Origin of the sequence: Streptomyces tritici (genome assembly GCF_048500665.1) — a bacterium.
Taxonomy (GTDB): domain Bacteria; phylum Actinomycetota; class Actinomycetes; order Streptomycetales; family Streptomycetaceae; genus Streptomyces; species Streptomyces tritici.
In genome coordinates this window covers 884,708-941,672 of record NZ_CP183183.1, presented here as the reverse complement: position 1 = coordinate 941,672, position 56,965 = coordinate 884,708, and the positions used below count along the sequence as shown (strand labels likewise).

Sequence of the window (56,965 nt, the reverse complement as noted above, 5' to 3'; positions counted from 1 at the left end):
TGTGTGCCGGTCACCGTCGAACCGGGGGTCCACCTCCCGGGCCGGGGCGGGGTCCGGATCGATGACACGCTCGTCGTACGCCAGGAGGCGGACGGCGGACCCGAGCTACTCACCATCACGACCAAGGAGCTGCTCGCGCTGTAGGGCGCGTACCCCTCCCCGGTCCCACGTCAGTCCAGGAGATTCCGCAACCGTGGCTTCCACGAACGACCTCAAGAACGGCATGGTGCTCAAGCTCGAAGGCGGCCAGCTCTGGTCCGTCGTCGAGTTCCAGCACGTCAAGCCCGGCAAGGGCCCCGCCTTCGTGCGCACCAAGCTCAAGAACGTGCTGTCCGGCAAGGTCGTCGACAAGACCTTCAACGCCGGCGTGAAGGTCGACACCGCCACCATCGACCGCCGCGACATGCAGTTCTCCTACATGGACGGCGAGTACTTCGTCTTCATGGACATGGAGACCTACGACCAGCTGCACGTCGACCGCAAGGCAGTCGGCGACGCCGCGAACTTCCTGATCGAGGGCTTCAACGCCACGGTCGCGCGGCACGAGGGCGAGGTGCTCTACGTCGAGCTCCCGGCCGCCGTCGAGCTCACCATCCAGGAGACCGAGCCGGGCGTCCAGGGCGACCGCTCCACCGGTGGCACCAAGCCCGCCACCCTGGAGACCGGTCACCAGATCCAGGTCCCGCTCTTCGTGACCACCGGCGAGAAGGTCAAGGTCGACACCCGTACCAGCGCCTACCTCGGCCGGGTGAACGACTAACCGTGGCTGCCCGTAGCAAGGCCCGTAAGCGGGCCTTCCAGATCCTCTTCGAGGCCGACCAGCGCGGCGCGTCCGTGCAGGAGGTCCTCGCGGACTGGGTACGGCACGCGCGGTCCGACGACCGTCAGCCGCCGGTCAACGAGTTCACCATGCAGCTCGTGGAGGGATACGCGCGGCACGTCGCGCGCATCGACGAGCTGATCGCCACCTACGCGGTGGACTGGGACCTCGACCGGATGCCGGCCGCCGACCGGAACATCGTGCGCCTCGGCGCGTACGAGCTGATCTGGGAGGACGGCACTCCGGACGCGGTGGCGATCGACGAGGCGGTGCAGCTCGCCAAGGAGTTCTCCACCGACGAGTCGCCGACCTTCGTCAACGGCCTGCTGGCGCGCTTCAAGGACCTGAAGCCGCGTCTTCGCCGGGATGCCGAGGCGGACGCCTAGTCCGTCCGTCCCGCCCCGGCAGTCGAAGGGGCCCGCAGCACCTGGTGTGCCGCGGGCCCCTTCGCCGTGTCCGGGCAAGGCCGTACAAAGGCCGCACAAAAACGCCGCCGGGGCGGCGGGAGAGGCCGTACGCCTTCCCGCCGCCCCGGCGGCACGTTTCTGCTACTGCGGAGTCGCTGGACTCAGCTCTCCTCGTGCGCGACGGCACGACGCGCGTCCGCGTCCAGGACGCCCCAGCTGATCAGCTGCTCGGTGAGCACCGAGGGCGACTGGTCGTAGATGACGGCGAGGGTGCGCAGGTCGTCCTGGCGGATCGACAGCACCTTGCCGTTGTAGTCGCCGCGCTGCGACTGGATCGTCGCCGCGTAGCGCTGGAGCGGTCCGGCCTTCTCCGCGGGGACGTGCGCCAGGCGCTCCAGGTCGAGGACGAGCTTCGGCGGCGGCTCGGCCGCTCCGCCGGGGGTCGTGCCCGGCAGCAGCTCCTGCACCGGGACGCCGTAGAAGTCCGCCAGCTCGGCCAGACGCTGCACGGTCACCGCACGGTCACCACGCTCGTACGAGCCTACGACGACGGCCTTCCAGCGCCCCTGGGACTTCTCCTCCACACCATGGAGGGAGAGCCCCTGCTGGGTGCGGATCGCCCGGAGCTTGGCCCCGAGCTGCTTTGCGTATTCGCTGGACATAACGCTCCCGGACGCTGTGACGACATGCGGCTGCGCCGCGCGGCTGGTAACTCACTGTGAGGTTACGCAGCGTTACTTGGCTCCGTCAAGCCGAATGGTCCATACCGCCCCCTCCCGGGGGACGGGGCACGGAACGGCGCCGGGGCGCGGACGGAACCGCCGTCCGCCCCTGGTAGGGTTGACGGCGCACATCAGACGTCCTTTAAGAACCGTCCCGTGAGGCGGAGAAGGAGGTCCGTTTTTCATGGACGCACAGCAGCAGGACACCCAGGAGTCCGGCACGGCACGCCCCGTGCTCGAAGCCCCGGACATCGCCCGGGTCCTGACCCGTATCGCCCACGAGATCGTCGAGCGCGCCAAGGGCGCCGACGACGTGGTGCTCCTCGGCATTCCCACCCGGGGCGTGTTCCTCGCCCGCCGGCTGGCCGACAAGCTCGCGGAGATCACCGGACGGAAGATCCCGGTCGGCTCCCTCGACATCACGATGTACCGCGACGACCTGCGGATGAAGCCCGCCCGCGCCCTCGGCCGCACCGACATCCCCGGTGACGGCCTCGACGGCCGCCTGGTCGTCCTGGTCGACGACGTGCTCTTCTCCGGCCGCACCATCCGCGCCGCGCTCGACGCGCTCGGCGACATCGGCCGCCCGCGCGCCGTCCAGCTCGCCGTCCTCGTCGACCGCGGCCACCGCGAGCTGCCCATCCGCGCCGACTACGTCGGCAAGAACCTCCCCACGTCGCTGCGGGAGACGGTCAAGGTGCAGCTCGCCGAGGAGGACGGTCGCGACACCGTGCTGCTCGGCAGCAAGCCCGCCTCCGCCTAGGACCGGCTCCCCGCCGGGCCCAGGGGCACACCCCTGCGCGCCCGCAGCCCGTCACACCTCCACACCACGGAGCACACCCCGATGATGCGTCACCTCATCTCGGCCGCCGACCTCACCCGCGACGACGCCGTCCTGATCCTCGACACCGCCGAGGAGATGGCCCGGGTGGCCGACCGGCCGATCAAGAAGCTGCCCGCGCTGCGCGGCCGCACGATCTGCAACCTCTTCTTCGAGGACTCCACCCGCACCCGGATCTCCTTCGAGGCCGCCGAGAAGCGCCTCTCCGCCGACGTGATCAACTTCGCGGCCAAGGGCTCCAGCGTCTCCAAGGGCGAGTCCCTCAAGGACACCGCCCAGACCCTGGAGGCCATGGGCGTCGACGCCGTCGTCATCCGGCACGGCGCCTCCGGCGCCCCGTACCGCCTGGCCACCTCCGGCTGGATCGACGCCCCCGTCATCAACGCCGGCGACGGCACCCACCAGCACCCCACCCAGGCCCTGCTCGACGCCTTCACCATGCGCCGCCGCCTCATCGGCCCCGACGCCGGACTCGGCCAGGACCTGGCCGGCAAGCGGATCACCCTCGTGGGCGACGTGCTGCACAGCCGGGTCGCCCGGTCCAACGTCGACCTGCTGCACACCCTCGGCGCCGAGGTCACCCTCGTCGCCCCGCCGACCCTGGTCCCGGTCGGCGTCGAGAGCTGGCCCTGCGCGATCTCCTACGACCTCGACGAGGTGCTGCCGAAGTCCGACGCGGTGATGATGCTGCGTGTGCAGCGCGAGCGGATGAACGCGGCCTTCTTCCCCACCGAGCGCGAGTACTCGCGGCGGTACGGGCTCGACGGCGAACGGATGGCGAGGATGCCCGAGCACGCCATCGTCATGCACCCCGGCCCCATGGTCCGCGGCATGGAGATCACTGCCGAGGTCGCCGACTCCGACCGCTGCACGGTCGTCGAGCAGGTCGCCAACGGCGTCTCCATCCGCATGGCCGTCCTCTACCTGCTTCTGGGCGGCAACGAGCCCGCCGTCACCACCCACCGCACCGAGGAGAACAAGTAAGCATGAGCAAGATCCTGATCCGCGGTGCGAAGGTGCTCGGCGGCGAGCCGCAGGACGTCCTGATCGACGGCGAGACCATCGCCGAGGTCGGCACCGGCCTGTCGGCCGGGGACGCCCAGGTGATCGAGGCCGAGGGCCGGATCCTGCTGCCCGGCCTGGTCGACCTGCACACCCACCTGCGCGAGCCCGGCCGCGAGGACTCCGAGACCGTCCTCACCGGCACCCGCGCCGCCGCGGCCGGCGGCTACACCGCCGTCTTCGCGATGGCCAACACCTTCCCGGTCGCCGACACCGCCGGCGTCGTCGAGCAGGTCTACCGGCTCGGCAAGGAGAGCGGCTACTGCGACGTGCAGCCCATCGGCGCCGTCACCGTCGGCCTGGAGGGCAAGAAGCTCGCCGAGCTCGGCGCCATGCACGACTCCGCCGCCGGCGTCACCGTCTTCTCCGACGACGGCAAGTGCGTCGACGACGCCGTAATCATGCGCCGCGCCCTGGAGTACGTGAAGGCCTTCGGCGGCGTCATCGCCCAGCACGCCCAGGAGCCCCGCCTCACCGAGGGCGCCCAGATGAACGAGGGCGTCGTCTCCGCGGAGCTGGGCCTCGGCGGCTGGCCCGCCGTCGCCGAGGAGTCGATCATCGCCCGCGACGTGCTCCTCGCCGAGCACGTCGGCTCCCGCGTGCACATCTGCCACCTCTCCACGGCCGGCTCCGTCGAGATCGTCCGCTGGGCCAAGTCCCGCGGCATCGACGTCACCGCCGAGGTCACCCCGCACCACCTGCTCCTCACCGACGAGCTGGTCCGCTCGTACAACCCGGTCTACAAGGTCAACCCGCCGCTGCGCACCGAGCGCGACGTGCTGGCCCTGCGCGAGGCCCTGGCCGACGGCACGATCGACATCGTCGCCACCGACCACGCCCCGCACCCGCACGAGGACAAGGACTGCGAGTGGGCCGCCGCCGCCATGGGCATGGTCGGCCTGGAGACCGCGCTCTCGGTCGTCCAGCAGACGATGGTCGAGACCGGGCTGCTCGACTGGGCCGGCGTCGCCGACCGCATGTCCTTCGCCCCGGCCCGCATCGGCCGCGCCGAGGGCCACGGCCGGCCCGTCTCGGCTGGTGAGCCCGCCAACCTCACGCTGGTCGATCCGGCATACCGTGGAGCCGTGGACCCCGCGGGCTTCGCCTCCCGCAGCCGCAACACCCCGTACGAGGGCCGCGAGCTGCCGGGGCGCGTCACCCACACCTTCCTGCGGGGCCGCGCGACGGTCGTGGACGGGAAGCTGGCGTGACACCACTCATCAATCTGGCAGCGGAACCCAGGTCGGCGGAGGTGACCGACTGGGCCGCGCGGCTCGGCTGGGTCGCCGGACTGCTGATCTTCATCGCCTTCGTCTACTGGCTGATGCGCCAGGGATGGAAATGGCGCGGCAGCCTCCAGTCCGGACTGCCCGAGCTCCCCGCCGTGCCGGAGGACCCCGGTCCGGCGAGACTGGAGCTCAGCGGGCGCTACTACGGCTCGACGACCGCCGGCCAGTGGCTCGACCGGATCGTCGCGCACGGACTCGGCACCCGCAGCCGGGTCGAGCTGACCCTGACCGACCAGGGCCTGGTGGTCGTCCGCCCCGGCGCGAACGACTTCTTCGTCCCCGCCGCGGCCCTGCGCGAGGCCCGCCTCGACAAGGGCATCGCCGGCAAGGTCCTCGCCGAGGGCGGACTGCTGATCGTCACCTGGGCGCACGGCGACCGGCTGCTCGACTCCGGCTTCCGGTCCGACACCGCGGCCGAGCACGCCGCCTGGGTCGAGGCCGTCAACTCCATGAACCACACGAAGCACGCAAGCACGACGGAAGGCACCGCACGATGACGACCTCCACCCGGGGAGCCAAGGCTCCCGCCGTACTCGTCCTGGAGGACGGCCGCATCTTCCGCGGCCGCGCCTACGGGGCCGTGGGGGTGACCTTCGGCGAGGCGGTGTTCTCCACCGGCATGACCGGCTACCAGGAGACCCTCACCGACCCCTCCTACCACCGCCAGGTCGTCGTGATGACCGCCCCGCACGTCGGCAACACCGGCGTCAACGACGAGGACCCCGAGTCCGGCCGGATCTGGGTCTCCGGCTACGTCGTCCGCGACCCCGCCCGCGTCCCGTCCAACTGGCGCTCCCGGCGCTCCCTGGACGAGGAGCTGGACCGCCAGGGCGTCGTCGGCATCTCCGGCATCGACACCCGCGCCCTCACCCGCCACCTGCGCGAGCGCGGCGCCATGCGCGTCGGCATCTTCTCCGGCGACTCCCTGCCCGACGAGGGCGCCATGCTCGCCGAGGTCCGCAAGGCCCCCGAGATGACCGGCGCCGACCTCTCCGCCGAGGTCGCCACCAAGGAGCCGTACGTCGTCCCCGCGATCGGCGAGAAGAAGTTCACCGTCGCCGCCGTCGACCTCGGCATCAAGGGCATGACCCCGCACCGCATGGCCGAGCGCGGCATCGAGGTGCACGTGCTGCCCGCCACCGCCACCGCCGACGACGTCTACGCGGTGAACCCGGACGGCGTGTTCTTCTCCAACGGCCCGGGCGACCCGGCCACCGCCGACGGCCCCGTCGCCGTCATGCAGGAGGTCCTGCGCCGCAGGACCCCGCTGTTCGGCATCTGCTTCGGCAACCAGATCCTCGGCCGCGCCCTCGGCTTCGGCACCTACAAGCTGAAGTACGGCCACCGCGGCATCAACCAGCCCGTCCAGGACCGCACCACCGGCAAGGTCGAGGTCACCGCGCACAACCACGGCTTCGCCGTCGACGCGCCCCTCGACAAGGTCTCCGACACGCCCTTCGGGCGCGCCGAGGTCTCCCACGTGTGCCTGAACGACGACGTCGTGGAGGGGCTGCAGCTGCTCGACCAGCCGGCCTTCTCCGTCCAGTACCACCCCGAAGCAGCCGCGGGCCCGCACGACGCCGCGTACCTCTTCGACCGCTTCGTTTCTCTGATGGAGGCCGAGCGTGCCTAAGCGCACCGATATCCAGTCCGTCCTGGTCATCGGCTCCGGCCCGATCGTCATCGGCCAGGCCGCCGAGTTCGACTACTCCGGCACCCAGGCCTGCCGGGTCCTCAAGTCCGAGGGCCTGCGCGTCATCCTGGTCAACTCCAACCCGGCCACGATCATGACCGACCCGGAGATCGCCGACGCCACGTACGTCGAGCCGATCACCCCCGAGTTCGTCGAGAAGATCATCGCCAAGGAGCGCCCCGACGCCCTGCTGCCCACCCTCGGCGGCCAGACCGCGCTCAACACCGCGATCTCCATGCACGAGCAGGGCGTCCTGGAGAAGTACGGCGTCGAGCTCATCGGCGCCAACGTCCAGGCCATCCACAAGGGCGAGGACCGCGACCTCTTCAAGGAGGTCGTCGAGGAGGTCCGCCGCAAGATCGGCCACGGCGAGTCCGCCCGCTCGGTCATCTGCCACTCCATGGACGACGTCCTCAAGGGCGTCGAGACCCTCGGCGGCTACCCCGTCGTCGTCCGCCCCTCCTTCACGATGGGCGGCGCCGGCTCCGGCTTCGCCCACGACGAGGAGGAGCTGCGCCGCATCGCCGGCCAGGGCCTCACGCTCTCCCCGACCACCGAGGTGCTCCTGGAGGAGTCCATCCTCGGCTGGAAGGAGTACGAGCTGGAGCTGATGCGCGACAAGAACGACAACGTCGTGGTCGTCTGCTCCATCGAGAACTTCGACCCGATGGGCGTCCACACCGGCGACTCGATCACCGTCGCCCCGGCGATGACGCTCACCGACCGCGAGTACCAGATCCTCCGCGACGTCGGCATCGCGATCATCCGCGAGGTCGGCGTCGACACCGGCGGCTGCAACATCCAGTTCGCGGTCAACCCCGAGGACGGCCGGGTCATCGTCATCGAGATGAACCCGCGCGTCTCCCGCTCCTCCGCGCTCGCCTCCAAGGCCACCGGCTTCCCGATCGCCAAGATCGCCGCCCGGCTCGCCGTCGGCTACACGCTGGACGAGATCCCGAACGACATCACCGAGCAGACCCCGGCGTCGTTCGAGCCGACCCTCGACTACGTCGTGGTCAAGGCCCCGCGCTTCGCCTTCGAGAAGTTCCCGCAGGCCGACTCCACCCTCACCACCACCATGAAGTCGGTCGGCGAGGCCATGGCCATCGGCCGCAACTTCACCGAGGCCCTGCAGAAGGCCCTGCGCTCCCTGGAGAAGAAGGGCTCGCAGTTCACCTTCGTCGGCGAGCCCGGCGACAAGGCCGAACTGCTGCTCGCGGCGGTCCGCCCCACCGACGGCCGGATCAACACCGTCATGCAGGCCATCCGCGCCGGCGCCACGCCCGAGGAGGTCTTCGAGGCCACCAAGATCGACCCGTGGTTCGTCGACCAGCTCTTCCTGATCAAGGAGATCGCCGACGAACTGGCCGCCGCCGAGAAGCTCGACCCCGAGCTGCTCGCCGAGGCCAAGCGGCACGGCTTCTCCGACGCCCAGATCGCCGAGATCCGCGGGCTGCGCGAGGACGTCGTCCGCGAGGTCCGGCACGCCCTCGGCGTCCGCCCGGTCTACAAGACCGTCGACACCTGCGCCGCCGAGTTCGCCGCCAAGACCCCGTACTTCTACTCCTCGTACGACGAGGAGAGCGAGGTCGCCCCGCGCGAGAAGCCCGCGGTGATCATCCTGGGCTCCGGCCCGAACCGCATCGGCCAGGGCATCGAGTTCGACTACTCCTGCGTCCACGCCTCCTTCGCGCTCAGCGACGCGGGCTACGAGACCGTGATGGTCAACTGCAACCCGGAGACCGTCTCCACCGACTACGACACCTCCGACCGCCTGTACTTCGAGCCGCTGACGCTCGAGGACGTGCTGGAGATCGTGCACGCCGAGTCCCTCGCCGGCCCGATCGCCGGCGTGGTCGTCCAGCTCGGCGGACAGACCCCGCTGGGCCTGTCCCAGGCGCTCAAGGACAACGGCGTGCCCGTCGTCGGCACCTCGCCGGAGGCCATCCACGCCGCCGAGGACCGCGGCGCCTTCGGCCGCGTCCTCGCCGAGGCCGGCCTGCCCGCCCCCAAGCACGGCACCGCGACGACGTTCGCCGAGGCCAAGGCCATCGCCGACGAGATCGGCTACCCGGTCCTGGTCCGCCCCTCGTACGTGCTCGGCGGCCGCGGCATGGAGATCGTGTACGACGAGGCCCGCCTCGAGAAGTACATCGCCGAGTCCACCGAGATCAGCCCCACCCGGCCGGTCCTGGTCGACCGCTTCCTCGACGACGCGATCGAGATCGACGTCGACGCGCTCTACGACGGCCACGAGCTCTACCTCGGCGGCGTCATGGAGCACATCGAGGAGGCCGGCATCCACTCCGGCGACTCGGCCTGCGCCCTGCCCCCGATCACCCTCGGCGGCTTCGACATCAAGCGGCTGCGCGCCTCGACCGAGGCCATCGCCAAGGGCGTCGGCGTGCGCGGCCTGATCAACATCCAGTTCGCCATGGCCGGCGACATCCTCTACGTCCTGGAGGCCAACCCGCGCGCCTCCCGCACCGTGCCCTTCACCTCGAAGGCCACCGCGGTGCCGCTGGCGAAGGCCGCCGCCCGCATCTCGCTGGGCGCCACCATCGCCGAACTGCGCGCGGAGGGCCTGCTGCCGAAGACCGGCGACGGCGGCGAGCTCCCGCTCGACGCGCCGATCTCCGTCAAGGAGGCCGTGATGCCGTGGAGCCGCTTCCGCGACATCCACGGCCGCGGCGTGGACACCGTCCTCGGCCCGGAGATGCGCTCCACCGGCGAGGTCATGGGCATCGACTCGGTCTTCGGCACGGCGTACGCCAAGTCGCAGGCCGGCGCGTACGGCCCGCTGCCCACCAAGGGCCGCGCGTTCGTCTCGGTCGCCAACCGCGACAAGCGCTCGATGATCTTCCCGGCCCGCGAGCTGGTCGCGCACGGCTTCGAGCTGCTCGCCACCTCCGGCACCGCCGAGGTCCTCAAGCGCAACGGCATCAACGCGACCGTCGTGCGCAAGCAGTCCGAGGGCGAGGGCCCGGGCGGCGAGAAGACCATCGTCCAGCTGATCCACGACGGCCAGGTCGACCTGATCGTCAACACCCCGTACGGCACCGGCGGCCGCCTCGACGGCTACGACATCCGTACGGCGGCGGTCTCCCGCGGCGTCCCGTGCCTCACCACGGTCCAGGCGCTCGCCGCGGCCGTCCAGGGCATCGACGCGCTCGGACGCGGCGACGTGGGCGTCCGGTCCCTCCAGGAGCACGCGGAGCACCTGACCGCGGCCCGCGACTAGCAGCCCGAACGAAGCAGGGGGACACCGGCACGACCCGCGGTGTCCCCCTCTTCATGACCCGGCCCCCGACCTGGAGCGCCCCAGCATGTACAAGTTCTTCTTCGACCTCGTCTTCAAGCGGATGGACCCCGAGGAGGCCCACCACCTGGCCTTCCGCTGGATCCGGCTGGCCGTCCGCGTCCCCGTGCTGCGCACCTTCCTCGCGGCCGCCCTCGCGCCCCGCCACAAGGAGCTGCGCACCGAGGCCCTGGGCCTGCGGATGCACGGCCCCTTCGGGCTCGCGGCCGGCTTCGACAAGAACGCCGTCGCCATCGACGGCATGGCGATGCTCGGCTTCGACCACGTCGAGATCGGCACCGTCACCGGCGAGCCCCAGCCCGGCAACCCCAAGAAGCGCCTCTTCCGCCTCGTCCCGGACCGCGCCCTGATCAACCGCATGGGCTTCAACAACGAGGGCTCCGCCGCCGTCGCCGAGCGGCTGCGCACCCGCGTGCCGGTCTTCCGGACCGTCGTCGGCGTGAACATCGGCAAGACCAAGGTCGTCCCCGAGGCCGAGGCCGCCGCCGACTACGTGAAGTCGACCGAGCGGCTCGCCGCCCACGCCGACTACCTCGTCGTCAACGTCTCCTCGCCGAACACCCCCGGCCTGCGCAACCTCCAGGCCACCGAGTCGCTGCGCCCGCTGCTCACCGCCGTCCGCGAGGCCGCCGACCGCACCGTCACCGACCGCCGCGTGCCGCTCCTGGTGAAGATCGCCCCCGACCTCGCCGACGAGGACGTGGACGCGGTCGCCGACCTCGCCCTGGAGCTGGGCCTGGACGGCATCATCGCCACCAACACCACCATCGCCCGCGAGGGCCTCGGCCTGAAGTCCGACCCGGAGCTGGTGAAGGAGACCGGCGGCCTGTCCGGCGCGCCCGTCAAGGCCCGCTCCCTGGAGGTCCTGCGCCGCCTGTACGCCCGCGTGGGCGACCGACTCGTGCTCGTCGGCGTCGGCGGCATCGAGAACGCCGAGGACGCCTGGCAGCGCATCCTCGCCGGCGCCACCCTGATCCAGGGCTACAGCGCCTTCATCTACGAGGGCCCGTTCTACGCCCGCGCGATCCACAAGGGCCTGGCCGCCCGCCTGGCGGCCTCCCCGTACGCCACCCTCGCCGAGGCCGTCGGCGCCGCCACCCGCAACGACTCCGGAAAGGCCACCGCATGAACTCCTTCGGTGCACGGCTCCGCTCCGCCATGGACGCGCGCGGCCCGCTCTGCGTCGGCATCGACCCGCATGCCTCCCTGCTCGCCGCCTGGGGCCTGAAGGACGACGTCGACGGCCTGGAGACCTTCACCCGCACCGTGGTCGAGGCGCTGGCCGACACCGTCGCCGTCTTCAAGCCGCAGTCCGCGTTCTTCGAGCGCTTCGGCTCCCGCGGCATCGCCGTCCTGGAGCGGGCCGTCGCCGACCTGCGCGCCGCGGGCGGTCTGGTCGTCATGGACGCCAAGCGAGGCGACATCGGCTCCACCATGGCCGCGTACGCCGAGACCTACCTGCGCCCCGGTGCGCCGCTGTTCTCGGACGCCCTGACGGTCTCCCCGTACCTCGGCTACGGCTCGCTGCAGCCGGCCGTGGACCTGGCGCGGGAGAGCGGCGCCGGCCTGTTCGTGCTGGCCCTCACCTCCAACCCGGAGGGCGCCGAGGTCCAGCGGGCGGTACGCGAGGACGGCCGGACCATCGGCGCGACCATGCTGGCGCACCTGGCCGCGGAGAACGCGGGGGAGACCCCGATGGGCTCCTTCGGCGCGGTCGTCGGCGCGACCCTGGGCGACCTGTCGTCGTTCGACCTGGACATCAACGGCCCGCTGCTGGCCCCGGGCATCGGCGCCCAGGGCGCGACGGCCGCCGATCTGCCGGCGGTCTTCGGTCCGGCGGTCCGCAACGTGGTGCCCAACGTGAGCCGCGGGGTGCTGAAGGCGGGACCGGACGCGGCCGCGCTGAAGGACGCCGCGGAGCGCTTCGCGGACGAGATCCGGGCCGCGGTGGCCGTCTGACCCCTCGGCGCCGTCTCAGCTGTCGAAAGGCGAAGGGCGAAAATCCCCGGCACAATGCCCGGATTGTCCTGGTCGGTGATGCCAGACTCGATCCTGACCAGGACTTTTCGTCTGTTCTCGCTGACTGGAGCGGTCTTGGCCGCTAGTCTCCGACGCAGAGTCCTCGTGGCGAACGGCCCAGGCCACCGCCATGTGACTCGCCGCGTGTGGGGCGACCACGTTCCTCAGCGGTCCGTATCCGACAGTTCGACATCCGAGGTGACGTAGGCGTGGCTCTTCCGCCCCTTACCCCTGAACAGCGCGCAGCCGCGCTCGAAAAGGCCGCCGCGGCTCGCCGGGAGCGGGCCGAGGTCAAGAATCGACTCAAGCACTCCGGTGCCTCCCTCAACGAGGTCATCGAGCAGGGCCAGAAGAACGACGTCATCGGCAAGATGAAGGTCTCTGCCCTCCTCGAGTCCCTGCCGGGCGTCGGCAAGGTCCGCGCCAAGCAGATCATGGAGAGGCTCGGCATCTCCGAGAGCCGTCGCGTGCGCGGCCTCGGCACCAACCAGATCGCCGCCCTGCAGCGTGAGTTCGGCAGCACGGGCGCCTGAGTCCGGGACGGCGTCCCGGGCACACCCGTGAAGCTGGAATAATCGCTGCATGGCAGCAGAGGTACGTCCGCGGCTGACCGTGCTCTCCGGCCCCTCAGGGGTCGGCAAGAGCACGGTCGTCGCTCATATGCGCAAGGTCCACCCCGAGGTCTGGCTCTCGGTGTCGGCCACGACCAGGAAGCCGCGGCCCGGCGAGCAGCACGGGGTCCAGTACTTCTTCGTCACCGACGACGAGTTCGACAAGCTGATCGCCAACGGCGAGCTCCTCGAGTGGGCCGAGTTCGCGGGCAACCGCTACGGCACGCCCCGGCGCGCGGTCCAGGAGCGCCTGGAGGCCGGCGAGCCGGTCCTGCTGGAGATCGACCTCCAGGGCGCGCGCCAGGTCAAGGAGTCCATGCCGGACTCCCAGCTGGTCTTCCTGGCCCCGCCCAGCTGGGACGAGCTGGTCCGCCGGCTCACCGGCCGCGGCACCGAGTCGTCCGAGGTGATCGCCCGCCGGCTGGACGCCGCCAAGATCGAACTGGCCGCCGAGACCGAGTTCGACACCACCCTGGTCAACACCTCCGTCGAGGACGTGGCGCGTGAGCTGCTAGCCTTGATGCTGTTGACTTCTGGGGAATGATCCCCGGACTCCCAACAGATCTTTTCCCACTTCGGAAGGTAGAGCGTGTCCTCTTCCATCACCGCGCCCGAGGGCATCATCAACCCGCCGATCGACGAGCTGCTCGAGGCCACGGACTCGAAGTACAGCCTCGTGATCTACGCGGCCAAGCGCGCGCGTCAGATCAACGCGTACTACTCCCAGCTGGGCGAGGGCCTGCTGGAGTACGTCGGTCCGCTGGTGGACACCCACGTCCACGAGAAGCCGCTCTCGATCGCGCTGCGCGAGATCAACGCGGGCCTGCTGACCTCCGAGGCCATCGAGGGCCCGGCGCAGTAAGCGCAGAACGCTTGTCACCACAGGCCCGGCGGAACGACCGCCGGGCCTGTGGTGTCTCATGGAGTCGTACGCATCCGAGTGCGGGGAGTCAGCAGTGGTGACGAAGCCCAAGGTCGTTCTGGGGGTCAGCGGCGGCATCGCCGCGTACAAGGCCTGTGAGCTGCTGCGCCGGCTCACCGAGTCCGGCCACGACGTGCGCGTCGTCCCCACCGACTCGGCACTGCACTTCGTCGGCGCGGCCACCTGGTCGGCCCTCTCCGGCAACCCCGTCTCCACCGAGGTCTGGGAGACCGTCCACGAGGTCCCGCACGTCCGCATCGGCCAGGCCGCGGACCTCGTCGTCGTCGCCCCCGCCACCGCCGACCTGCTGGCCAAGGCCGCCCACGGGCTCGCCGACGACCTGCTCACCAACACCCTGCTCACCGCCCGATGTCCGGTGGTCTTCGCGCCCGCCATGCACACCGAGATGTGGGAGCACCCGGCCACCCAGGAGAACGTGGCCACGCTGCGCCGCCGCGGCGCCCTCGTGATCGAGCCCGCCGTCGGCCGGCTCACCGGCGTCGACACCGGCAAGGGCCGGCTGCCCGACCCGGCCGAGCTCTTCGAGGTCTGCCGGCGGGTGCTCGCCCGCGGGACGGCCGCGCCGGACCTCGCCGGACGCCATGTCGTGGTCAGCGCCGGCGGCACCCGCGAGCCCCTCGACCCGGTGCGCTACCTCGGCAACCGTTCCTCCGGCAAGCAGGGCTACGCGCTGGCCCGGGCCGCGGCGGCCCGCGGCGCGCGGGTCACCCTGGTCGAGGCCAACACCGGCATCCCCGACCCGGCCGGCGTCGACGTGGTCCACGTCGGCACCGCGCTGCAGCTGCGCGAGGCGGTCGTCAAGGCCGCCTCCGACGCCGACGCCGTGGTGATGGCGGCGGCCGTCGCCGACTTCCGGCCGGCGGTCTACGCCCCCGGCAAGATCAAGAAGAAGGACGACGGCGGCGCGCCGACCGTCGAACTGGTCCGCAATCCGGACATCCTCGCGGAGCTCTCCGCGGAGCGGGCCGTCGAGGGCCAGGTCGTCGTCGGCTTCGCCGCCGAGACCGACGACGTCCTCGCCAACGGCCGCGAGAAGCTCCGCCGCAAGGGCTGCGACCTGCTCGTCGTCAACGAGGTGGGGGAGCGCAAGACCTTCGGCCAGGAGGAGAACGAGGCGGTGATCCTCGCCGCCGACGGCGCCGAGACCCCCGTTCCGTACGGCCCCAAGGAGGCGCTCGCCGAGACGGTCTGGGACCTCGTGACGCCCCGGCTGCGGGGGCTGCCGGGCCTGCCGGACGCGCCCGGGTAGGATCGACGGGAAAACCGTCTTTCCCTCCATACGCGGACCGAGCGTATGGAACCGGGCCATTCGGGTGGAGCGGTGAGCCGTTCGCCGTACGGGAGAGGGGCGATTTCCGGGTGATCCGGCTCCCACCTTGCGAGACACCTGGTCATACGCACGAGAGCGCCCGATAAACTGTTCTCGGAACGACGCGGGGCGCAGCCCCCTGCTGTTCCGTAAATGATCAGCCAGCAGCCGCTGCAACCACAGGGAGCGTTGTGTCCCGTCGTCTGTTCACCTCGGAGTCCGTGACCGAGGGTCACCCCGACAAGATCGCTGACCAGATCAGCGACACCATTCTCGACGCGCTGCTCCGGGAGGACCCCACCTCCCGCGTCGCCGTGGAGACCCTGATCACCACCGGCCTGGTCCACGTGGCCGGCGAGGTCACGACCAAGGCCTGGGCGGACATCCCCACCCTGGTGCGCAACAAGATCCTCGAGATCGGGTACGACTCCTCGAAGAAGGGCTTCGACGGCGCCTCCTGCGGCGTCTCGGTCTCCATCGGGTCGCAGTCCCCGGACATCGCGCAGGGCGTCGACACCGCGTACGAGAAGCGCGTCGAGGGCGACGAGGACGAGCTGGACAAGCAGGGCGCCGGCGACCAGGGCCTGATGTTCGGCTACGCGTCGGACGAGACCCCCGAGCTCATGCCGCTGCCGATCCACCTGGCGCACCGGCTCTCCCGCCGTCTCACCGAGGTCCGCAAGAACGGGACCATCCCGTACCTGCGCCCCGACGGCAAGACCCAGGTCACCATCGAGTACGACGGCGACAAGGCCGTCCGCCTCGACACGGTCGTGGTCTCCTCGCAGCACGCCTCCGACATCGACCTGGACTCGCTGCTCGCGCCCGACATCCGCGAGTTCGTCGTCGAGCACGTCCTGAAGCAGCTCGTCGAGGACGGCATCAAGCTCGACACCGACGGCTACCGGCTGCTGGTCAACCCGACCGGCCGCTTCGAGATCGGCGGCCCGATGGGCGACGCCGGCCTCACCGGCCGCAAGATCATCATCGACACCTACGGCGGCATGGCCCGCCACGGCGGCGGCGCCTTCTCCGGCAAGGACCCGTCCAAGGTCGACCGCTCGGCCGCCTACGCCATGCGCTGGGTCGCCAAGAACGTGGTGGCCGCCGGCCTCGCCTCGCGCTGCGAGGTCCAGGTCGCGTACGCCATCGGCAAGGCGGAGCCGGTCGGTCTCTTCGTCGAGACCTTCGGCACCCACACCGTCGAGACCGAGAAGATCGAGCACGCCATCGCCGAGGTCTTCGACCTCCGCCCGGCCGCGATCATCCGCGACCTCGACCTGCTGCGCCCGATCTACGCGCAGACCGCCGCGTACGGCCACTTCGGCCGTGAGCTGCCGGACTTCACCTGGGAGCGCACCGACCGCGTCGAGGCGCTGCGCAAGGCCGCCGGCGTCTGATCCCCCGGTTCGTCCCGCACGGCCCCGGACCCCTCGGTCCGGGGCCGTCGGCGTTGTCGGCGCCGTTTGGTAGGAATGGGCTGTGAGCAGCGCGAACGAGAATCCCGCAGGCGGGCCGGTGGACGGCGGGCCGCCGGAGCAGCTCGCGCTCATCCGGGAGACCGTGCGCCGGGCGAAGGCACCCCGGGCGAAGCCGCGCACCTGGCGCGGGGCGGCGCTGGCGAAGGAGCGGCCGGTCGCCCGGGTCGTGGTCAACAAAGGTGTGCTCCATCTCGACCGTTACTTCGACTACGCCGTCCCCGAGGAGCTCGACGAGGCCGCGCAGCCCGGCGTGCGGGTGCGGGTGCGGTTCGGCGCCGGTTCGGGGCAGGTGCGGGACGGGCGGCGCGAGGGCGGCCGGCTGATCGACGGCTTCCTCGTCGAACGGCTCGCCGCCTCGGACTACTCCGGGCCGCTGGCCGCGCTCGCCGACGTCGTCTCGCCGGAGCCGGTGCTCGGGCCGGAGCTGCTGGCGCTGGCGCGGGCGGTCGCCGACCGGTACGCGGGGAGCCTCGCGGACGTGCTGCAGCTCGCCGTGCCGCCGCGCAGCGCCCGCGCCGAGTCGCGTCCCTCGCCCCCGCCGCTGCCGCCGCCCGCCGCGCCCGAGCCGGGCAGCTGGACGCGCTACGAGCGCGGGCCGGCGTTCCTGGAGTCGCTGGCCCGGGGCGGGGCGCCGCGGGCCGTGTGGAACGCGTTGCCGGGGCCCTCCTGGGCCGAGGAGCTGGCCCGCGCCGTGGCGGCGACGCTCGCCTCCGGGCGCGGCGCGCTGGTGGTCGTGCCCGACGGGCGGGCGGTCGCCCGGGTGGACGCGGCCCTGACGGCGGTGCTGGGGGAGGGGCGGCACGCGGTGCTGACCGCGGAGGCCGGCCCGGAGAAGCGGTACGCGCAGTGGCTGGCGGTGCGCCGGGGCTCCGTGCGGGCGGTCGTCGGCACCCGGGCGGCGATGTTCGCGCCGGTACGGGACCTGGGCCTGGTCGTCATCTGGGACGACGGCGACGGCAGCCACAGCGAGCCGCACGCCCCGCAGCCGCACGCCCGGGACGTGCTGCTGCTGCGCGCCGCGCACGACGGCTGCGGCTTCCTGCTGGGCTCGACGAGCTGCACGGTCGAGGCGGCGCAGCTCGTCGAGTCCGGGTGGGCGCGGCCGCTGGTCGCGGCGCGCGAGCAGGTGCGGGCCGCGGCGCCGCGGGTGCGGACGGTCGGCGACGAGCAGCTGGCCCGCGACGAGGCGGCGCGGGCGGCGCGGCTGCCGTCGCTGGCGTGGGAGGCGGTCCGGGAAGGCCTGCGTACGGGGCCGGTGCTCGTCCAGGTTCCCCGGCGCGGCTACGTGCCCCGGCTGGCCTGCGAACGGTGCCGGACGCCCGCGCGGTGCCGGCACTGCGCGGGGCCGCTGGAGGCGCCCGAGCAGCAGGAGTTGCGCTGCGGGTGGTGCGGGCGCGGGGCGCCGGACTGGCACTGCGTGGAGTGCGGCTCGGTACGGCTGCGGGCCCAGGTCGTGGGCGCGCGGCGCACGGCGGAGGAGCTGGGCCGGGCGTTCCCGGCGGTGCCGGTGCGGACCTCGGGGCGCGACCATGTGCTGGACACGGTGCCGGGGCGGCCGGCGCTCGTCGTCTCGACTCCGGGCGCCGAGCCGGTCGCCGAGGGCGGTTACGCGGCGGCGCTGCTGCTGGACGGCTGGGCGATGCTGAGCCGGCCCGACCTGCGGGCGGGGGAGGAGGCGCTGCGGCGCTGGATCGACGCGGCCTCGCTGGTGCGGGGGCAGTCGGAGGGCGGCACGGTCGTCGTGGTCGCCGAGCCCACGCTGCGGCCCGTACAGGCGCTGGTGCGGTGGGATCCGGTGGGACACGCGCAGCGGGAGCTCGCGGAGCGGGCCGAGCTGGGGTTCCCCCCGGTGTCCCGGATGGCGTCGGTGACAGGGCCGGTGGACGCGGTGCCGGCGTTCCTGGCGTCCGCCGCGCTGCCGCCGGACGCGGAGATCCTGGGACCGGTGCCGCTGCCGGTGGTCCGCCCCGGCGGGCCGCAGCGCCCGGGCGACCCGCCGCCGGGCGAAGCCTGGGAACGCGCCCTGGTCCGCGTGCCCCCGGGCACCGGTGCGGCCCTGGCCGCCGCCCTGAAGCAAGCCCAGGCCTCCCGCTCCACCCGCGGCCCGGTCCCCCCGATCCGGGTCAGAGTCGACCCCCCGGACATCGGCTGAGGCCCCTGGGGGCGGGGGCCCTCGTGCCGGCGCCGTCCCATGGGCCCGCCCGCCCGGCCGGCACGGCGCGGGCGGGCACCCCCCCCGCGTACGCCGAGCCGCCCCCGCTCGCCGTGGGGCGGGCAGGGGCGGCTCGGGTTGCGGCGGGGTGGGGTCAGCCGTTGCGGGGGGCCGGGAAGGCCGGGGGGCGGGGGTCGTCGCGGAGGGACGGGGTGGGCTGCGGGGGCATGGTGCGGGCCGCGGGGACCATCGTGCGCGGCGCGGCCTCGGGGTCGGCGCCCTGCTGGGGCGTGCGCCGGGAGCCGTAGCGGCGGTGGACCGCCTGCTTGGTCACCCCGAGCGCCGAGCCCACCGCGTCCCACGAGAAGCCCAGCGAACGGTCGAAGTCCACCGCCGCGGTCACCAGGGTCTCGACGCTGTCGCGGAGTTCCTGGGCGAGGCGGACGGTCGGGGCGGGGGCGCGCCCGTAGACGACGAAGCCCGTCGACGGGCCGGAGCGACGCGGGCGGTACACATTGCCCAGCTGGGCCGTGAGCGTGCGCAGTGCGTCCACCTGCCGCCGGACCCGCTCGATGTCCCGCACCAGCAGGTGCAGACTTGCCCGGGCTTGGGCGTCGTGGGTTGCGTGGTCGGCCATGTGAAAGCCTCTCGAACCGGCGTGTGAAGGGAGCGGGCCGCAGCGATGACGGCGGCGGCCCGATTCGGTCAATCTCTCTTGACCAACGCGCCACCCGTGCTTGGGTCACGCTGCAGGGGCGTACACGCATATGCACAAGCCGCGTACGCCGCAATACGCCCCCTACGGCTCGCGGCCTAGACTGGTGCGCTGCTGAGTCACCGCCCCGAGAACGAGGTCGAACCGAGTGAAGCTGGTCTTCGCAGGCACCCCCGAGGTCGCCGTGCCCGCCCTGGACGCCCTGCTCGCCTCCAGCCGGCACGAGGTGGCCGCCGTCGTCACCCGCCCCGACGCGCCCGCCGGCCGCGGCCGGCGGCTCGTCGCGAGCCCGGTCGCCCAGCGCGCCGAGGAGGCGGGCATCGAGGTCCTGAAGCCGGAGCGGCCGCGCGACGAGGCGTTCCTGGCGCGGCTGCGCGAGATCGCCCCGGACTGCTGCCCGGTCGTCGCCTACGGCGCGCTGCTGCCGCGGGTCGCCCTCGACATCCCGGCCCACGGTTGGGTGAACCTGCACTTCTCGCTGCTCCCGGCCTGGCGCGGCGCCGCCCCGGTGCAGCACTCGCTGATGGCGGGCGACGAGGTGACCGGCGCGTCCACGTTCCTCATCGAGGAGGGTCTCGACTCCGGCCCCGTCTACGGCGTGGTCACCGAGGACATCCGCCCCACCGACACCAGCGGCGACCTGCTCACCCGGCTGGCCTTCGCCGGCGCGGGGCTGCTCGCCGCCACCATGGACGGCATCGAGGACGGCAGCCTCAAGGCCGTCCCGCAGCCCGCCGAGGGCATCACGCTCGCCCCGAAGATCCAGGTCGAGGACGCCCGCGTCGACTGGGCCGCGCCGGCCCTGCGCGTGGACCGCGTGGTGCGCGGCTGCACCCCGGCCCCCGGCGCCTGGACCGTCTTCCGCGGCGAGCGCCTGAAGCTGATCCAGGTCGCCCTCGTCCCGGACCGCACGGACCTCGCCCCCGGCGAGCTCTCGGCGGGCAAGAACAACGTGTACGTCGGCACCGGCTCGTACGCCGTCGAGCTGCTGTGGGTCCAGCCCCAGGGCAAGAAGCCGATGCGCGCCGCCGACTGGGCGCGCGGCGTCCGGATCGCCCCCGGCGAGACCGTCGGCTAGTCCCCGCCCGCGCCGACCCCCGCGCTCGCCCGCCCGCGCGCGGGCGGTGCGCCGCGCCGACGTACGCTGAGGGGGCAAGCCTCTTCCTTTTCGTACGCGGAGCACCTTTGAGCGAGCAGGCCCGTCGCCGTCCCCAGAAGCCCTACCGCCGGCCCAAGAAGGACCCGGTCCGGGTCCTCGCCTTCGACGCGCTGAGGGCGGTGGACGAGCGCGACGCCTACGCCAACCTCGTCCTGCCGCCGCTGCTGAAGAAGGCCCGCGAGAAGGAGGGCCCGGAGAAGTTCGACGCGCGGGACGCGGCGCTCGCCACCGAGCTGGTGTACGGCACGCTGCGCCGCCAGGGCACGTACGACGCGATCATCGCGGCCTGCGTCGACCGGCCGCTGCGCGAGGTCGACCCGCCGGTGCTCGACGTGCTCGCGCTCGGCGCGCACCAGCTCCTCGGCACCCGCATCCCCACGCACGCCGCCGTCTCCGCCAGCGTCGAGCTCGCGCGGGTGGTGCTCGGCGACGGGCGGGCCAAGTTCGTCAACGCCGTGCTGCGCCGCGTCGCGCAGCACGACCTCGACACCTGGATCGAGCAGGTCGCCCCGCCGTACGAGGAGGACGCCGAGGACCACCTCGCCGTCGTCCACTCGCACCCCCGCTGGGTCGTCTCGGCGCTCTGGGACGCCCTCGGCGGCGGCCGGGCCGGCATCGAGGACCTGCTGGAGGCGGACAACGAGCGGCCCGAGGTGACGCTCGTCGCCCGCCCCGGCCGCTCCACCACCGACGAGCTCGCGCAGGCCGCGGAGACCCTGCCGGGCCGCTGGTCCCCGTACGCGGTGCGGCTCGCCGAGGGCGGCGAGCCGGGCGCGATCCAGGCCGTGCACGAGGGCCGGGCGGGCGTCCAGGACGAGGGCAGCCAGCTCGTCGCGCTCGCGCTCGCCAACGCCCCGCTGGACGGCCCCGACGAGCGCTGGCTCGACGGCTGCGCGGGCCCCGGCGGCAAGGCCGCCCTGCTCGGCGCGCTCGCCGCCGAACGCGGCGCCGCGCTGCTGGCCTCCGAGAAGCAGCCGCACCGCGCCCGGCTCGTCGAGCGGGCCCTGGCCGGCAACCCCGGCCCGTACCAGGTCATCGCCGCCGACGGCACCCGTCCGCCGTGGCGCCCCGGCTCCTTCGACCGGGTCCTGATGGACGTCCCGTGCTCCGGTCTGGGCGCCCTGCGCCGCCGGCCGGAGGCCCGCTGGCGGCGGCGCCCGGAGGACCTGGACGGGTTCGCCCCGCTGCAGCGCGGTCTGCTGACCGAGGCGCTGAGCGCCGTGCGGGTCGGCGGCGTCGTCGGGTACGCCACCTGCTCCCCGCACCTCGCCGAGACCCGGGTGGTCGTCGACGACGTGCTGAAGCGGACCGGCGGGGCCGAGCTGATCGACGCGCGCCCGCTGATGCCGGGCGTGCCCGCGCTCGGCGACGGCCCGGACGTCCAGCTGTGGCCGCATCTGCACGGCACCGACGCGATGTATCTGGCGTTGATCCGCCGCACGGCCTGAGCCGGGCGGTCCCGAACCGCCTTCTGTTTCGTCGGGATTGGGGTGGTCTAGACCGGTCCGGGCCACCCCGGTTTCGTCCGGATCCGGATTCGAAACCGATCCGCGGCAAAGAACCGCCCAAGAGCATGGCAGGCTTGGCTCATGGCGCAGATCAACCCCAGCATTCTGTCCGCGGACTTCGCCCGTCTCGCCGAGGAGGCGAAGGCGGTCGAGGGTGCCGACTGGCTGCACGTCGACGTGATGGACAACCACTTCGTGCCCAACCTGACACTGGGCGTGCCCGTGGTCGAGTCGCTGAGCCGGGCGACGGACACCCCCCTCGACTGCCACCTCATGATCGAGGACCCGGACCGCTGGGCCCCGCAGTACGTGGAGGCGGGCGCGGGCTCCGTCACCTTCCACGTCGAGGCCGCGGCCGCCCCGGTGCGGCTGGCACGCGAGATCCGCGCCAAGGGCGCGCGGGCCTCCATGGCGCTCAAGCCGGCCACCCCGATCGAGCCGTACGAGGACCTGCTCCCCGAGCTCGACATGCTGCTGATCATGACCGTGGAGCCCGGCTTCGGCGGCCAGGCGTTCCTCGACATCATGCTGCCCAAGATCCGCCGCAGCCGTGAGCTGATCCGCAAGCACGGCCTGGAGCTGTGGCTGCAGGTCGACGGGGGCGTCTCCGAGTCGACGATCGAGCGATGCGCCGAGGCCGGCGCGGACGTCTTCGTCGCCGGCTCGGCGGTCTACGGCGCGCAGGACCCGGCCGAGGCGGTGCGCGCCCTGCGGGCGCGGGCCGAGTCCGCGACCGCCGCGGCGACGTGGGCGTGTGGCCACTGAACCTCGGGCAGATGAACGCGGTCCGACGGCCGGTCGACAGGTCCGATCGGGGGCCGCGGGATCTGACAGGATGGACGACGAGTCCACAGGGTGAACAGCGGCAGTACCTGAACAGCAGTATCTGAAGAGCCGTGCGTGAACAGCGGTACGTGAACAGCAGTGAGGAGATCGCGGTGGCGGGTATGTCGGCGGGACGGTCAGCCCTGCGGATGGGACCCGCGGAGCTGGTGCAGGCGGCGGCCATGGCACGCCGTTTCTACCTGGAGGGCAAGTCCAAGATCCAGATCGCGGAGGAGTTCGGCGTCAGCCGCTTCAAGGTCGCCCGCGTTCTGGAGACGGCGCTGGAGCGCGATCTCGTCCGCATCGAGATCCGCGTCCCCGCCGAACTGGACGCCGAACGCTCCGACGCGCTCCGCGCCCGGTACGGGCTGCGGCACGCGGTCGTCGTCGAGTCTCCGGCGGAGGGCACGGACGAGTCGCCCGACCCGGAGAACCTCGGCGAGGTCGCGGCCGACCTGCTCGGCGAGCTGGTGAACGAGGGCGACGTCCTCGGCCTCGCCTGGGGACGGTCGACCATCCACATGGCGGCGGCGCTGGACCGCCTGCCGCCCTGCACGGTCGTCCAGCTCACCGGCGTGTACGACGCCGGGACCGCCGAGCGCGGCTCCGTCGAGGCGGTCCGCCGCGCCGCCCAGGTCTCCGGCGGCGAGGCGCACCCCATCTACGCGCCCATGCTGCTGCCCGACCCCGCCACGGCGGCCGCGCTGCGCAACCAGACCGGGATCGCGCGGGCCTTCGAGTACTTCGACAAGGTCACCGTCGCCTGCGTCTCCATCGGCTCCTGGGAGCCGGGCATCTCCACCGTCCACGACATGCTCACCGACGAGGAGCGGGCCCACTACGCCTCCCTGGGCGTCGCGGCCGAGATGTCCGCGCACCTCTTCGACGCCGAGGGCCGCCGGGTCGGCCGCGACCTGGGCGAGCGCTGCATCACCGTCGAGGCGGACCGGCTGCGCCGCATCCCCGAGGTCGTCGCGATCGCCGGCGGCCAGCGCAAGGCGGCGGCGATCGGCGCGGTGCTCCGCTCCGGCCTGGTGACCAGCCTGGTCACCGACCGCTCGGCCGCCGACTACCTGCTCACCGAGTCCGCCCCCGGCCCCCGCCCGGCCCTCGACCGCGCGGACCCCGACTCCTGAGGCACGCCCCGGCCCATCGGGCCGGCGGCGCGGCGCATCCTTCCGGGGCGGAGCGGTAAGACGCCCTGCAGCGGACGGACCTCCGCCGACGGAGCCCCGGGAGGTGGGTCGGAGCATGAGCACCGAGCCCCGTACGGACCCTGCCGCCCCTGATCTCGGCCACCCCGTCGTCCTCGATCTGCACGGGGTCGCCGACAAGGCGGCCTTCATGCGCCGCTGCGCCGGCGCCCTGCCGCTGCCCGTCGCCTTCGAACGCGACTGGGACGCGCTCGCCGACAGCCTCGCCGACCTGCGCAGGCCCCTGGCGCTGGTCGTCACCGGCTGGCAGGCTTATGCCGAGGCCGAACCCGGGGAATGGGCGACCGCCCAGGAGGTCTTCTCCGCCGCGGCCCGCGCCAGCGCCGCCGGCCTCGTGGTCCTGCTGTCCCTCGGCGGTTGGGAGGATCGCACAAGCGCCCCCTCGCAAGGCTCGGACGTTTCGCCCCCGGCACCGGGGGCCACCGGCGTGTGAGAATGAACTACGTGCTTTTTCCCCTGGCTGAAATGCCTAGGGGCCGATCCGATCGACTGGGATGTTCAGCACGTGCGTTTCCTCAATGACGTCAAGCCGCCGTACGACCTGACGTACGACGATGTGTTCATGGTGCCGAGCCGTTCGGCCGTGGGTTCCCGCCAGGCCGTGGACCTCTCGTCCCCCGACGCCTCCGGTACGACGATCCCGCTGGTCGTGGCCAACATGACCGCCATCGCCGGCCGCCGCATGGCCGAGACGGTCGCCCGCCGCGGCGGACTCGTCGTGATCCCCCAGGACATCCCCATCGAGGTCGTCACCGACGTCATCTCGTGGGTCAAGAGCCGCCACCTGGTCCTGGACACCCCGATCGTCCTGGAGCCGCACCAGACCGTCGCCGACGCCCTCGCGCTGCTGCCCAAGCGGGCGCACGAGGCCGGCGTCGTGGTCGACGAGGAGCGCCGCCCCGTCGGCGTCGTCACCGACGCGGACCTGAGCGGCGTGGACCGCTTCACCCAGCTGTCCGAGGTCATGTCCAAGGACCTGCTGCTGCTCGACGCGGACATCGAGCCCCGCGAGGCCTTCAACGTCCTCGACGGCGCCAACCGCCGCTACGCCCCCGCCGTGGACGCCGACGGCCGCCTGGCCGGCATCCTCACCCGCAAGGGCGCGCTGCGCGCCACCCTGTACACCCCGGCCACCGACGCGAAGGGCCGGCTGCGCATCGCCGCCGCCGTCGGCATCAACGGCGACGTCGCGGGCAAGGCCAAGCAGCTCCTCGACGCCGGCGTGGACACGCTCGTCATCGACACCGCGCACGGCCACCAGGAGTCGATGATCGCCGCCATCAGGACCGTCCGGGCGCTCGACCCGCAGGTCCCGATCGTGGCCGGCAACATCGTCGCCGCCGAGGGCGTCAAGGACCTCATCGAGGCGGGCGCGGACATCATCAAGGTCGGCGTCGGCCCCGGCGCCATGTGCACCACCCGCATGATGACCGGCGTCGGCCGGCCGCAGTTCTCCGCCGTCCTGGAGTGCGCCGCCGAGGCGAAGAAGTACGGCAAGCACGTCTGGGCCGACGGCGGCGTCCGGCACCCGCGCGACGTCGCCATGGCGCTCGCCGCCGGCGCGTCGAACGTGATGATCGGCTCCTGGTTCGCCGGGACGTACGAGTCCCCGGGCGACCTCCACATCGACGCCGAGGGCCGGGCGTACAAGGAGTCCTTCGGCATGGCCTCCGCCCGCGCCGTGAAGAACCGCACCAGCGACGAGTCCGCCTACGACCGCGCCCGCAAGGCGCTGTTCGAGGAGGGCATCTCCACCTCGCGCATGTTCCTCGACCCGGCCCGTCCGGGCGTCGAGGACCTGATCGACTCGATCATCGCGGGCGTCCGTTCCTCCTGCACCTACGCGGGCGCGAACGACCTCGCCGAGTTCGAGGACAAGGCCGTCGTCGGCATCCAGTCCGCCGCCGGCTACGCGGAGGGCAAGCCGCTGCACGCCAGCTGGAGCTAATCCGCGCCGACCGTCAGGTCACGGGCCCCCGGGAGACCCCTCCCGGGGGCCCGCGGCGTTCCCGCGAAGCCGGCGGCGCGCAGCGCCGCCGCCACCGCCCGCGCGAGCCGCGCATGGCCCCGGTCGTTCGGGTGGAGGCCGTCGGCGAGGTCCTGCGGGCCCAGCAGGTCCCCGCCGGGCAGCAGGGCCAGCCGGTCGTCGCCGGCCGCCACACGGTCGCGTACGGCCTCCTCCATGGCCGTCCGCAGCTCCGCCAGCGTCGCCCCCAGCGCGTTGCGCTGCACGCCAGCTGGAGCGCGGGCGCGAACGACCTCGCCGAGTTCGAGGACAAGGCCGTCGTCGGCATCCAGTCCGCCGCCGGCTACGCGGAGGGCAAGCCGCTGCACGCCAGCTGGAGCTAATCCGCGCCGACCGTCAGGTCACGGGCCCCCGGGAGACCCCTCCCGGGGGCCCGCGGCGTTCCCGCGAAGCCGGCGGCGCGCAGCGCCGCCGCCACCGCCCGCGCGAGCCGCGCATGGCCCCGGTCGTTCGGGTGGAGGCCGTCGGCGAGGTCCTGCGGGCCCAGCAGGTCCCCGCCGGGCAGCAGGGCCAGCCGGTCGTCGCCGGCCGCCACACGGTCGCGTACGGCCTCCTCGGGCCGACTCGGCCGCCGGGCGCAGCACGGGGGACAGCAGCAGCAGCGGGGTACGGGGGTGGCCGGCCCGCACCAGGTCCAGGAACGCCCGCGTGGTCTCGTACAGCAGCGGGGCGGAGTGCGGGGTCCGGCCCCAGCAGTTCGTGCCGAAGGCCAGCGTCAGTACGTCCGCGGGCAGCGACGCCAGCTGCTCCGCGGTCGGCAGCTCCCCGCGCGCCGCCCCCGCGTAGCCCAGGTTCACCGCGTCCAGGCCGAGTGCCCGGCCCGCGGCCGCCGGCCAGGCGTGCGCCGGCCGGGTGGCCCACCAGCCCTCGGTGATCGAGTCGCCGTGCACCACCCAGCGCGGCCGCGGCGGGGCCGGGGCGACCGCGCCGCCCACGCCCCGCAGCCGCAGCAGCCAGGGGGCCGCCCACTCCGGCGGATGGACCGTGAAGGGTCCCGGCCGCGGCGGCAGCCCGAGCACCACCTCGGCCTCCTCCGCCGGCCGGGCGCAGGTCTCGCCGACCAGCGAACCGCCCTCCCAGAGCGCGAAACAGTGCGCCAGGTCCCGCAGCGGCTCCGCCCGCCCGGGGACCTCCGCCCGGTAGCGCACCGCCACCGCCCGCGTGCCCGGCGCGGCCGTGAACTCAAGCCGGATCCCGACGGGCAGCGCCGCCCGCTGCGCCGCGTCCCAGGGCAGCCGGTCCAGGTCCGCCGGGTCGGCGCGCACCGCCCGGCCCCGCTCGTCGAACCAGGCCGTGCCCCGAAGAAAGGGTCCGGCGTCCTGCCAGCTCCCGCCCGTTCCGTCCGGCTCCATGGGGGTGCAGCGTGCGTGATCGGCCATGAGAAGTCCATGCCCGCGAAGCGGGGTCCGCGACCCTTCGGGAAGAGGGCGCCGAAACACCCTGATGTGTCGATTCGTGCAGCGGAGCGCAATGTTTCCCCGTCTGGGCCGCAAGTGCGCAATGATCATTCGTCGTTGCGCAACAACCCTGCATTACAAGTGCACACTCCGAAGGCTTAGGCTCATGCCTCGTACCAGGAGTGGCGTCGACCGCCTGCTCGGCGGTTCCCCCTCCCTCGCGGGATGCCTCGGCAGACCCGCGCGCCGCCGCGGTCGTCGCCTTCTCGACAGGCAGCGATAAGGAGCCTCACGCGTGCTGGACCACGGCGCAGCCCCACCGGTCGAGGAGTCGACCGCCCGCAAGACCCCCGGGCTCTCCGCCCTGACCCGGCGCAAGCCGGTAGAACGCCTGGTCGCCGAGGGTGGCCAGGGCGAAGGCGGCTCGCTCCGCCGCTCGCTCACCATGTGGCAGCTGACGATGATCAGCATCGGCGCCACGCTGGGCACGGGCATCTTCGTCGTCCTCGGCGACGCCGTCCCCAAGGCCGGCCCCGCGGTCACCCTGGCCTTCGTCATCGCCGGTCTCACGGCGTTGTTCTCGGCCCTCTCGTACGCGGAGCTGGCCGGTGCCATCCCCGTGGCGGGCTCCTCGTACTCGTATGCGTACGCAACCATGGGCGAACTCGTCGCCTGGGTCTGCGGCTGGTGCCTGGTGCTCGAGTACGGCGTCTCCGTGGCCGCGGTGGCGGTCGGCTGGGGCGAGTACCTCAACGAGCTGCTCGACGGCACGATCGGCATCACCATCCCGGCGCTGCTGTCCTCGGCGCCCGGCGAGGGCGGCATCATCAACCTGCCCGGCCTGATCGTCGTGCTGCTCGCCATGGTGTTCCTCCTCGGCGGCGCCCGCGAGTCCGCCTTGGTCAACACGATCATGGTGTTCGTGAAGATCGCCGCGCTGCTGCTGTTCTGCGCCATCGGCTTCATGGGCTTCAAGTCCGGCAACTACGCCGACTTCATGCCGCTCGGCATGGCGGGCGTCAGCGCCGCCGGCGCCAGCCTGTTCTTCTCGTACATCGGCTTCGACGCCGCCTCCACCGCCGGTGAGGAGGCCAAGGACCCGAAGCGCGACCTGCCCCGCGCGATCATGCTCTCGCTGCTGATCGTCACCGTGCTGTACGTGGCCGTCGCGGCCGTCGCCGTCGGCGCCTGGAACTGGAAGAAGTTCGAGGGCTCCGAGGCGTCCCTCGCCGCGATCATGAACGACGTCAGCGGCCAGACCTTCTGGGGCACCCTGCTCGCCCTCGGCGCCGTGATCTCCATCGCCAGCGTCGTCCTGACCGTGCTCTACGGCCAGACCCGCGTCCTGTTCGCCATGTCCCGCGACGGCCTCGTCCCCAAGGTCTTCGCCAAGGTCAGCGGCAAGACCGGCACCCCGCGGATCAACACGGTGATCGTCTCGCTGTTCTGCGGCGCGCTCGCCTCCGTCATCCCGCTCGGCAAGCTGGTCGACGCCACCAGCATCGGCACCCTGTTCGCCTTCGGCCTGGTCAACATCGCGGTCATCGTCCTGCGGTACACCCGCCCGGACATGCCGCGCACCTTCCGCGTGCCGCTCGGCTGGCTGTTCCCGGTGCTCGGCTTCCTGTTCTGCGCCTACAACATGTTCAGCCTCGACGCCATCACCTGGGTGGTCTTCGGTTGCTGGATGGCCGCGGGACTCGTGTTCTACTTCCTGTACGGCATGCGCCGCTCCCGACTGGCCACCGAGGCCGCCACCGAGGCCGTGGCCACCGACGCAGAGAAGTGATCCACCCGTAGTGCGACTCAACGACCTCGACGAACGCATCGTCCACGCCCTCGCGGAGGACGCCCGTCGCTCGTACGCCGACATCGGCTCGCTCGTCGGCCTGTCCGCCCCCGCCGTGAAGCGGCGGGTGGACAGGCTGCGGGCCGAGGGCGCCATCACCGGCTTCACCGTCCGGGTGGACCCGGCGGCGCTCGGCTGGGAGACCGAGGGCTTCGTCGAGATCTACTGTCGCCACAACACCTCGCCGGACGACATCCGGCGAGGTCTGGAGCGGTACCCCGAGGTGGTGTCCGCGTCGACCGTCACCGGCGACGCGGACGCCGTCGTCCAGGTCTTCGCCTCCGACATGCGCCACTTCGAGCGCGTCCTGGAGCGGATCGCGGGGGAGCCGTTCGTGGAGCGCACCAAGTCCGTGCTCGTGCTCTCCCCGCTGCTGCGGCGCTTCTCCTCGGGCTCGCCCGCGTAAGGAAGCGGCGGGCCCGGGCGGTGCGGGCCGTGGTTCCCGCACCGCCGCTCGGCCGCCCACCCCCGTGGGGCGGTCTACTCGGCCGGGTATGGGACCTCCCACGGCGTCACGTGGAAGTCGCCCGTCCCGGCCTTCGTCCTCTCGAAGGGCGCCGAGCTCAGGCACGGCGGCACCTCCAGGTCCGCGTTGCGGCCGACCCAGCTGTAGCCGAGCCGGTCGCGCTTGCCCTGGTCGTGCACGGAGATGCCGACCCGCTTGCCCTTCAGGTGCGGCAGATCGGTGTCGGTGACCACGCCGGTCACCACCGCGACCTTGCCGCCGGTCAGCAGGCAGTCCACCTTCGCCACCGCGTACCCGCCCCAGTCGCCCTTGTAATGGCTGAAGCGGAAGGTGCCGGTGGCCGCCTGCGGGTCCTTCACGTCCTTCGCCGCCAGATGCGCGTCGAAGCTGAACGTGATGTCGTCCGACGCCACCCGGTACAGCTTGGCCGTGCCGGTCAGCGCCGCCGCCTCCCGCGGCGCCTTCGCGCCCTCCCCGGCGGCGGTGGCCGAGCCCGCGGCGCCCGCGGTGATCAGCAGGGCGACGGCCAGGGCGGCGAGCTTCGTACGGCGGTTCATGGCGGTCCTTTCGGCAGGTCAACCGGACGACCACCACTCTTCCGCGGCCCGCGCCGCCGGACGTCGGGCCGCAGGAGGGTTCCCTTCTCCGCCGCGCGGCGGGGGAGCCGTACGACCCGGGGCGGAGGGGCCGCGCAACGAATCGCCGCCGACCCCCGCAACCGCGCAACGGTTCCGCGGTCGGTCCGCAACGCTCCCGCCTTGTCCGGGCCGGAGCCCGAACCGTACCGTTTTGACGTCTCCCCGCCACTCGCACGTCACCCGACCGAGGTCTGCCCATGACTCCGCTGCGCACCGCTCTGCTGCAGAGCTCCGGCGTGCCCGGCGACGTCCCCGCGAACCTCGCGCTCCTCGACGAGGCGGCCGGCCGCGCCGCCGCCGCGGGCGCCGGGCTGCTGATCACCTCCGAGCTCTTCCTCACCGGCTACGCGATCGGCGAGGACCTCGCCCGGCTGGCCGAGCCCGCCGACGGCCCCGGCGCCGAGGCCGTCGCCGCCACCGCCGTCCGGCACGGTCTGGCGATCGCCCACGGCTACCCGGAGCGGGCGGGGGAGACCCTCCACAACGCGGTGGCGCTCACCGGCGCCGACGGCGCCCGGCTCGCGCACTACCGCAAGACCCACCTCTTCGGCGACTTCGAGCGGACATGGTTCACCCCGGGTCACGAGCCGGTCGTCCAGGCGGAGGTCGACGGCCTCACCGTCGGGCTGATGATCTGCTACGACGTCGAGTTCCCCGAGAACGTCCGGGCGCACGCGCTCGCCGGCACCGACCTCCTCGCGGTGCCCACGGCGCAGATGCACCCCTTCGAGTTCGTCGCCGAGTCGGTGATCCCGGTGCGCGCCTTCGAGAACCAGATGTACGTGGCGTACGTGAACCGGACCGGGCCGGAGGGCCCGTTCGACTTCGTCGGCCGGTCCTCGCTGGCCGGGCCCGACGGCACCGCCCGCGCCCGGGCCGGCCGGGGTCCGGAGCTGGTCGTCGGCGACGTCGACCCGGAGCTCCTGGCCGCCTCCCGCGCCGCCAACCCGTATCTGCGCGACCGCCGCCCCGGCCTGTACACCGCACTCACCTGAGCGCCCCACGACCTTCCCTCCCTCCCCCGTTCGTCCCGCAAGGAGCCCGACCCCATGACGTCCACGGTGCCCACCGCCGTCCAGCACACCGACGCGCAGCCGCCGATCACCATGTTCGGTCCGGACTTCCCTTACGCGTACGACGACTTCCTGGCCCACCCGGCCGGTCTCGGCCAGATCCCGGCGACCGAGCACGGCACCGAGGTCGCGATCATCGGCGGCGGCCTGTCCGGCATCGTCGCCGCCTACGAGCTGATGAAGATGGGCCTCAAGCCCGTCGTGTACGAGGCCGACCAGATCGGCGGCCGGCTGCGCACCGTCGGCTTCGAGGGCCCGGAGACCGAGGGGCTGACCGCGGAGATGGGCGCGATGCGCTTCCCGCCGTCCTCGACCGCCCTGCAGCACTACATCGACCTGGTCGGCCTGAAGACCAAGCCGTTCCCGAACCCGCTGGCCGAGTCCACCCCGTCGACCGTCGTCGACCTCAAGGGCGAGTCCCACTACGCGGAGACCATCGACGACCTGCCGCAGGTCTATCGCGACGTCGCCGAGGCGTGGAACAAGTGCCTCGACGAGGGCGCCGACTTCTCCGACATGAACCGCGCCATGCGCGAGCGCGACGTCCCGCGCATCCGCGAGATCTGGGCGAAGCTCGTCGAGAAGCTCGACAACCAGACCTTCTACGGCTTCCTCTGCGACTCCGAGGCCTTCAAGTCCTTCCGGCACCGCGAGATCTTCGGCCAGGTCGGCTTCGGCACCGGCGGCTGGGACACCGACTTCCCGAACTCCATCCTGGAGATCCTCCGCGTCGTCTACACCGAGGCCGACGACCACCACCGCGGCATCGTCGGCGGCTCGCAGCAGCTGCCGCTGCGCCTGTGGGAGCGCGAGCCGCAGAAGATCGTGCACTGGCCGCTGGGCACCTCGCTCAAGTCGCTGCACGAGGGCGAGCCGCGCCCGGCCGTGACCCGGCTGACCCGCGCCGCCGGCAACCGGATCACCGTCACCGACGCCTCCGGCGACATCCGCACGTACCAGGCGGCGATCTTCACCGCCCAGTCCTGGATGCTGCTCTCCAAGATCGCCTGCGACGACTCGCTCTTCCCGATCGACCACTGGACGGCGATCGAGCGCACCCACTACATGGAGTCCTCGAAGCTCTTCGTGCCCGTGGACCGGCCGTTCTGGCTGGACAAGGACGAGGAGACCGGCCGGGACGTCATGTCGATGACGCTGACCGACCGGATGACCCGCGGCACGTACCTGCTCGACGACGGCCCGGACAAGCCGGCCGTGATCTGCCTGTCCTACACCTGGTGCGACGACAGCCTGAAGTGGCTGCCGCTGTCCGCCCAGGAGCGGATGGAGGTCATGCTGAAGTCGCTCGGCGAGATCTACCCGAAGGTCGACATCCGCAAGCACATCATCGGCAACCCGGTCACCGTCTCCTGGGAGAACGAGCCCTACTTCATGGGCGCGTTCAAGGCCAACCTGCCGGGCCACTACCGCTACCAGCGCCGCCTGTTCACCCACTTCATGCAGGACCGCCTGCCGGAGGACAAGCGCGGCATCTTCCTGGCCGGCGACGACATCTCCTGGACGGCCGGCTGGGCCGAGGGCGCGATCCAGACCGCGCTCAACGCGGTGTGGGGCGTGATGCACCACTTCGGCGGCGCCACCGACGCCACCAACCCGGGCCCCGGCGACGTCTACGACGAGATCGCCCCGGTGGAACTGCCGGAGGACTGAGTCCCTCCGGGCGCAGCCCCTACGGGCGTGCCAGGGGTGTGAGCAGCATGCGGCCGACCAGGCCGACCGAGCGGTCGAGGCGTTCGGTGAACTCCTCGGCCAGGTCGGGCAGGCCGCGCAGCTGCCACAGGGAGCGGGCGGTGAGCCAGGCCCCGTCGCGGGCGCGCTCCAGGCTCCAGCAGCCCAGCAGATGCGTCAGCGGGTCCGCGATCTCCAGGAGGTCCGGGCCCGGCATCAGTTCCTCGCGGATCCGTTCCTCCAGGAGCACCAGCACCTCGCCGACCCGGTCGAACTCGTCCTCCAGGTCGCGCGGGCCGCAGTCCAGCGCCCGGCAGGCGTCGACCACCGCGAGGGCCAGGTCGTGGCCGATGTGCGCGTTGATCCCGGCCAGCGCGAACTGCAGCGGCCGCACCCCGGGATGCCGGCGGTAGTGGAACAGCGGCCGCCAGCAGGCCGGTACGGGCGCTCCGGCCGCGTACGCGTCGACGACCCTCAGATAGCGCTCGGCGAACCGTACGTCGAGGGTGGCGGCGGCCCTCCGGTCGGCGAACGCGCCCGCCGCCACGGCGTGGCCGATCTCCTCGGTGACCGTCAGATAGACCCGGTGGAACACCGCGACCCCGTCGGCCGGATGCCAGCCCGACCGCAGGGCCCGCATCCGGTCCACCACGGGGTCGACCGACGTCGCGCACTGCCCGATCCACGCCATGGCGGCAGCGTCCCAGCCGCCGGGGCCGGGAGGGAACTCCTCGGCCCCGCGCTCACCGGAACGGGCGAACGGGCCGGGACGCCGGGCGGACCGGTCAGGACTTCGCCGCGGGCTCCTCGCCCGTCCGGCCGTCCGTCCCGCCGGCCGTCCCGCTCTCGTACGCGCTGGTGCCCGCGTCGAGCAGCGGCTCCTGCTCCTTCATGTGCGCCGGGGCGAAGGCCCGCAGCACGTGGTAGCCGGTGATGACGACCAGCGTGCCGAGCGCGATCCCGCCCAGCTCGAAGGTGTCGGTGAAGGTCAGTTTCACGCCGCCGATGCCGATGATGATGCCCGCCGCGGCCGGCACCAGGTTCAGCGGATTGCGCAGGTCCACCCCGGCGTTGATCCAGATCTGCGCGCCGAGCAGGCCGATCATGCCGTACAGGATCACGGTGATGCCGCCGAGCACCCCGCCGGGGATCGCCGCGACGACCGCGCCGAACTTGGGGCACAGTCCGAAGAGCAGCGCGAAACCGGCCGCGGCCCAGTAGGCGGCGGTGGAGTAGACGCGGGTGGCGGCCATGACGCCGATGTTCTCGGAGTACGTGGTGTTCGGCGGGCCGCCCACGGCGGTGGAGAGCATCGACGCGGCGCCGTCGGCGGCGATCGCGGTGCCGAGCCTGTCGTCGAGCGGGTCGCCGGTCATCTCGCCGACGGCCTTGACGTGTCCGGCGTTCTCGGCGATCAGCGCGATGACGACGGGAAGCGCGACGAGGATCGCGGACCACTCGAAGCTGGGTCCGTGCAGGTGGGGCAGGCCGATCCAGTCGGCCTCGGCGACGCCGGAAAGGTCGAGCCGCCAGTGGTCGGTGACCCGGCCGCTCGGGCTCATCGAGTGGATCTTGCCGAAGGCGAGGTCGAAGACCCAGGAGATCGCGTAGCCGAAGATCAGGCCGAGGAAGATCGCGATCCGCGACCAGAAGCCCCGCAGACAGACCACGGCCAGACCGGTGAACAGCATCACCAGCAGGGCGGTCCACTGGTCCTGCGGCCAGTACGTCGCGGCGGTCACCGGGGCCAGGTTGAAGCCGATCAGCATGACGACCGCGCCGGTGACGATCGGCGGCATCGCCGCGTGGATGATCCGCGCGCCGAACTTCCGTACCGCCAGACCCGCGAGGAACAGCACCGCGCCGACCACGAACACCGCGCCGGTGACCGTGGCGCTGCTGCCGCCGGAGGCGCGGATCGCCGCCGCGACGCCGACGAAGGACAGCGAGCAGCCGAGGTACGAGGGAACGGTGCCGCGGGTCGCCAGCAGGAAGATGACCGTGGCGAACCCCGACATCATGATCGCCAGGTTCGGGTCGAGCCCCATGAGCACGGGCGCCACGAAGGACGCGCCGAACATGGCGACCACGTGCTGGGCGCCGAGCCCGACCGTGCGCGGCCAGGAGAGCCGTTCGTCCGGGCGGACGACGGCGCCCGGCGCGGGTGTCCGCCCGTCGCCGTGCAGACTCCAGCGCACGCCGAGGTTCATGTGGTTCGCTCCCGTTCTCCGGTGCCGTTCCGGTGCCATCGGCCGCGTCGTGGCCGAAAAAGTTCAGGCCACAGGGTAGTGCGCCGGTGGTCAGCGGGGCTCGGCCGGAGTCGCGGCCGGCGCCGGGCGTGCGGACGTCCGGCCCGCCGGGCGGAGCACGCCCGCTCCCGCGACCAGGCCCAGGGCGAGCAGGGTGACCAGGCCGAACGAGAAGGTCAGCGAGGTCGCGTCGGCGATCCCGCCGATCGCCGAGGGGGCGATCAGGCCGGAGGTGTACGTGATGGTCGCGACGCCCGCGATGGCCTGGCTGGGGTTCGGGCCGCTGCGGCCCGCCGCGGCGAAGGCCAGCGGGACCACGACCGCGACGCCGAGCCCGATCAGCCCGAAACCGGCCATCGCGAGCCCCGGGTGCGGGGCGACGACCACCAGCGCCCCGCCGAGCGTGGCCGTCGCGCCGCCGGCCCGTACCGTGCGCACCGGGCCGAAGCGGTCCACCACGCGGTCGCCCACCAGCCGGGCCACCGCCATGGTCAGCGCGAACACGGTGGTGCAGGCGGCCGCCAGGCCGGCCGAGGCGCCGAGTTCGTCCTCCAGGTAGAGCGCCGACCAGTCCAGGCTGGCGCCCTCGGCGAAGACGCCGCAGAAGCCGATCGCGCCGATGAGCAGCGCGGAGCGCGGGGGCAGCGCGAAGCGCGGCGGCGCCTCCTCCTCGGGGGTGCTGCGCAGGTCCAGGACGCCCTGGCAGAACACCAGGCCGAGCACGGTGAGGACCGCGGCGGCGAGGAAGTGGTGCGTCCGGGCGTCGACGTCCAGGTGCGCGGCGACCGTGCCGGCGGCGGAGCCGATGAGGGCGCCCGCGCTCCACATGCCGTGCAGGCTGGACATGATCGACTTGCCGAGCCGGTTCTCGGTCTCGACGCCGAGCGCGTTCATCGCGACGTCGGACATGCCCGAGGTGGCCCCGTACACGAAGAGCGCCGCGCACAGCCCGTACACGTTCGGCGCGAGCGACGGCAGGAGAAGGGACGCCGTCCACAACACCAGCAGTCCGCGCAGGGCCGGACGCGCGCCGAAGCGGTGGCTGACCGCCCCCGCCAGGGGCATCGCCAGGGACGCGCCGAGCGCCGGGAAGGCCAGCGCCAGGCCGAGCTGTCCGGCCGAGACGCCGGCGTGCTCCTGGATCCAGGGGATGCGGGTGGCGAAGCTGCCGGTGACCGCGCCGTGCACGCAGAAGACGGCAGCGACGGCGAAACGGGCACGCCGCAGCCGCTCGGTCGTGAGGACGGTGTCGGTCTCGGCCGTCATGTTCCCTCCCGGGTCCCCTCGTTGACGATGGCGCGTAAACTATCAGGAACCCTGCCTGATAAATAGGGAGTCAGCCGGACTGCAGTGCCCGAGCGTCTGAGAGGATCCCCGCATGGCCGCATCCCCGAGCACCGCCCGGGCCATCAACGACCGGCTCGCCCTGCGCCTGCTCCAGGACGAGGGCCCGTTGACGGCGACGCAACTGAAGACGCTCACCGGACTGTCCCGGCCCACCGTGGCCGACCTCGTCGAGCGGCTCCAGGACTCCGGACTCGTCCGGGTGGTGGGGGAGTCGGGCGCGGAGCGCCGCGGCCCCAACGCGAAGCTGTACGGCATCGTCGCCGACCGGGCGCACCTCGCCGCGCTCGACGTGCGCACCGACTCGGTCTCCGTCGTGGTCGCCGACCTGCTTGGCGTCACGCTCGCCGAGGCGTCCGTCCCCATCGGCGACGGCACCGCCGCCGAACCGCCGCCCGAGCCCGCCGTCGAACGGGCCGCCGCCCTCCTGGAGCGCACCGCCCGGGAGGCCGGCGCCGTCCGGCTGCACAGCGTCGGCATCGGCGCGCCCGGCCTGATCGACCCGGCGACCGGCGAGCTCCACGACTCCTCCGGGCTGCCGGCCTGGCACCGCCGGCTCGCGCCCGTCCTGCAGCGCAGGCTCCCGGCCACGGTCCTGATCGAGAACGAGACCAATCTGGCCGCCGTCGCAGAACAGCGCGTCGGCGCCGCGCGGGACCGCGACACCTTCGTCCTGATCTGGCTCGGCCAGGGCGTCGGGGCCGCCGTGGTCCTGGACGGCCGGCTGCGCCGGGGCGCCTCCGGCGGCGCGGGCGAGCTGGGCTTCCTGCCGGTGCCGGGCACGGCCTCGCTGCCCTCGGCCACCGACTGCGGGGGCGGCTTCCACGCGCTGGCCGGCGCGGCGGCGGTCGACGCGCTCGCCGTGCGGCACGGGCTCGACCCGCGTACGGCCCTGGCCTCGGCCGACGGGCCCTTCCTCGACGAGCTCGCCGCGCGGCTGGCCGTCGGGGCGGCCGCGGTCGCCTCGGTCCTCGACCCGGGCTGCGTCGTCCTCGGCGGGCAGAACGGCCACGCCGGGGGCGCCGCCCTCGCGGCCCGCGTGGAGGAGCGGCTCGCGCGGCTCTCCCCGCTGCGCACCGAGGTCCGGCCGACCGCCCTCGGCGACGGCGCGGTGCTCCGCGGCGCGCTCCTCGCCGCCCGCGACGCGGCCCAGGACGAGCTGTTCGGCCCGGCGGACGCGTCGTAGCCGCCGGGCCGAAGGGGGTCCCGGCGGCGGCAAGGGCCGGGTGGTCCGCCGCCGGGAGTTCTTCAGGGCCGAGAGTTCTTCAGGCGTGCGGGATCAGCAGGCGCCCAGGTCCTGCCAGACGCCCCACTCGCCGGTGGTGCCGGGCTCCTCGTTCTGCGTCCACCACTTGGCCTTCCACGTGCGGCCCTTGTGGGAGACCGTGCTGCCCGCGGTGTAGGTCTGGCCGGCCACGTACGCCGGCGCGGTGCACGAGGCCGGGTCGGTCGGCGTGGGCGTCGGGGTGGGCGTCGGCGTGGGCGTCGGGTTCGTCGGGGTCGGCGTGGGCGTCGGCGTGCCGCCGCCCGGCTCGGTCACCGTCGTCCCGCGCGCCAGGTCGCCGGCCATCGCGTACGTCGTACCGCCGACGGTGACCGTCCAGTTGGAGGGGGTGGACACCGGCAGGTAGTAGTTGAAGGCCAGGTCCACCGACGCCCCCGGGGCGAGCGACTGCCAGGCCGGCAGCTTCAGCGAGACCCGGTGGAAGTTGCCCTTCAGACCGCCGACGTTGTTGCCGGTGTGGTCGCTGCTGATGACCTTCGTGCCGAAGCCGGACTGGTCGGAGGCGTTGCCCGGGGCGGCGGTGGCGTAGTCGAACTGGAACTCCGTGCCGCCCGGCAGCGTGGTCTTCGTGCGGTTGGTGAGCTTCAGCTTCGGCGTGATCGGGTAGTTGGAGTCGCCGAGCTTGAACTCGCCGAACTCCGCCGTGATGTCGAGCGCCTTCGTGGGCAGCGCCTTGTCGGACTTCTTCGCGCCGTACGCCGAGGCGGCCTTGAACCTGTCGTACATCAGGGAGGTGAGCGTGGAGCCCATCTCGTACTGGCCCTTGGCCGCGTTCCAGGCGTAGTCGCCGGCCAGCTCCCAGACCATCGTGCCGCCGATGCCGCGGTCGACCACGTAGTCGGCCTTGGCGGCCACGGACTGCTCGTCCTCGGTGGAGAGGAAGACCTTCTTCTCGGCGTTCCACAGCCACGGCGCGACCAGGGTGGCGTCGTACTTGCGGGCGTAGGTGCCGGTGAGCCGGGTGTCCGCGGGGAAGCCGTACTTCGTGACGTAGTCGCCGACGATCCCCTTCTCCAGGTTCTTGGCGTGCCACATCGGGTTGGAGCCGGCGGGCGACTCCTGCCCGTTGGTGTCCTTGTCGTGCCACAGGTTGTCGATGCCGACCGCGCCGTCGCCGCACTTGGTCAGGCCGGAGCCGGCCGGACAGGTGGTCGCGGCGGCCTTGCCCCATAGTCCGTCGGTGCCGCCCTGCACGTTCTTGTGGCCGCGGGTGTAGTACGGCAGGCCGATGTTGATGCGGCCGGCCGGCATGGAGCCGCGGAAGTAGTGGTACGCCCAGTCGGTGTTGAGGTAGCCGATGCCGCCGTACTGCGCGGAGCCGTACACGCCCGCGGCGGCCAGCTCGCCGTCCTTGCCGTCGTCGAACAGCGACGCGTTGGGGCCGACGTACTCGTTCCAGGCGCCGTGCAGGTCGTAGGACATGATGTTGACGTAGTCCAGATACCTCTGCATCTGGAAGGTCTCCATGCCGCGCAGCAGGTAGCCGGAGGAGGGCGCGGCGACGGTGAGCAGGTAGTGCCTGCCGTCGGCGGCGCCGGCCCGGTCGAGCTTCTCGCGCAGCGTCCTCATGAGCGCGTCGTAGCCCTTGACCAGGCCCGCCCGGCGGGCGTTGGCGAGCTGCCAGTCCAGCGGGTTGCCCGCGTCCTTCATCGTCGTCGGGTACTCGTAGTCGATGTCGACGCCGTTGAAGCCGTACTTCTTGACGAACGCGACGGCCGAGTCGGCGAAGGTGTCGATGCCGGCCTGGTTGACCGAGCCGTCCGCGTTGGTCGCCATCGAGTAGAAGCCGCCGGAGTTCACCCGGGTGCCGTCGGCGTCGAAGTAGCCGCCGGTCTCCGCCCAGCCGCCGACCGAGATCAGCGTCTTCACGTCCGGGTGCTGCTTCTTGTACTTGGTCAGCAGGTTGAAGTGGCCCTTGTAGGGCAGCGCCGGGTCCATCTCGGCGCCGGGGACGCCGGGCCAGGTCATGCCGGTGGCCGCGTTGTTCGGGCCGTCCGCGCCGACCGACAGCCTGTTGTCGGAACCGATGTGGCCGAAGGCGTAGTTGATGTGGGTGACCTTGTCCCACGGGATGTCGTTCGCGAGGTAGGCGGGCTCGCCGTTCTTGCCGGTGCGCCAGCCGGTGAAGTAGCCGATGACGCGGCGCTGGTGGTCGGCGCCCATCTTCTCGCGGCCCTCGGTGTCGTAGACCGAGCAGTAGGGGACGTCGACGCCCGGTGTCTTGTAGAGCCCGTCGGGGCGACAGCTCTCGTTGTCGGCGGCGTACGAGACTCCGCCCGAGAGCGAGCTGAACAGCAGCCCGGCGGCGGCCACGCCGGACGCGGCGAGCAGGGCTCTCCGCTTGGTGGGGGACGGCACGATCGGTTCCTCCTAGGGAGGTCGAACACACAACGAACGGGAGGGTGGTGCGTGTGGAGCCCGGGCGTGCGCACGCCGGCGGGCCGTACCTCGGAGGTGACACGGACCTTAAGAGGACTAGACCAGTTGGTCAATAGGTCTGGACCAAAGTGCTCACCGCCCCGGCCCCTGCGTGACCCCCTGTGACCCCTCCTGCGCCCCCTTGTGAGCCAGCCCACAGGGGCTCGGCCGCATGGCCGACGCCCGACCGTGGCAGACTGGCCCTGTATCAGCAGCAGCGCACTCCGGGGTCGGTGTAATTCCGAACCGGCGGTATAGTCCGCGACCCGTCCGCAGCCAGCGGCCGGTTGACCAGGTGAGATTCCTGGACCGACGGTGAAAGTCCGGATGGGAGGCAGTGCGCGGCGGGTGATCGTCCTCAGGACGGGCGCACCGGCCGTACCCGCTGATCGCCGCCACCGGCGCGTCCGGTGCACGCGGCGGTCCGGCGTATCCGGCCTCGGCACCCCTCGTGAGGCGTTTCGTTCCCGCTCTCTGTCGTCATCGACAGGCCCCGGAGTCCGTGCCCGAAGAGGCAGGAGGACCCGGTGGCAGACCAGGCCGACATCACCGCCATGCGGCGCGCCGTCGCGCTCGCGGCCCGCGGACTCGGCGCCACCAGCCCGAACCCCGTCGTCGGCTGCGTCGTCCACGACGCCTCCGGCCACCAGGTCGGCGGAGGCTGGCACCGGCGCGCCGGCGGCCCGCACGCCGAGGTCCACGCCCTGCGCGAGGCCGGCGTCCTCGCCCGCGGCGGCACCGCCTACGTCACCCTCGAACCCTGCAACCACACCGGCCGCACCGGTCCCTGCGCCCAGGCCCTGATCGAGGCGGGGATCGCCCGCGTCGTGTACGCCGTCGGCGACCCGAACCCGCAGGCCACCGGCGGCGCCGACACCCTGCGCGGGGCCGGCGTCCGGGTCGAGCAGGGCCTGCTCGCCGAGGAGGCCGAGGCGGTCAACGTCGCCTGGCTCACCTCCGTGCGCCGCGGCCGCCCCTTCGTCCGCTGGAAGTACGCCGCCACCCTCGACGGCCGGATCGCCGCCGCCGACGGCACCTCCCGCTGGATCAGCTCCGCCGAGTCCCGCGCCGACGTCCACCGGCTGCGCGCCGAGGCCGACGCCGTCGTCGTCGGCTCCGGCACCGCCCGCGCCGACGACCCGCACCTCGCCGTACGGGGGATCGAGGGGGCCGTCCAGCCGCTGCGGGTCGTCGTCGACACCGAGGGCACCGCGGTCAAGCCCGGCGCCCGGGTCCTCGACGACGCCGCGCCCACCCTGATCGCCGTCGCCGAGGACGCCGCCACCGACCTGCCCGAGGCCGTACGCCTGCCCCGGGCCGAGCGCGGCCTGTCCGTCCCGGCCCTCCTGGACGCCCTGCACCGGCGCGGCGTCCGCTCCGTCCTCCTCGAAGGCGGCCCCACCCTCGCGGGCGCCTTCCTCGCCGCGGGCGCCGTCGACCAGGTCGTCGGCTACCTCGCCCCGGTCCTCCTCGGCACGGGCCCCGCGGCCCTCCAGGACGCCGGAATCAGCACCCTCGCCGACGCGTTCCGGCTCGACGTCACCGAGACCGTCCGCATCGGCCCCGATCTCCGCATCACCGCCATCATCAAGGAGCGCTGACCGTGTTCACCGGAATCGTCGAAGAACTGGGTGAGGTCACCGCCGTCGAGAAGCTGGACGACGCGTCCCGCTTCCGGCTGCGCGGCCCCCTCGTCACCGAGGGCGCCAAGCACGGCGACTCCATCGCCGTGAACGGCGTCTGCCTCACGGTCGTGGAGACCGCGGACGGCGAGTTCACCGCCGACGTCATGGCGGAGACCCTCAAGCGCTCCTCCCTCGGCGCCCTGGAGCCCGGCTCCCGGGTCAACCTGGAGCGCCCGATGGCCGTCGGCGGCCGGCTCGGCGGACACATCGTCCAGGGCCACGTGGACGGCACCGGCACGATCCTCGACCGGACCCCCTCCGAGCACTGGGAGCTCGTCCGGATCGCGCTGCCCGCGCACCTGTCCCGGTACGTCGTCGAGAAGGGCTCCATCACCGTCGACGGCGTGAGCCTCACCGTCGTCGAGGCGGCCGACGACTGGTTCAGCATCAGCCTCATCCCCACCACCCTCGCGCTGACCACGCTCGGCATCAAGCAGAGCGGCGACCCCGTCAACCTCGAGGTGGACGTCATCGCCAAGTACGTCGAGCGGCTGCTCGGCCCGAACGCCCGGGAGAACCTCCAGTGAGCTGGCTCAACTCCGAAGCCTTCAGCGTCCTCGGGCAGCACATCATGTGGTCCGACATGCTGGGCAACACCATCGGCCTGATCGCCCTGGCCCTCGGCTGGCGGCGCTCGGTCCTCACCTGGCCCGCCCAGCTGCTGTCCGGCCTGATCCTGGTCGCCGCGTACGCCTCCGCGCAGCTCGCCGGCGGCGTCGGCAAGCAGCTTCTGGTCATCGGCATCGCCGCCTGGGGCTGGCACCAGTGGACCCGCGGCCGGCAGCAGGCCCAGGACGGCTCCATCGCCGTCCGCTTCGCGAGCTGGAAGGAGCGCGGGGTGCTGGCCGGCGGCGCCGTCCTCGGCACCCTCGCCGTGGGCGGGCTGTTCACCCTGTACCCCTCGCTGTCCTGGAGCCCCTGGGCCGACGCGTACATCTTCGTCGGCACCCTGGTCGCGATGGTCGCCCAGGCCCGCGGCCTCGTCGAGTTCTGGTTCGCCTGGCTGCTCGTCGACCTGGTCGGCGTCCCGCTCGCCTTCAGCAGCGGCCTCGCCTTCTCCGGCCTCGTCTACGTGATCTACTTCGTCCTCGTCCTCTGGGGCATGCGCGACTGGTGGCTCCGCACGCGCACCCCCGCTCTGGAAGGAACTCTGCTGTGAGCGACGCGTGCGCGGCCGCCGGGCCGCAGACGACATCGATGGCCGCACCTTCGCGCCGCGCAGGCGGAGAAGCGAACGAAAGGGGCGCAGCATGAGCGCGCTTCCTGTCTGGGACAACACCGATCTGGTCCTCGACCCCGTCGAGCAGGCCATCCGGGACATCGCCGCCGGCCGGCCCGTCGTCGTCGTCGACGACGAGGACCGCGAGAACGAGGGCGACCTCGTCATCGCCGCCGAGAAGGCCACCCCCGAGATCGTCGCCTTCATGATGAGCGAGTGCCGCGGCCTGATCTGCGCACCCATGGAGAGCGAGGAGCTGGAGCGCCTCCGGCTGCCGCAGATGGTCGACCACAACACCGAGTCGATGCGGACCGCGTTCACCGTCTCCGTCGACGCGGCCCCCGCGTACGGCGTCACCACCGGCATCTCCGCCGCCGACCGCGCCACCACCCTCCAGATGCTCGCCAGCGGGCAGTACGAGCCCGGCGACTTCGTGCGCCCCGGCCACATCTTCCCGCTGCGCGCCAAGGAGGGCGGTGTCCTCGTCCGCAACGGCCACACCGAGGCCGCCGTCGACCTGGCCCGGCTCGCCGGTCTGCGCCCGGCCGGCGCGATCGTCGAGATCGCCGGCGAGGACGGCGTGATGCTCCGGCTGCCCGAGCTGATCCCGTTCGCCCGCAAGCACGGACTGACGATCATCTCCATCGAGGACCTGATCGCCTACCGCCGCTCCGCCGAGCCGACCGTCCGCCGCGAGGCCGAGGTCGCGCTGCCCACCGCGCACGGCGACTTCACCGCGTACGGCTACCGCTCCACCGTCGACGGCGTCGAGCACATCGCCCTCGTCCACGGCGAGCTCGGCGACGGCGAGGACATCCTCGTCCGGGTCCACTCCGAGTGCCTGACCGGCGACATCTTCCACTCGCTGCGCTGCGACTGCGGCCCCCAGCTGCAGGCGTCCATGGAGCGCATCACCGAGGCCGGCCGCGGCGTCGTGGTGTACCTGCGCGGCCACGAGGGCCGCGGCATCGGGCTGCTGTCCAAGCTCCGCGCGTACGAGCTCCAGGAGCGCGGCCGCGACACCCTGGACGCCAACCTGGAGCTGGGCCTGCCCGCCGACGCCCGCGACTACGCGGCCGGCGCGCAGATCCTCGCCGACCTCGGCGTCCGCAGCCTGAAGCTGATGACCAACAACCCCGACAAGATCGACGCCCTCGCCCGGCACGGCCTGAAGGTCGAGGGCCGCGAGCCCATGCCCGTCCAGGCGGGCGAGCACAACCTCCGCTACCTGCGCACCAAGCGGGACCGGATGGGCCACGACCTCCCCTGGCTGGACGGCCCCACGGCCACCACCTGCGGCAACCAGTAATTCCCGTACGTACGACCGGCAAGGAGCAACATGAGCGGCAAGGGCGCCCCCGTCCTCAGCGTGAAGAACTGCGGCGACCTCCGGGTCGCGGTGATCGCTGCCCAGTGGCACGAGAAGATCATGGACGGACTCGTCGACGGCGCCCTGCGCGCCCTGTCCGAGCTCGGCATCGACGAGCCGACGCTGCTGCGCGTCCCCGGCAGCTTCGAACTGCCCGTGGTGGCCAAGGTGCTCGCCGGCCGCGGCTACGATGCCATCGTCGCGCTCGGCGTCGTCATCCGCGGCGGTACCCCGCACTTCGAGTACGTGTGCCAGGGCGTCACCAACGGCCTCACCCAGGTCGCCATCGACACCGGCGTACCCGTCGGCTTCGGCGTGCTGACCGTGGACAACGAGGAGCAGGCCCTCGACCGGGCCGGGCTGGAGGGCTCCTCCGAGGACAAGGGCCACGAAGCGGTCACCGCCGCCGTCGCCACCGCCACCACGCTGCGCACCGTGAGCGAACCCTGGCGCTGAGCAGGGCATCGCGACCCCGTACTCTTAGGACATCATGGCGAACGAAACCCGTAAAAGCTTCGAAGAGCTCTTCGCCGAGCTGAAGCTCAAGGCCGAGACCGGCGACCCGGCCACCTCCCGCACCGCGGAACTGGTGGGCAAGGGCGTCCATGCGATCGGCAAGAAGGTCGTCGAGGAGGCCGCCGAAGTGTGGATGGCCGCCGAGTACGAGGGCAAGGACGCCGCCGCCGAGGAGATCTCGCAGCTGCTGTACCACGTCCAGGTGATGATGGTCGCCCGCGGGATCTCCCTCGACGACGTCTACGCCCACCTCTGAGCACCTTGTAAGACAAGACCTCCCGAATCAGACACCGCCCGAGGCAAAGGAAGCCCACCTCATGCTGCGCATCGCCGTCCCCAACAAGGGTTCCCTCTCCGGACCTGCGATGGAGATGCTCCATGAGGCGGGCTACCGGCAGCGCAAGGAGTCCAAGGAACTCGTCACCGTCGACCCGGACAACGACGTCGAGTTCTTCTACCTGCGCCCCAAGGACATCGCGATCTACGTGGCGTCCGGCCGCCTCGACATCGGCATCACCGGCCGCGACCTGCTGCTCGACTCCGGCGCCAACGCCGAGGAGATCCTGCCGCTGAACTTCGGCCGGTCCACCTTCCGCTACGCCACCAAGCCCGGCACCGCCGAGGGCCCGAAGGACTTCGGCGGGATGACGATCGCCACCTCCTACGAGGGCATCGTCGCCAAGCACCTCGCCGACCAGGGCATCGACGCCTCCGTCGTGCACCTCGACGGCGCCGTCGAGACCGCGATCCAGCTCGGCGTCGCCGAGGTCATCGCCGACGTCGTCGAGACCGGCACCTCCCTGCGCAACGCGGGCCTGACCGTCATCGGCGAGCCGATCCTGAAGTCCGAGGCGATCGTGGTCCGCCGCACCGCCGCGCCCTCCGACGACCCCAAGGTGCAGCAGTTCCTGCGCCGCCTGCAGGGCGTCCTCGTCGCCCGCAGCTACGTGATGATGGACTACGACTGCCGCGCCGAGCACCTGGAGCGGGCCGTCGCCCTCACCCCCGGCCTGGAGTCGCCGACGATCTCGCCGCTCCACAACGAGGGCTGGGTCGCCGTCCGAGCCATGGTGCCCGCCCGGGACGCCCAGCGGATCATGGACGACCTGTACGAGCTGGGCGCGCGCGCCATCCTCACCACGGCCATCCACGCCTGCCGTCTCTGAGGCCCGCCCGGCACCACCGAAGGAACCCCGCGCATGTCCGACACCCCCGTTCCCGCCCTGCCGGTCGTCTTCCGGCCGCAGCGCACCCGGTTCGTCCTGCTCGGCCTGGGGACGGCGGTGTTCGTCGTGATCACCGCCGTCACGCTGATGCTGGAGCGGCTCAGCCCGGCGGAGCGGGTCAGCTTCGTCTTCACCGCCGCCCTGTTCCTCGGGATCCTGGTGCTGCTGAGCCGCCCCAAGGTCGTCGCCGACGACGAGGGCGTCACGGTCGTCAACCTGACCCGGACCCGCCGGCTGGCCTGGGCGGAGATCCTCCGGGTCAACCTGCGGCCCGGCGACCCGTGGGTCTTCCTCGATCTGAGCGACGGCACCAGCCTGCCCGCCCTCGGCATCCAGCCCGGGATCGCCCGGGAACGCGCCATCCGCGACGCCCGCGCCCTGCGGGCCCTCGCGGACGCCCGCGGCACCGGCACCGACGCCGGCTGAGCACCGGAGGCGGCGGCCGTCCGGTCCCCCATACGGGGCCGACCCCCTGCCCCAGGACCGGCACCCGTGACTAATCTGGAGGCGGTGGCACCGACGCGGTGCCACCGCCTCGCGTGTACGGGCCGCCCGCCGGCCCGCGGGGCCTCCCTGCGACCCGAGGAGTGACTCCCTCCGGCAATGGACGGATCGTCCGGTAGTACCTGCGCCGCCCCAGTCCCCGAGGCGGCGGCATGATCGTCTCTCTGCTCCTGCTGCTCGCGGCCTTTCTCCTGATCCTCGCGAACGGCTTCTTCGTGGCCGCCGAGTTCGGCCTGGTCACCGTGGAACGCCCCGACGCCGAACAGGCGGCGGCCGCCGGCGACCGGCGCGCGCGGACCGTCGTCAAGGCCCTCGGCGAGCTGTCGTTCCAGCTCTCCGGCACCCAGCTCGGCATCACCATCACCTCGCTCGTCGTCGGCATGCTGGCGCAGCCCGCGCTCGCCGCGCTCCTCGCCGGCCCGCTGACCGCGCTCGGCCTGCCCGCCGGGGTGGTCCCCGGCGTCGCCGTGGTGACCGGCATGCTGCTCGCCTCCGCCCTGCAGATGGTGGTCGGCGAGCTGGTGCCCAAGAACTGGGCGGTCTCCCGGCCGCTCCAGGTGGCCCGCTTCGTGGCCGGACCGCAGTACCTGTTCTCGTCGGTCTTCCGGCCCGTGATCGCCCTGCTGAACGAGGTCGCCAACCGGCTGGTCCGGCTGCTCGGCGTCGAACCGGCCGACGAGCTGGCCTCCGCCCGCACCCCCGGCGAACTGGTCGCCCTCGCCCGGCACTCGGCCCGCGCCGGCGCGCTCGAACAGGACACCGCGGACCTGTTCGTCCGCACCCTGTCGCTCGCCGAACTGACCGCGCAGCACGTCATGACCCCACGGGTGAAGGTCAGCTCGCTGCAGTCCGACGCCACCGCGGCCGACGTGCTCAACCTGACCCGGGCCACCGGTCTGTCGCGCTTCCCGGTCTACCGGGACCGCATCGACGAGATCACCGGCATGGTCCACCTCAAGGACGCGCTGGCCGTGCCCGCCGACGAACGGCTCCGTACCCCGGTGGGCCGGATCGCCGTGTCCCCGCTGCTCGTGCCCGAGTCCCTGCCGGTGCAGGAACTGCTCGAACGGCTCCGGCGCCAACAGCCCATCGCGGTCGTCGTCGACGAGTACGGCGGCACCGCCGGGGTGGTCACCCTGGAGGACATCGTCGAGGAGCTCGTCGGCGAGGTCCGCGACGAGCACGACCTCGCCGCCGACGAGCGGCCCGAGCTCACCGCCGTCGCCGCCGAGGACGGCCAGCCGGCCTGGGAGGCCGACGGCAGCTGCCGCGTGCACACCCTGCACCGGATAGGTCTCGAAGTGCCCGAGGGGCCGTACGAGACGGTCGCCGGCCTCGTCGCCGACCTGCTCGGGCGGATCCCGGCCGCCGGGGACCGCGCCGAGCTCCCCGGCTGGCGGCTCTCCGTGCGCCAGGTCGACCGCTACCGCGCCGAACGGGTCCGCCTGGTCCGGACCGCGAAGGTCCCGGAGGCCGCCCGGTGAGCGCCCTCCACCTCCTTTTCGCCCTCCTGCTGGTGCTCGCGAACGGCTTCTTCGTCGGCGCGGAGTTCGCGCTCGTCTCGGTGCGGCGCAGCCAGATCGAGCAGGTCCCCGGCGCCCGGGCCCGCCAGGTCCTGTACGGCCTGGAGAATCTGCCGCAGATGATGGCGGCGGCCCAGTTCGGGATCACCGTCTGCTCGCTCACCCTCGGCGCGGTCGCCGAGCCGACCGTGGCCCGGCTCCTGGAGCCGGTCTTCCACGCGGTCCACGTCCCCGAGGGGCTGATCCATCCGCTGGGCTATGTGATCGCGCTGGCGGTCGTGGTCTTCCTCCACCTCGTCGTCGGCGAGATGCTGCCGAAGAACCTGGCGATGGCGGACCCCGAGCGCACCGCGCTGCTGCTCGCCCCGGCCCTCGTGGGCTTCGCCCGGCTCTGCCGTCCGGTCACCACCGCGTTCGGGGCCTGCGCCCGGGCGGTGCTGCGGGCGTTCCGGGTGGAGCCCAAGGACGAGGTCGAGGCGGTGTTCACCAGCACCCAGCTCGGCCGGCTCGTCGAGGACGCCGGCCAGGCCGGACTGCTCGCCCCGGCGGAGCAGGAACGCCTGGAGGACGCGCTCGAACTGGGCAGCCGCCCGGTGACGGACGTCCTCATCCCGGCCTCGGCGCTGGTGACGGTGTCGCCGTCGGTCACGCCCCGCGAGATCGAGGAGCTGACCGTCCGCACCGGCTACTCCCGCTTCCCGGTCCGGTCCGGGCGCGGCTTCCTGGGGTTCGTTCACGTCAAGGACGTCCTGGACCTGGAGGACCGGGAGCGGGCCGTGCCGCAGAAGGTCTGGCGCCCCATGGCCACCCTCGGCTCCGAACTGCCCCTCGACGACGTGCTGACGGCGATGCGCCGCGCGGCCACCCACCTGGCCCAGGTCGCCGACCCCTCGGGTCGTGTCCTGGGCCTGGTCGCGCTGGAGGACGTCCTGGAGCTCCTGGTGGGCGAGGTCCGCGACCCGGCCCACCGCACGACGGTCGGTTAGCCCGGCGGGTCCTGGGGGTCGCGGGTGGCGGGGCCGCGGCCCGACAGGACCTCGCCGTACGCCTGCATCAGGTCCGGCAGGCGCAGGGTGGCCAGGTCCTCGCGGGTCGGGGTGCCGCTGTACCCGGAGAGCCGCAGGTCGCGGTAGGCGCAGGACTTCTCGTACAGGGTGCGCAGGAAGCGGCCGTTGCCCAGCTCGTCGATCCAGCCCTGGTCGACGACGTGGCCGCTGATGGAGCGCAGTTCCTCCAGCGCCTCCTCGTCCCAGGCGTCGCCGTTGGCCGCGGCCAGCACCTCCCCGATCGCGGTGAGTTCCAGGGGCCGGTACGAGGGGAAGTCGACCCGGGTGGTGAACCGGGACGACAGCCCCGGGTTGGCGGCGAGCAGCCGGTCCATGCCCTCGGGGTAGCCGGCGAGGATCACCACGAGGTGGTCCCGGTTGTCCTCGGCGCGCTTGAGCAGCACCTGCAGCGCCTCGTCCCCGTACGCGTCGCCCTTGCTGTAGCCGGAGTTGGAGAGCGCGTATGCCTCGTCGACGAAGAGCACCCCGCCGACCGCGGAGTCGATCAGCTCGTTCGCCTTCACGGCGGTCTGCCCGAGGTACTCGCCGACGAGGTCGGCCCGCTGGGCCTCCACGAGGTGGTCGCCGCCGAGCAGCCCGAGCGCGTAGAAGACCCGGCCGAGGATCCGGGCGACCGTGGTCTTGCCGGTCCCGGACGGCCCGGAGAAGACGAAGTGCCGTTTCGGGGGCTGCACCGGCAGGCCCTGCGCGGCCCGCAGCCGGGCCATCTCCAGCTGCGCGGACAGCGCCTTGACCTGCCGTTTCACCGGCTCCAGGCCGACCATGCGCTCCAGCTCGGCAAGCGCCTCGGCGAGCAGCGCCGGATCGGTCGCGCGGGCCGGGAAGCGCGGCGGCGCCGGCCGTCCGGGCACGGCCGCCTTCTCGCGCACGCCGTCCGCCGGCGGCGCGGGCGGCGGGGTGCCCGGCGCGGGCTTGAGCGGCTCGCCGCCCAGCCGCGGCGGCTCGGCGAGCGGGGTCTCCGTCTCGGTCCGGTCCGCGTCCACGCTGTCCTGGCCGAGGCCCCCGAGGGCCACCGCCGCGTACCCGGCGGGGTCCTCCGCCCCGTCGAAGCCGTCGTACTCGGCGATCGCGGCGAGCCGGGCGGAGGTGTCCATGAACGCCGGGTCGATCCGGTGCACCGCCCGGTACAGGGGGAGCGCGGCGGCACTGCGCCCGGTGCCCTCGTGCGCCCGCGCCAGCCAGTACCGCAGCTCCTTGCGCTGCGGCTGTTCGCTGCGGCAGCGCATCAGGGCGGTGGACAGCAGCGGCTCGGCCTGCGCGTACATCTCCAGGCGGACCCGGGCCATCCCGCCGAACAGCCCGGCCTCGATGCCGAGCAGCGGATCGTCGACCAGCGGTTCGGTGTGCCGCAGGAGCTGGTCCCAGTCCTTGACGAGGTAGGCGCGGCAGGCGTGCAGGAAGCGGACCTGGGGATCGGTGTCCACCGGCGGCAGGCCCGCCAGGGCCCGGTCCAGCTCGGGCACGTGCCGGCCGTCCAGCCAGTGCGAGGCGTGCGCGAGCAGCAGGTCGCGCGGGGACTCCAGGACGGGCTGGACCCACCAGCCGAGCCAGTACCAGGAGTTGAGGGTGCGCCGGTGCCGGGTCCGCTGCTCGCCGAACCGCTCCCGGTTGCGGTACATCCGCAGCAGCGCCGTGGTGGTGTCCACGCGCAGCGCGTGCAGACCGAGCCAGCCGTCGGCCATGCCGGGGTCGATCCGCACGGCGGTCCGGAACTCCTCCTCCGCCTGCGGGTACGCGCCCATGGTGTACGCGTCGACGCCGCGCAGCCAGGCGAGCTCGGCCGGGGCGTGGACGCCGCGGGCGCCACTGTCCATCGCGTCCCCCACTACCCAACCGCCTTCTCGTGGACGGGATTTGACCGCACCTGCGGCATCGTACCCGCGCGGCGCGGGGACCAGTGAGGCGTCGGTGGCGATCCGTCATCGGTGACCCTGGGTGAGCGCAGTGGGTCACGCGGGGCGGAGAAGGAGGGGAAAGCGGACAGAACGAAGCCCCCGATCACGGGGGAACAACCGGGGGCTTCGTGTCCGCGGCGGCTCCGAAAAGCCGCACATTCAGAACGTAAGACCTGTACGCCCCACCGGTCAAGCCGAGTTGGGGCACTCCGGGAAGTCGATGTCCGACTGCTCAGTACGGGGGCCGGAGCTGCTCACGCTCGGTGAGGATCTGGTCCTGGCCGACCGCCTCGGCAGGCCCCGGAAGCCACATGTACCCCACCGGTCGCTCCTGTATCAGGGCGTCCGCGAACGGACGCGAGGGGTCCGCCGCGAAGTGGCGGGTCTCCGCCGCCGTCCACGCGTCCCAGAACGCGGCGAGCGCCGGTCCGTCCCGGTGCCGGCCCCGGACCCAGGACGCCTCCGGCTCCCGCTCCATCCACAGCAGCCGGGCCAGATACGGGCGCAGCGCCCGGCGGCCGGAGCCCACGCCCTCGACGAGGACGACCGGCGCGGCGGGCAGCGCCCGGGGCGCTCGGAAGGTCCGCAGATGCCAGTCGTACGGGTGATAGTGCGCCGTCTCGCCCCGGGACAGCGGGGCGACCACCTCGGCGAGCATCCGTTCCGTCCAGGCGAACAGCTCCTCGTGGCTGGCGAGGTCGTCGAGGTGCAGCACCGGCGCGTCGTCGAGCGCGGCGGAGAGGCGGGCGGCGAAGGTGGACTTCCCCGAACCGGCGTGGCCGTCCACGGCGACGAGCCGGACGGGCCCGCAGGAGGGCGGCAGGTCGCGCAGCGCGGCGGCGCGTTCGAGGAGGTCCATGGGCCCAGCCTAGCCAGGGCGGCTCGCGCCGCCGCAGGTCAGCCGGGTGGAAACGCCAGTGGTGGAGACCAATATTGCTCGCGCGACGCGCTGCGCGGTGCTGGCCGGGGCAGCGGTGCGCGCGCGATAGTGACGTTTCGTGGCGCACCGGAGGGCGCGCCGCGCACCACCGCCGTCCCTTGCACGACCGCCGTCTCCGCACGCCGTCTCCGCACGACCGTCCGTTCCCGCACGCCGCCTCCGCACGACCGTCCGTTCCCGCACTGCCGTTCGTCTCTCCGCTCGACCGTTCGTCTCCGCGCCACCGACGTCTCCGCACCACCGTTCGTCTCCGCACGCCGCCGAGCCACGGCCGGCCGCGGGCCGCGAGGCCCGTCGAGCCGGCCGCACCGTCGTTCCGCCGAATCCGACCGGGGGTCCCATGACCAGTTCCACTCCGCGCAGGACCGTGCTGACCGCCGCCGCCCTCGCCGCTGCCGCCGCCGCGGGCGCGTCCGCCCCCGCTTCCGCCGGGGCCCGGCCCCGGGCGCAGGCGCCCGAGCGGCACGCGCCCGAGCCCGGGCTCGTCGACAACAGCGCCTGGACCACGTACACCGACTGGCGCTCCGGCGAGGCCGCCGGCGTCCGCGCCGTCGCCGGCCTCCGCCCCGCCGTCGTGATCGACGCCCCGGCCGGCCGCACCGACTACCGCGACCCGCACACCGGACGGACGGCGACCTGGGAGTACGCCACCTGGACCTCCCCGGTGCACGCCTCGACCGTCCCGGCCACCGAGCTCATCGCCTCGTGGAACGCCGACACCCCGGCCGGCACCTGGCTCCAGGTCGAGGTGACCGCCGCGTACTCCGACGGCGCCTGGACCCCCTGGTACGTGCTGGGCCGCTGGGCCTCCCACGACGGGGACGGCGACATCCGGCGGACCTCGGTCGACGACCAGACCGACGGCCGCAGCACGGTCTGGACCGACACCCTCGCCGTCGACGACGCGGCGAGCGGGCTGCGCCTGCTCGCGTACCGGCTGCGCCTCACCCTGTACCGCAGGCCCGGCACGGCCCTCACCCCCGCCGTGTGGCGGCTGAGCGCCATGGCCTCCGACATCCCGGACCGCTTCACCGTCCCCGCGACCGCCCCCGGGGCCGCCCGCGAGCTCGTGGTCCCGCGCTACTCGCAGAACACCCACATCGGCCAGTACCCGGAGTACGACAACGGCGGCGAGGCGTGGTGCAGCCCCACCTCGTCCCAGATGATCGTGGAGTACTGGGGCCGCCGCCCCACGCCCGAGCAGCTGTCCTGGGTGAACCCGGACTACGCCGACCCGCAGGTCTGCCACGCGGCCCGGTTCACCTACGACCACCAGTACGCCGGCTGCGGCAACTGGCCCTTCAACGCCGCGTACGCCGCCACGTACGCGGACATGGCCGCCGTCGTCACCCGGCTGCGCAGCCTCACCGACGTGGAGACCCTGATCGCCGCCGGCATCCCGGTCATCACCTCGCAGTCCTTCCGCAAGGAGGAGCTGACCGGCGCCGGCTACGGCACCGCGGGCCACCTCATGACCGTCGTCGGCTTCACACCGGACGGCGACGTCGTGGCCAACGACCCGGCCTCGCCCTCCAACGAGGCGGTCCGCCGCGTCTACCGCCGCCGCGAGTGGGAGAACATCTGGCTGCGGACGAAGCGCTACGACGCGAACGGCAAGGTCAGGAGTGGCACGGGCGGGGTCTGCTACCTGTACTTCCCGGCGCGTCCGACGCCCGCGCAGCGCAAGGCGCTGGAGGCCGTGGGCGTGCGGGCCTGACCGTCCCGCCGAACGGGCATACTCCTCCCGCCACAGCCGCCGGTCGCCGCGATCCGGGACCCGGACGGGCAGCATCGGCCCTGTGAGTCACGCCCGACAGGGAGGAGTGCGCCGCCATGTCCGACCGCGCCCCGCAGCCGGTGGCCCGCCGGCTGCCCAGCGACGAGGCCAGGGACCTGCTGGCCCTGGTCCGGGAGCTCGCCGCGCGCGAGATCGCCCCGCACGCCGCCGAGGAGGAGGCCGCCGGGCGTTTCCCGCGCGAGCTGTTCGCCCTGCTGTCCCGGACGGGCCTGCTGGCGCTGCCGTACGACGCCGCGTACGGCGGCGGCGACCAGCCGTACGAGGTCTACCTGCAGATGCTGGAGGAGCTGGCCGCGGCCCGGCTCACCGTCGGGCTCGGCGTCAGCGTGCACACGCTGGCGTGCCACGCGACGGCCCACTTCGGGACGGAGGAGCAGCGGGCGGCCCATCTGCCCGCGATGCTCGGCGGCGGGCTGCTCGGCGCGTACTGCCTGTCCGAGCCGTCCTCCGGCTCGGACGCCGCCGCGCTGCGCACCCGCGCGGTGCGGGACGGCGACGACTGGGTCCTCGACGGGACCAAGGCGTGGATCACGCACGGCGGGGTGGCCGACTTCTACACCGTGCTCGCCCGCACCGGAGGCCCCGGGCCCAAGGGCATCACCGCCTTCCTCGTGCCCGGCGACGCCCCGGGCCTCAGCACCGCCGCGCCGGAGCGGAAGATGGGCCTGAAGGGCTCGCCCACCGCCCAGGTGCACTTCGACGGGGTGCGGGTGCCGGACGCGCGCCGCATCGGCGCGGAGGGGCAGGGCTTCACCGTCGCGCTGGCCGCCCTGGACTCCGGCCGGCTCGGCATCGCGGCCTGCGCGGTCGGGGTGGCGCAGGCCGCGCTGGACCAGGCGGTGGCGTACGCCCGCGAGCGCCGTCAGTTCGGCCGGCCGATCGCCGACTTCCAGGGGCTGCGCTTCCTGCTCGCGGACATGGCGACGCGGGTCGCGGCGGGCCGGGCGCTGTACCTGGAGGCGGCCCGGCTGCGGGACGCGGGCCTGCCGTTCTCCGGCGAGGCGGCGATGGCCAAGCTGTCCTGCTCGGACGCGGCCATGCAGGTGACGACCGACGCGGTGCAGGTGCTCGGCGGCGCCGGGTACACCGCGGAGTTCCCGGTGGAACGGCTGATGCGCGAGGCGAAGGTGCTGCAGATCGTCGAAGGGACGAATCAGATCCAGCGCATGGTCATCGCTCGTCACGTCGTGGGACCAGAGTCCCGCTGACCCCGCTGGCCCGTACCGTCCGGTCGGCGAAGACCGGAGCGGCCGCGAGCCGGTTCCACTCGGGGTCGCGGCGGCCCGGGAGCGTCCGGCCGTGGCTGGCCCACTGGCGGAGCAGCGCCTGGTAGATGGGAGGGTCGGCGGGCGGCGGAGGCGGCTGCGGAACCGATTCTTCAGTACTCGTGTCCACCCGCTGCCACCGTCCGTACTCGCTCGGCGCGGTGTAGGTCGAGGTCATGCCCGGATCAACGCGCACCGCCCCGCCGGGGTCACCGTCGTCCGCAATCGAGCGAAGGTTCGCCCCCTGCCCGCGGCCCCGGCCGGCGGCCCGGGGGCGCACGGCTCTGGTCGGCCGAGGCGTTTCTGACGTACCGTCAATTCCCCTTCGCCGACCTGGAGGTCACCGTGTCAGAGGACCGGCCCGTCGCGCTCGACGAGTACCCCGTGCACCAGGCCCCGCTGTCCATGAAGCACCACGTCAGCGGCGACCGGAACGTCTACGACCGGTGCATCTTCCACGTCTTCGACCACGCCGGCCGGGCCTTGCTCATCGCCGGCCTCGGCGTCTACCCCAACACCGGCGTCATCGACGCCTACGCCACCCTGCGCACCGGCGACCTGCTGCACGCCGTCCGCGCTTCCGACGCCCTCGGCGACGACCGCACGCACCTCGCCGTCGGCCCGCTGCGGATCACCGTCGACCAGCCCCTGCGGCGGCTCTCCCTGCACTGCGACGCCGACCCCGGCGACCCCGGCGGCCTCTCCTTCGATCTCCGGTGGACCGGCGACTTCCCCGCCGTCTGGGAGCCCCACCACATCCAGCGCCGCGGCGACCGGCTCACCCTGGAGGGCCGCCGCTTCGTCCAGGCCGGCCACTGCACCGGCGTGATCCGGGCCGGCGGCGAGGAGTTCACGGTCACCGCGGGGGAGTGGACCGGAACCCGCGACCGCAGCTGGGGCGTGCGCCCCCTGCCCGGCGAGGAACCGGGCCGCGCCGACGAGTTCCGCCCCGAGGGCTTCCACTGGCTCTGGATCCCGATGCGCTTCGACGACCGCTTCGTCATGGTCGTCGTCCAGGAGGACGCCGACGGCTTCCGCACCCTCAACGAGGCCCTGCTCGTCCGCGACGGCCGGCGCGACGCCCAGCTCGGCTGGCCCCGCACCGACATCGCCTACCACCCCGGCACCCGCCGGCCCGAACGCGCCGTCGTCCACCTCGCCGACCCGGCCGGCAAGCCCCTGGAGATCGGCGTCGAGATCCTCGCCTCCTCCCCGCTCGCCGTCGGCGCCGGCTACCCGCCCGCCGACGACTGGCAGCACGGCACCTGGCGGGGCCGCGGCTGGACCGACCGCCGGGTGTACGACCTGTCCGACCCCGCCGCCCATCCCCTCGCCGCCTACGGCGTCACCGACCACTCCGCCCGCTTCACCCTCGACGGCCGCATCGGGTACGGGATCTTCGAGCACGGTTCCTTCGGCCGCCACGACCCCAGCG

General features: G+C 72.9%; 52 protein-coding genes and 1 riboswitch (2 of these 53 cut by a window edge). Of the genes, 42 read left to right on the top strand and 10 right to left on the bottom strand.

Annotation, left to right across the window (positions count from 1 at the left end):
- The 3 genes in view from ACNJ93_RS04335 to nusB are tightly spaced (at most 49 nt apart) and all read left to right on the top strand, a layout consistent with a single transcriptional unit that may run on beyond the window.
- Window positions 1–144 carry the end of an aminopeptidase P family protein gene (locus ACNJ93_RS04335; RefSeq protein WP_418955985.1) on the top strand. 969 nt of this gene lie to the left of the window's left edge, so the window shows 144 of its 1,113 coding nt (coding positions 970–1,113); its start codon lies beyond the left edge, outside the window; it ends in the stop codon at window positions 142–144.
- A 49-nt stretch (window positions 145–193) separates the two neighbouring features.
- Window positions 194–760 carry an elongation factor P gene (gene efp, locus ACNJ93_RS04330; RefSeq protein WP_418955984.1) on the top strand — a complete coding sequence of 189 codons (567 nt, stop codon included), beginning with the start codon at window positions 194–196 and terminating at the stop codon, window positions 758–760.
- A gap of 2 nt (window positions 761–762) precedes the next feature.
- Entirely contained in the window at window positions 763–1,206 is a 444-nt protein-coding gene (nusB, locus tag ACNJ93_RS04325) for a transcription antitermination factor NusB (protein WP_418955983.1), read from the top strand.
- A gap of 182 nt (window positions 1,207–1,388) precedes the next feature.
- On the opposite strand, the gene bldD is transcribed toward nusB, so the two are convergent.
- Complete coding sequence (bldD, locus tag ACNJ93_RS04320) at window positions 1,389–1,889, bottom strand: transcriptional regulator BldD (RefSeq protein WP_030607052.1); 501 nt, start codon at window positions 1,887–1,889, stop codon at window positions 1,389–1,391.
- 244 nt (window positions 1,890–2,133) lie between these two features.
- Here bldD and pyrR point away from each other — a divergent pair, with 244 nt between their 5' ends.
- The 14 genes from pyrR to ACNJ93_RS04250 all read left to right on the top strand — a co-directional run bounded on the left by pyrR (window position 2,134) and on the right by ACNJ93_RS04250 (window position 18,668).
- On the top strand, window positions 2,134–2,712 hold the full coding sequence (pyrR, locus tag ACNJ93_RS04315) for a bifunctional pyr operon transcriptional regulator/uracil phosphoribosyltransferase PyrR (protein ID WP_418955982.1): 579 nt from the start codon (window positions 2,134–2,136) through the stop codon (window positions 2,710–2,712).
- A gap of 81 nt (window positions 2,713–2,793) precedes the next feature.
- Window positions 2,794–3,774 carry an aspartate carbamoyltransferase catalytic subunit gene (locus ACNJ93_RS04310; RefSeq protein WP_418955981.1) on the top strand — a complete coding sequence of 327 codons (981 nt, stop codon included), beginning with the start codon at window positions 2,794–2,796 and terminating at the stop codon, window positions 3,772–3,774.
- Window positions 3,775–3,776: 2 nt separating this feature from the next.
- A complete protein-coding gene (locus tag ACNJ93_RS04305) occupies window positions 3,777–5,063 on the top strand; it encodes a dihydroorotase (protein ID WP_418955980.1) in 1,287 nt (428 codons plus the stop codon).
- The gene (locus ACNJ93_RS04300) at window positions 5,060–5,638 is read left to right on the top strand and encodes a hypothetical protein (protein WP_418955979.1); all 579 of its coding nucleotides are present in this window, start codon (window positions 5,060–5,062) and stop codon (window positions 5,636–5,638) included. The genes ACNJ93_RS04305 and ACNJ93_RS04300 overlap by 4 nt, the downstream gene beginning before the upstream one ends.
- Window positions 5,635–6,774, top strand: a complete 1,140-nt coding sequence (carA, locus tag ACNJ93_RS04295; RefSeq protein ID WP_418955978.1) for a glutamine-hydrolyzing carbamoyl-phosphate synthase small subunit — start codon at window positions 5,635–5,637, stop codon at window positions 6,772–6,774. Before ACNJ93_RS04300 ends, carA begins: the two co-directional genes overlap by 4 nt.
- On the top strand, window positions 6,767–10,075 hold the full coding sequence (gene carB / locus ACNJ93_RS04290; RefSeq protein WP_418955977.1) for a carbamoyl-phosphate synthase large subunit: 3,309 nt from the start codon (window positions 6,767–6,769) through the stop codon (window positions 10,073–10,075). Before carA ends, carB begins: the two co-directional genes overlap by 8 nt.
- Window positions 10,076–10,160: 85 nt before the next feature.
- Window positions 10,161–11,282 carry a quinone-dependent dihydroorotate dehydrogenase gene (locus ACNJ93_RS04285; RefSeq protein WP_418955976.1) on the top strand — a complete coding sequence of 374 codons (1,122 nt, stop codon included), beginning with the start codon at window positions 10,161–10,163 and terminating at the stop codon, window positions 11,280–11,282.
- Window positions 11,279–12,112 carry an orotidine-5'-phosphate decarboxylase gene (gene pyrF, locus ACNJ93_RS04280; protein ID WP_418955975.1) on the top strand — a complete coding sequence of 278 codons (834 nt, stop codon included), beginning with the start codon at window positions 11,279–11,281 and terminating at the stop codon, window positions 12,110–12,112. The genes ACNJ93_RS04285 and pyrF overlap by 4 nt, the downstream gene beginning before the upstream one ends.
- Before the next feature lie 269 nt (window positions 12,113–12,381).
- On the top strand, window positions 12,382–12,705 hold the full coding sequence (gene mihF, locus ACNJ93_RS04275) for an integration host factor, actinobacterial type (protein WP_418955974.1): 324 nt from the start codon (window positions 12,382–12,384) through the stop codon (window positions 12,703–12,705).
- Between the two features lie 49 nt (window positions 12,706–12,754).
- Entirely contained in the window at window positions 12,755–13,327 is a 573-nt protein-coding gene (gene gmk, locus ACNJ93_RS04270) for a guanylate kinase (protein ID WP_418955973.1), read from the top strand.
- Window positions 13,328–13,372: 45 nt separating this feature from the next.
- A complete protein-coding gene (gene rpoZ / locus ACNJ93_RS04265) occupies window positions 13,373–13,645 on the top strand; it encodes a DNA-directed RNA polymerase subunit omega (protein WP_005319902.1) in 273 nt (90 codons plus the stop codon).
- Between the two features lie 58 nt (window positions 13,646–13,703).
- Window positions 13,704–14,975, top strand: a complete 1,272-nt coding sequence (gene coaBC / locus ACNJ93_RS04260; protein ID WP_418955972.1) for a bifunctional phosphopantothenoylcysteine decarboxylase/phosphopantothenate--cysteine ligase CoaBC — start codon at window positions 13,704–13,706, stop codon at window positions 14,973–14,975.
- A gap of 251 nt (window positions 14,976–15,226) precedes the next feature.
- Window positions 15,227–16,435, top strand: a complete 1,209-nt coding sequence (gene metK / locus ACNJ93_RS04255; RefSeq protein ID WP_418955971.1) for a methionine adenosyltransferase — start codon at window positions 15,227–15,229, stop codon at window positions 16,433–16,435.
- Window positions 16,436–16,517: 82 nt separating this feature from the next.
- Window positions 16,518–18,668 (top strand): primosomal protein N', encoded by a 2,151-nt coding sequence (locus ACNJ93_RS04250; RefSeq protein WP_418955970.1) that lies wholly within the window; start codon window positions 16,518–16,520, stop codon window positions 18,666–18,668.
- 154 nt (window positions 18,669–18,822) lie between these two features.
- Here ACNJ93_RS04250 and ACNJ93_RS04245 read toward each other — a convergent pair whose 3' ends face one another.
- Window positions 18,823–19,305 (bottom strand): hypothetical protein, encoded by a 483-nt coding sequence (locus ACNJ93_RS04245; RefSeq protein ID WP_418955969.1) that lies wholly within the window; start codon window positions 19,303–19,305, stop codon window positions 18,823–18,825.
- A 226-nt stretch (window positions 19,306–19,531) separates the two neighbouring features.
- Between ACNJ93_RS04245 and fmt the strand changes: the two genes are divergently transcribed.
- From fmt to ACNJ93_RS04210, 7 genes are all read left to right on the top strand, one after another.
- Window positions 19,532–20,461, top strand: a complete 930-nt coding sequence (fmt, locus tag ACNJ93_RS04240) for a methionyl-tRNA formyltransferase (protein WP_418955968.1) — start codon at window positions 19,532–19,534, stop codon at window positions 20,459–20,461.
- Window positions 20,462–20,568: 107 nt separating this feature from the next.
- On the top strand, window positions 20,569–21,990 hold the full coding sequence (locus ACNJ93_RS04235; RefSeq protein ID WP_418955967.1) for an RsmB/NOP family class I SAM-dependent RNA methyltransferase: 1,422 nt from the start codon (window positions 20,569–20,571) through the stop codon (window positions 21,988–21,990).
- A 141-nt stretch (window positions 21,991–22,131) separates the two neighbouring features.
- Window positions 22,132–22,815, top strand: a complete 684-nt coding sequence (gene rpe, locus ACNJ93_RS04230; RefSeq protein WP_418955966.1) for a ribulose-phosphate 3-epimerase — start codon at window positions 22,132–22,134, stop codon at window positions 22,813–22,815.
- A gap of 149 nt (window positions 22,816–22,964) precedes the next feature.
- Window positions 22,965–24,011, top strand: a complete 1,047-nt coding sequence (locus ACNJ93_RS04225) for a sugar-binding transcriptional regulator (RefSeq protein WP_418955965.1) — start codon at window positions 22,965–22,967, stop codon at window positions 24,009–24,011.
- A 115-nt stretch (window positions 24,012–24,126) separates the two neighbouring features.
- Entirely contained in the window at window positions 24,127–24,522 is a 396-nt protein-coding gene (locus ACNJ93_RS04220; RefSeq protein ID WP_418955964.1) for a barstar family protein, read from the top strand.
- Between the two features lie 72 nt (window positions 24,523–24,594).
- Complete coding sequence (locus tag ACNJ93_RS04215) at window positions 24,595–26,037, top strand: GuaB1 family IMP dehydrogenase-related protein (protein ID WP_418955963.1); 1,443 nt, start codon at window positions 24,595–24,597, stop codon at window positions 26,035–26,037.
- Between the two features lie 113 nt (window positions 26,038–26,150).
- Window positions 26,151–26,438, top strand: a complete 288-nt coding sequence (locus ACNJ93_RS04210) for a hypothetical protein (RefSeq protein WP_418961619.1) — start codon at window positions 26,151–26,153, stop codon at window positions 26,436–26,438.
- A gap of 18 nt (window positions 26,439–26,456) precedes the next feature.
- Here ACNJ93_RS04210 and ACNJ93_RS04205 read toward each other — a convergent pair whose 3' ends face one another.
- Entirely contained in the window at window positions 26,457–27,494 is a 1,038-nt protein-coding gene (locus ACNJ93_RS04205) for a GDSL-type esterase/lipase family protein (protein WP_418955962.1), read from the bottom strand.
- Window positions 27,495–27,807: 313 nt separating this feature from the next.
- Between ACNJ93_RS04205 and ACNJ93_RS04200 the strand changes: the two genes are divergently transcribed.
- Both ACNJ93_RS04200 and ACNJ93_RS04195 read left to right on the top strand, forming a co-directional pair.
- The gene (locus ACNJ93_RS04200; protein WP_418955961.1) at window positions 27,808–29,301 is read left to right on the top strand and encodes an amino acid permease; all 1,494 of its coding nucleotides are present in this window, start codon (window positions 27,808–27,810) and stop codon (window positions 29,299–29,301) included.
- A gap of 10 nt (window positions 29,302–29,311) precedes the next feature.
- Window positions 29,312–29,767: an Lrp/AsnC family transcriptional regulator gene (locus tag ACNJ93_RS04195; protein ID WP_015032260.1), complete on the top strand. Its 456-nt coding sequence runs from the start codon at window positions 29,312–29,314 to the stop codon at window positions 29,765–29,767.
- Window positions 29,768–29,841: 74 nt separating this feature from the next.
- Here ACNJ93_RS04195 and ACNJ93_RS04190 read toward each other — a convergent pair whose 3' ends face one another.
- The gene (locus ACNJ93_RS04190) at window positions 29,842–30,384 is read right to left on the bottom strand and encodes a Repetin (RefSeq protein WP_418955960.1); all 543 of its coding nucleotides are present in this window, start codon (window positions 30,382–30,384) and stop codon (window positions 29,842–29,844) included.
- 278 nt (window positions 30,385–30,662) lie between these two features.
- Between ACNJ93_RS04190 and ACNJ93_RS04185 the strand changes: the two genes are divergently transcribed.
- Entirely contained in the window at window positions 30,663–31,460 is a 798-nt protein-coding gene (locus tag ACNJ93_RS04185) for a carbon-nitrogen hydrolase family protein (protein WP_418955959.1), read from the top strand.
- 54 nt (window positions 31,461–31,514) lie between these two features.
- Entirely contained in the window at window positions 31,515–33,209 is a 1,695-nt protein-coding gene (locus tag ACNJ93_RS04180) for a flavin monoamine oxidase family protein (RefSeq protein WP_418955958.1), read from the top strand.
- A 19-nt stretch (window positions 33,210–33,228) separates the two neighbouring features.
- Here ACNJ93_RS04180 and ACNJ93_RS04175 read toward each other — a convergent pair whose 3' ends face one another.
- From ACNJ93_RS04175 to ACNJ93_RS04165, 3 genes are all read right to left on the bottom strand, one after another.
- On the bottom strand, window positions 33,229–33,918 hold the full coding sequence (locus ACNJ93_RS04175; protein WP_418955957.1) for a DUF5995 family protein: 690 nt from the start codon (window positions 33,916–33,918) through the stop codon (window positions 33,229–33,231).
- Window positions 33,919–34,012: 94 nt separating this feature from the next.
- Window positions 34,013–35,437 carry a uracil-xanthine permease family protein gene (locus ACNJ93_RS04170; protein ID WP_418955956.1) on the bottom strand — a complete coding sequence of 475 codons (1,425 nt, stop codon included), beginning with the start codon at window positions 35,435–35,437 and terminating at the stop codon, window positions 34,013–34,015.
- Window positions 35,438–35,527: 90 nt separating this feature from the next.
- Entirely contained in the window at window positions 35,528–36,742 is a 1,215-nt protein-coding gene (locus ACNJ93_RS04165) for an MFS transporter (protein ID WP_418955955.1), read from the bottom strand.
- A 112-nt stretch (window positions 36,743–36,854) separates the two neighbouring features.
- On the opposite strand from ACNJ93_RS04165, the gene ACNJ93_RS04160 reads away from it, so the two are divergent.
- On the top strand, window positions 36,855–38,006 hold the full coding sequence (locus tag ACNJ93_RS04160; RefSeq protein WP_418955954.1) for an ROK family transcriptional regulator: 1,152 nt from the start codon (window positions 36,855–36,857) through the stop codon (window positions 38,004–38,006).
- Window positions 38,007–38,099: 93 nt separating this feature from the next.
- On the opposite strand, the gene ACNJ93_RS04155 is transcribed toward ACNJ93_RS04160, so the two are convergent.
- On the bottom strand, window positions 38,100–40,463 hold the full coding sequence (locus ACNJ93_RS04155) for a chitinase C-terminal domain-containing protein (RefSeq protein WP_418955953.1): 2,364 nt from the start codon (window positions 40,461–40,463) through the stop codon (window positions 38,100–38,102).
- A 275-nt stretch (window positions 40,464–40,738) separates the two neighbouring features.
- Window positions 40,739–40,868: riboswitch (FMN riboswitch) on the top strand.
- A gap of 182 nt (window positions 40,869–41,050) precedes the next feature.
- Between ACNJ93_RS04155 and ribD the strand changes: the two genes are divergently transcribed.
- The 10 genes from ribD (at window position 41,051) to ACNJ93_RS04105 (ending at window position 49,551) form a co-directional block, all read left to right on the top strand.
- Window positions 41,051–42,124, top strand: coding sequence for a bifunctional diaminohydroxyphosphoribosylaminopyrimidine deaminase/5-amino-6-(5-phosphoribosylamino)uracil reductase RibD (gene ribD, locus ACNJ93_RS04150; protein ID WP_418955952.1), 1,074 nt, complete (start codon window positions 41,051–41,053; stop codon window positions 42,122–42,124).
- Between the two features lie 2 nt (window positions 42,125–42,126).
- Window positions 42,127–42,735: a riboflavin synthase gene (locus ACNJ93_RS04145; protein ID WP_418955951.1), complete on the top strand. Its 609-nt coding sequence runs from the start codon at window positions 42,127–42,129 to the stop codon at window positions 42,733–42,735.
- Window positions 42,736–42,779: 44 nt separating this feature from the next.
- On the top strand, window positions 42,780–43,367 hold the full coding sequence (locus ACNJ93_RS04140) for a nicotinamide mononucleotide transporter family protein (protein WP_418961303.1): 588 nt from the start codon (window positions 42,780–42,782) through the stop codon (window positions 43,365–43,367).
- 91 nt (window positions 43,368–43,458) lie between these two features.
- Entirely contained in the window at window positions 43,459–44,736 is a 1,278-nt protein-coding gene (locus ACNJ93_RS04135) for a bifunctional 3,4-dihydroxy-2-butanone-4-phosphate synthase/GTP cyclohydrolase II (protein ID WP_418955950.1), read from the top strand.
- A 30-nt stretch (window positions 44,737–44,766) separates the two neighbouring features.
- Window positions 44,767–45,252 carry a 6,7-dimethyl-8-ribityllumazine synthase gene (gene ribH, locus ACNJ93_RS04130; protein ID WP_418955949.1) on the top strand — a complete coding sequence of 162 codons (486 nt, stop codon included), beginning with the start codon at window positions 44,767–44,769 and terminating at the stop codon, window positions 45,250–45,252.
- A 34-nt stretch (window positions 45,253–45,286) separates the two neighbouring features.
- On the top strand, window positions 45,287–45,568 hold the full coding sequence (locus ACNJ93_RS04125) for a phosphoribosyl-ATP diphosphatase (protein WP_418955948.1): 282 nt from the start codon (window positions 45,287–45,289) through the stop codon (window positions 45,566–45,568).
- Window positions 45,569–45,629: 61 nt separating this feature from the next.
- Complete coding sequence (hisG, locus tag ACNJ93_RS04120; RefSeq protein WP_418955947.1) at window positions 45,630–46,478, top strand: ATP phosphoribosyltransferase; 849 nt, start codon at window positions 45,630–45,632, stop codon at window positions 46,476–46,478.
- 33 nt (window positions 46,479–46,511) lie between these two features.
- The gene (locus tag ACNJ93_RS04115) at window positions 46,512–46,964 is read left to right on the top strand and encodes a PH domain-containing protein (protein WP_418955946.1); all 453 of its coding nucleotides are present in this window, start codon (window positions 46,512–46,514) and stop codon (window positions 46,962–46,964) included.
- 230 nt (window positions 46,965–47,194) lie between these two features.
- The gene (locus ACNJ93_RS04110) at window positions 47,195–48,526 is read left to right on the top strand and encodes a hemolysin family protein (protein ID WP_418955945.1); all 1,332 of its coding nucleotides are present in this window, start codon (window positions 47,195–47,197) and stop codon (window positions 48,524–48,526) included.
- Window positions 48,523–49,551: a hemolysin family protein gene (locus ACNJ93_RS04105; protein ID WP_418955944.1), complete on the top strand. Its 1,029-nt coding sequence runs from the start codon at window positions 48,523–48,525 to the stop codon at window positions 49,549–49,551. The genes ACNJ93_RS04110 and ACNJ93_RS04105 overlap by 4 nt, the downstream gene beginning before the upstream one ends.
- Here ACNJ93_RS04105 and ACNJ93_RS04100 read toward each other — a convergent pair.
- The gene (locus ACNJ93_RS04100; protein WP_418955943.1) at window positions 49,548–51,446 is read right to left on the bottom strand and encodes an AAA family ATPase; all 1,899 of its coding nucleotides are present in this window, start codon (window positions 51,444–51,446) and stop codon (window positions 49,548–49,550) included. The two genes, ACNJ93_RS04105 and ACNJ93_RS04100, sit on opposite strands and share 4 nt — an antisense overlap.
- A gap of 313 nt (window positions 51,447–51,759) precedes the next feature.
- On the bottom strand, window positions 51,760–52,386 hold the full coding sequence (locus tag ACNJ93_RS04095; RefSeq protein ID WP_418955942.1) for a uridine kinase family protein: 627 nt from the start codon (window positions 52,384–52,386) through the stop codon (window positions 51,760–51,762).
- Between the two features lie 421 nt (window positions 52,387–52,807).
- On the opposite strand from ACNJ93_RS04095, the gene ACNJ93_RS04090 reads away from it, so the two are divergent.
- The 3 genes from ACNJ93_RS04090 to ACNJ93_RS04080 all read left to right on the top strand — a co-directional run.
- On the top strand, window positions 52,808–54,184 hold the full coding sequence (locus ACNJ93_RS04090) for a peptidase C39 family protein (RefSeq protein WP_418955941.1): 1,377 nt from the start codon (window positions 52,808–52,810) through the stop codon (window positions 54,182–54,184).
- A gap of 116 nt (window positions 54,185–54,300) precedes the next feature.
- Window positions 54,301–55,473, top strand: a complete 1,173-nt coding sequence (locus ACNJ93_RS04085) for an acyl-CoA dehydrogenase family protein (protein ID WP_418955940.1) — start codon at window positions 54,301–54,303, stop codon at window positions 55,471–55,473.
- Between the two features lie 402 nt (window positions 55,474–55,875).
- Window positions 55,876–56,965, top strand: the 5' portion of a protein-coding gene (locus tag ACNJ93_RS04080) for a hypothetical protein (RefSeq protein WP_418955939.1). It continues 32 nt past the right edge of the window; only the first 1,090 of its 1,122 coding nucleotides appear in the window; the start codon lies at window positions 55,876–55,878; its stop codon lies off the right edge, out of view.

Bases quoted from the DNA above. Each gene is read 5' to 3' on its own strand.
- gmk (WP_418955973.1), top strand. From the start codon at position 12,755: ATGGCAGCAGAGGTACGTCCGCGGCTGACCGTGCTCTCCGGCCCCTCA.
- ACNJ93_RS04285 (WP_418955976.1), top strand. From the start codon at position 10,161: ATGTACAAGTTCTTCTTCGACCTCGTCTTCAAGCGGATGGACCCCGAG.
- ACNJ93_RS04210 (WP_418961619.1), top strand. From the start codon at position 26,151: ATGGCCCCGGTCGTTCGGGTGGAGGCCGTCGGCGAGGTCCTGCGGGCC.
- ACNJ93_RS04245 (WP_418955969.1), bottom strand. From the start codon at position 19,305: ATGGCCGACCACGCAACCCACGACGCCCAAGCCCGGGCAAGTCTGCAC.
- ACNJ93_RS04180 (WP_418955958.1), top strand. From the start codon at position 31,515: ATGACGTCCACGGTGCCCACCGCCGTCCAGCACACCGACGCGCAGCCG.
- ACNJ93_RS04190 (WP_418955960.1), bottom strand. From the start codon at position 30,384: ATGAACCGCCGTACGAAGCTCGCCGCCCTGGCCGTCGCCCTGCTGATC.
- ACNJ93_RS04090 (WP_418955941.1), top strand. From the start codon at position 52,808: ATGACCAGTTCCACTCCGCGCAGGACCGTGCTGACCGCCGCCGCCCTC.
- bldD (WP_030607052.1), bottom strand. From the start codon at position 1,889: ATGTCCAGCGAATACGCAAAGCAGCTCGGGGCCAAGCTCCGGGCGATC.
- ACNJ93_RS04140 (WP_418961303.1), top strand. From the start codon at position 42,780: ATGTGGTCCGACATGCTGGGCAACACCATCGGCCTGATCGCCCTGGCC.
- ACNJ93_RS04220 (WP_418955964.1), top strand. From the start codon at position 24,127: ATGAGCACCGAGCCCCGTACGGACCCTGCCGCCCCTGATCTCGGCCAC.
- ACNJ93_RS04100 (WP_418955943.1), bottom strand. From the start codon at position 51,446: ATGGACAGTGGCGCCCGCGGCGTCCACGCCCCGGCCGAGCTCGCCTGG.
- ACNJ93_RS04125 (WP_418955948.1), top strand. From the start codon at position 45,287: ATGGCGAACGAAACCCGTAAAAGCTTCGAAGAGCTCTTCGCCGAGCTG.
- coaBC (WP_418955972.1), top strand. From the start codon at position 13,704: ATGGAGTCGTACGCATCCGAGTGCGGGGAGTCAGCAGTGGTGACGAAG.
- ACNJ93_RS04085 (WP_418955940.1), top strand. From the start codon at position 54,301: ATGTCCGACCGCGCCCCGCAGCCGGTGGCCCGCCGGCTGCCCAGCGAC.
- carA (WP_418955978.1), top strand. From the start codon at position 5,635: ATGACGACCTCCACCCGGGGAGCCAAGGCTCCCGCCGTACTCGTCCTG.
- ACNJ93_RS04185 (WP_418955959.1), top strand. From the start codon at position 30,663: ATGACTCCGCTGCGCACCGCTCTGCTGCAGAGCTCCGGCGTGCCCGGC.
- pyrF (WP_418955975.1), top strand. From the start codon at position 11,279: ATGAACTCCTTCGGTGCACGGCTCCGCTCCGCCATGGACGCGCGCGGC.
- ACNJ93_RS04310 (WP_418955981.1), top strand. From the start codon at position 2,794: ATGATGCGTCACCTCATCTCGGCCGCCGACCTCACCCGCGACGACGCC.
- ACNJ93_RS04115 (WP_418955946.1), top strand. From the start codon at position 46,512: ATGTCCGACACCCCCGTTCCCGCCCTGCCGGTCGTCTTCCGGCCGCAG.
- ACNJ93_RS04170 (WP_418955956.1), bottom strand. From the start codon at position 35,437: ATGAACCTCGGCGTGCGCTGGAGTCTGCACGGCGACGGGCGGACACCC.
- ACNJ93_RS04135 (WP_418955950.1), top strand. From the start codon at position 43,459: ATGAGCGCGCTTCCTGTCTGGGACAACACCGATCTGGTCCTCGACCCC.
- ACNJ93_RS04160 (WP_418955954.1), top strand. From the start codon at position 36,855: ATGGCCGCATCCCCGAGCACCGCCCGGGCCATCAACGACCGGCTCGCC.
- ACNJ93_RS04095 (WP_418955942.1), bottom strand. From the start codon at position 52,386: ATGGACCTCCTCGAACGCGCCGCCGCGCTGCGCGACCTGCCGCCCTCC.
- ribH (WP_418955949.1), top strand. From the start codon at position 44,767: ATGAGCGGCAAGGGCGCCCCCGTCCTCAGCGTGAAGAACTGCGGCGAC.
- ACNJ93_RS04175 (WP_418955957.1), bottom strand. From the start codon at position 33,918: ATGGCGTGGATCGGGCAGTGCGCGACGTCGGTCGACCCCGTGGTGGAC.
- pyrR (WP_418955982.1), top strand. From the start codon at position 2,134: ATGGACGCACAGCAGCAGGACACCCAGGAGTCCGGCACGGCACGCCCC.
- rpe (WP_418955966.1), top strand. From the start codon at position 22,132: ATGGCGCAGATCAACCCCAGCATTCTGTCCGCGGACTTCGCCCGTCTC.
- ACNJ93_RS04165 (WP_418955955.1), bottom strand. From the start codon at position 36,742: ATGACGGCCGAGACCGACACCGTCCTCACGACCGAGCGGCTGCGGCGT.
- ACNJ93_RS04305 (WP_418955980.1), top strand. From the start codon at position 3,777: ATGAGCAAGATCCTGATCCGCGGTGCGAAGGTGCTCGGCGGCGAGCCG.
- hisG (WP_418955947.1), top strand. From the start codon at position 45,630: ATGCTGCGCATCGCCGTCCCCAACAAGGGTTCCCTCTCCGGACCTGCG.
- ACNJ93_RS04205 (WP_418955962.1), bottom strand. From the start codon at position 27,494: ATGGCCGATCACGCACGCTGCACCCCCATGGAGCCGGACGGAACGGGC.
- ACNJ93_RS04110 (WP_418955945.1), top strand. From the start codon at position 47,195: ATGATCGTCTCTCTGCTCCTGCTGCTCGCGGCCTTTCTCCTGATCCTC.